Genomic DNA, 57,470 nt, shown 5'->3' with positions numbered 1-57,470 from the left:
CGACATCGAGATATGGAATTTGTCGATAGCTTTACCTCTAAAGATGATATAGTTGAATATTGGAATAAAGGATGGAAATGCCTCTTCGAAGCGATTACATCTTTGGAGGAAAAAGATTTGGAATATATTGTTTATATAAGAAATCAAGGTCATACAGTTACGGAAGCCATTAATAGGCAACTAGCGCATTACTCTTACCATGTGGGACAAATTGTATTTTTAGGTAAGTTGATCAAAGGAGAACAGTGGACGTCCTTGTCTATTCCAAAAGGGAATTCTTCCAGTTATAATAAAGACAAGTTTGGCAATAAAAAAGAAAGAAAACATTTCACCGATGATTTATAAAAAAACCCTCAACTTTAAATTGAGGGTTTTAAATTATAAGGATTTATAAACTATTTTTCCATCATCGCAGCTACTGTGTAATAACCGGCTTCTCTTGTAATTTCACCGTCATCATTAAAATCATGAATCAATAATACAGGAATAGTAACTCTCTTATTATCTGATTTTCTTTTCACTCTAAAGTCCCACCAAGATTGCACAACTTTTCCGTTACCTATTTCATATTCTAAATAATCTGGGTAACCTACGACATCAATACGTTCAATATCCCAAGACTCTAGCATTTTTAAAAAAGCTTCTTTTTCTTCTTCTAAAGAATTTGTTTCACCACGTGGCATATCGAGATTAGAAAATCTTGCGTTTTCAGTAAAATAACCAAAGGCTTTATCAGCATCCCCATGTTCTAAGGCGGCTACCATATTTCTAACGGTATTAATATTGTCATGATGATTATATATTGTACCATTAGTTCTTGGCGTAAAGCTAGATCTTAAAGTTTGAAAAACCCTACCGTCATCATAGGTTATCATCGTTTTAATTTTATTGTCTTTATTTACCACAAAAAGTCTATGTAGTGGCATATTTAGCTTCACTCCTGTTTCATTATGAACGCCTTTCAGCATATCCCAGGTTTGCACCCAAACATCTTTTTCTTTGTTATCCTTTTTATATTCTAGAGCATCTGGATATGCTCCCGGCCATCTTTCAATACTCAAATAAGATGCATTGTTTTTCCAAAAAATAGATTGTCTTAGCAGCGTTGACTTGTCAGTACCTTTATTATCAGGATTTGTATTCATACCATTATATGATTTAAAATCATCTGCTAAAAGACTTTTAAGCTTAGTGGTGTCCCCTTTTATAAAAGCCTGTTGTGCTTGTTCAGCAATTTCAATAGCTGGATGCTCTTCATAGATTGTACCATTTTTTTTGGTTTGAGAGTAGATGATACCTGACAACAGTATCATGGTGATGATAGTTAATTTTTTCATTTTTAATAAAAATTTGATTGTTAATAGTTCTTCAATGTAATTAAAAAACTGACATCGTATCTTATACTATGTTAAGAGAGTGAAAAAAGAATACTAATTTCTTTTAAAAGGACGAATAATCAAACGTGCTTCCCTATCAAAGCGCACATAATTATAAACCCAATTTACGAAAACCACCATGCGATTTCTAAAACCAATAAGAAAGAAGAGGTGAACAAACATCCAAATATACCAAGCAAAAACACCTTGAAACTTCCATTTTTTTAAGTCTACAACAGCTTTATTCCTACCAATTGTAGCCATAGCACCTTTATCAGTGTATTTAAACGATTGCATTGGTTTTTCTTCAATAATCCTTATTAAATTACTACCGAGTTGACTCCCTTGTTGTATTGCAGGTTGCGCCATCATAGGGAAACCATAGGGGTGTTCTTCCGAAACCATACAGGCAATATCGCCAATAGCAAAAATGTGTTCGAAGCCTTTAACTTGATTGAATTCATTAACCAAAATTCTATTACCACGTGTAATAAAACCTTCAGAATCCAACCCTTTTATGGTTGCACCTTTAACGCCGGCTGCCCAAACTAGTGTAGCTGTTTCAAAAGTTAAATCCGTATCTGTCGTAACTGTCTTGCCATCATAATTTGTAACGCGTACATTTTTCCAAATATTAACTCCTAGTTTTTCTAAAAAATCCTCAGCTTTTCGTGATGCCTTTTCGCTCATTCCCTTTAATATACAATCTCCAGATTGCACAATGTGAATTTGCGCTAAACGGGTATCTAAATCCGGGTAATCTTTAGGTAAGATACCTTTTTTAATTTCTGCCAAAGCTCCTGCCAATTCCACACCGGTTGGTCCTCCTCCAACTATTACAAAGTTCATTAGAGCATTTCGCTCGTTTAAATCTGAAGTTAGCAACGCGTCCTCAAAATTCTCAAGAATTAGGCTACGCAGATTAAGAGATTGCGGTATGGTTTTCATGGCCATACTGTATTTCTCTATTTCAGAATTTCCAAAATAATTAGTTTTGGAACCAGAGGCTACCACCAAATAATCAAACTTTAAATCGCCTATATTGGTTTTTACTTTATTTTTTTTTGTGTCAATTTCTTGAACTGAAGCTAATCGAAAATAAAAATTAGGGAAATCCTTTAAAATTTTTCTTATCGGATAGGCGATCGAATCTGGCTCCAAGCCGCCTGTAGATACCTGATATAAAAGTGGTTGGAATGTATGATAGTTGTGCTTGTCTATTAATACTACCTGAACCTCTTGCTTTGATAGTTTTTTTGCTAATGCTACTCCTGCAAAACCACCGCCTATAATAACTACGCGAGGAAAACTAGTTCTAGGTATATTCATAATCTTCAAAAATTCAAACACAAAGGTAGCAAAAGATACAAATTAGTAGCGCCGTATATAACTTTTTAAAATCCGATTTTGTAAATTTGCATCTTAAAATTTAACACATGAGTAAATACGATATTATAGTTCTTGGAAGTGGTCCTGGTGGATATGTTACAGCAATTAGAGCATCGCAATTGGGTTTTAAAACCGCTATTATTGAAAAAGAAAACCTTGGTGGGGTTTGTTTAAATTGGGGTTGTATCCCAACAAAAGCCTTATTAAAATCTGCCCAAGTATTTGAATATCTTAAACATGCAGAAGATTACGGTTTAAAAGTTAAGGATGCGGAACATGATTTTGATGCTGTTGTAAAACGAAGCCGCGGTGTTGCTGATGGTATGAGTAAAGGTGTTCAATTTTTAATGAAGAAGAACAAGATAGATATTATTGAAGGTTATGGCAAACTAAAACCTGGTAAAAAAGTTGATGTTGATGGCACTGAATATAGTGCAGACCATATTATTATTGCTACTGGAGCAAGGTCTCGTGAGTTACCTAGCTTACCACAAGATGGCGAAAAGGTAATAGGATATAGACAAGCCATGACTTTAGAAAAACAACCAAAGAAAATGATTGTTGTTGGTTCTGGAGCTATTGGCGTTGAATTCGCATATTTCTATAACTCAATGGGTACGGAAGTCACCATTGTTGAATATTTACCAAATATAGTTCCTGTTGAAGACGAAGAGGTATCGAAACAGCTAGAACGTTCTTTCAAGAAAAACGGTATTTTAATTAAGACATCTGCCGAAGTAACATCTGTTGATACGTCAGGAAAAGGAGTTAAAGCTACAGTAAAGACTAGCAAAGGTGAAGAAGTTTTAGAAGCGGACATTATTTTATCTGCCGTTGGTATAAAAACTAACATTGAAAATATTGGATTAGAAGATGTTGGTATCGTTGTAGATAGGGATAAAATCTTGGTAAATGATTTTTATCAAACCAATATTCCAGGATACTATGCAATTGGTGATGTTACACCAGGACAAGCTTTAGCGCACGTGGCATCAGCAGAAGGTATTTTATGTGTTGAAAAACTTGCTGGTCATCATGTTGAACCAATTGATTACGGCAATATTCCAGGATGCACCTATTGTTCACCAGAAATTGCTAGTGTAGGTTTAACGGAAAAACAAGCCAAAGAAAAAGGCTTGGATATTAAGGTTGGGAAATTCCCCTTCTCTGCCTCTGGTAAAGCTAGTGCCGGCGGAAATAAAGAAGGATTCGTAAAGGTGATTTTTGATGCTAAATATGGGGAATGGTTAGGGTGCCACATGATTGGTGCCGGTGTTACAGATATGATAGCCGAAGCTGTTTTAGGTAGAAAATTGGAAACTACGGGGCATGAGGTTTTAAAGGCGATTCATCCTCATCCAACAATGAGTGAAGCTGTTATGGAAGCTGTAGCTGCAGCCTATGATGAGGTGATTCATATATAGATAATTAGAATATATATATTAAAAAAGTTCCAGTCAAAACTGGAACTTTTTTTGTTTTATGGATAATTTGACTAAAGGTTAGAGTTTCAACCCTACACCTACAAATAAACCATTTGGCGTAATTTCTTGAAATCTCAAAGTATATTTCACATGCAAATCTATTTTAGAAGTGATATTATATGATGTAGCAATATCTCCTCGTATTTTAAATTTGTTTGTAAAAAAATCAAAGAAGTAATTTAAACTAGGGCCAACCGATAAGTAAAGGTTATCCCCCACTTGATATTTTGCATAAATTGGCGCATTCATAAAATTGAAATCGTTTAGAACGATATATAAAATTTCTGGTTGTATTGAAAAATTGTTATCAATATTAAAATCCGTAAAGAGTCCGCCATAAAAGCCAGTAGCAGTTTCGGGATTATCACCAAAATTACCTTCAGCTACTTTGAAAAAGGTTAAATTAAGTCCGCCTTTTACTCCAAAATCAACTTGAGATTGTGCTTTTAGTTGATGAGCTCCAATTCCAATAACAAATAGAATGATTAAAAATGAAACTCTCTCTTTCATAAATTAATATTAACTATAAAAAACTCTGTATGGCTAGCTCATAGCTTTGTAAACCAAAACCGAGAATAACACCTTTGGCATTTGGTGAAATAAAAGATTGATGCCTGAACTCTTCTCTTGCGAAAGTATTTGATATATGAACCTCTACAACGGGTGTTTCGATACCTTTAATGGCATCGCCAATACCAACCGAAGTATGTGTGTATGCAGCAGCGTTTAAAATAATACCATCATAACTAAATCCAACGTCGTGCAGTTTATTTATGAGTTCACCTTCTATATTTGATTGGTAGTATTCTAAATGAACTTCCGGATATTTTTCTTTAACTTCATCTAAAAATTCTGTAAAACTTAGGCTTCCATATATATTTGGTTCTCGCTTTCCTAATAGGTTGAGATTTGGACCGTTAATAATCATTAGTTTTTTCATAACAGTAAAAATAAATAAAACAAAAAAAAGGAAACCATTAGCTTCCTTTTTTTTGTTTATCGTTATTAAGATTTAAAACTCAAATAGAAGACCGAGGCAAAAATTGCCCCAAGTAGCACCATCTGCAAATATAAATTCATGTCCTAGATTAAGCTCAATAGTATCTGCAATATCCAAACCTGCAACAGGTTTAAAATAAAGGCCTCCATCAAGACCATCCTCTAAGGCTACAGCATATCCAGCATCGGCACCTCCAGAGATAAGTCCGAATAATTTTAGTCTAGCAGCCAGTGCCAACGGTAAAAACCCAACATCTTCGGCTTCAACAGTAACGTTGCCAAATTCGTATTCCTTTCCAAAATAGTTTCTATATCCAGCATTTAGTCCAATTTCTATCAATGCATCTACATCGGTAAAAAAGTAATAAGCGTCAACGCCAAGAACGAAAGATGAAATATCTGAAGCATCTGCAGTTGGAAGACCGGCAGAAGCACCAATCTTAAACGTTTGTGCATTTAAGCACAGGGATCCTGAAAAAAGTAATACAGCAATAAAAAGTTTAATTCTCATGGTTAAAATTTTAAATTAATTAATATTTAAATTTACGAATTTTTTTACAGTCATTTTATAACCCCTCTGTGTTTATTAACAATGTAATTAACAATAAAGTAATTTTAATACTTCATTGACAAGTAAATTAGTAATAAACATTAGAGGTTCAAGTATCATATTAGTTTCTTAAAATATCTATTTGCGTAGTTTCCCCGGTTTGTAAATTAGACAGAGCCTTTATTTCATTAGTGCCATCATCAAGCTTAACAACAACAGTATTAGGTGCTATTTCCCCTTCATTATTTGCCTTAATAACTATAGATGTTTTTTTATTTTTTAATTCTAATACTATTATTTTTTCTGATTTATTTGCTCTGTAATTATTCAAGATAGTTTCACCATTAATCATAATATTTATTTCATCCCCATCTAATTTGCCGCCATCAAATACTATAAGTTTTATTGAGCTAGATTTAGAAAAAATGCTTAGAGTCTGGTCCTTCTTCAAAATATTCATTTTTAAAACATTCATTAAATTAAATTCATTTAATTTTTGTTTTACACTATCAGTAATTTTTTTAGAATTATTAATTTTATTCACCACTTTTTGCACTCTTTGTTCTGCTTTTTCCTGTGTGCTTAGAATAAGTTCACCATTTATACATTCAGTATTATCTGAAAATAGGCCAATAAAATTAGCTCTAACTTTTTTGGTCTTACCAAATACAAAATTCTTTAGAGTTGTGTTCAAAAAACAAAAATCATTTTGAGAAATTGGAGATTTAGTGTAAACAATACCAATTTCTCTAAAACTCAAAGTCTTTTCATCCTTGTTGTATTCTCCAAATATATTAGATCTAGTTTCATGTTCACCGCCAATGTCAGTTATTGAATACCCTTTAACCTGACCTTTATTCTCCTCAAAATTAACTTTGTAAGTTATGATTAATGAATCATTTAATTTTACTCCACCTACATAGTCAAATTTGTTTTGAGTATTCACAACTGAGGAAACAAAAAAAGTCATAAAAAAAAGTAGTCTTATTCTCAACATGAAATTGTTTTTTGTTTAAATTAGCAGAACAAACATAAACCAATTAATTATGAAAATTAAATTATTATTATCTTTCTTAGTTCTAATGCTAAGCTACTCTACTTGTTATGCCTCTTTTCCTGTAAAAAGAGTTAAAACTACACCGGCAAATACTGAAATCTCAACTAATATTGAACCAGAAGAGATTTATGCTCCTGCGGTAGCTGTTAAAGCTAAAGATAAATGGGTAGCTGCTGCATTATGGCTTGTTTTAGGTGGATTTGCTGCTCACAGATGGTACATTGGTAGCCCTTGGTATTGGAATGTATTGTATATTATTACATTTGGATATTTCATAGTGGGTCACATAATTGATATTGTACAAATTCTTACCGATTCTTACCCAGGGTTGTAAGAGTAAAATTTATAATAAAAAAAACTACCAATTGGTAGTTTTTTTTATGCTTAAATTTAAGGCATGAAATGGCACAACGCACTAAAAGATTATCAGCTGTATTTAAGAATTGAACGTGGCTTGTCCCAAAATTCGATTGATAGTTATTGCCTCGATATTAATAGATTGATACTTTTTTTAGAAGAAAATGAAATGTCTGTTTCTCCTATTGCTATTTCATCGCAAACTATTCAACAGTTTATATATAATTCTGCCAAACAATTAAACGCAAGATCTCAATCTAGGTTAATTTCAGGATTGCGAAGTTTTTTCAGTTATTTAATCTTTGAAGATTATAGAAAAGATAATCCTCTAGAGTTAATTGAATCGCCTAAAATAGGAAGGAAACTTCCAGATACGCTTTCTGAAGATGAAATTGACCAAATTATACAGGCTATAGATTTAAGCAAGCCCGAAGGTGAGCGCAATAGAGCAATGTTGGAAACTTTATATGGTTGTGGTTTACGTGTAAGCGAATTGATAAATTTAAAACTATCGGATTTATTTTTTGAGGAAGGTTTTATCAAGATAACAGGTAAAGGAGACAAAGAACGTTTTGTGCCTATAGTTGATACAACGATAAAGTATATTAATATTTATAGGAACGAGGTGAGAAATCATATGAATATTCAAGCAGGCTTTGAGGATACCTTGTTTTTAAATCGAAGAGGTAAGCAGTTAACGCGTGCTATGATATTTACAATTATTAAACAATTGGTTGAAAAAATAGGACTAAAAAAAAATGTATCCCCACATACTTTTCGTCATTCTTTTGCAACACACCTACTGCAGAATAATGCAGATTTGAGGGCTATTCAGCTCATGCTTGGGCATGAAAGCATTACAACAACCGAAATATATGTACATATAGACAAAAGCCATCTAGCCCAAGTTGTTGAGAAATATCATCCTAGAAGATAGATTTAAAGTTTAGTATAACAACAAAAAAACCGGCAGATGCCGGTTTTTTTAACTTGTTGAACTTCCGTATTTAAAGTAAATGTATTACTTCGCAATATTTACAGCTCTTGTTTCTCTAATTACGGTTACTTTTACCTGACCAGGATACGTCATGTCCGTTTGAATTTTTTGTGATATATTAAATGATAATTCAGATGCTCTTTCATCATTAACTTTTTCACTTTCAACAATAACGCGTAGTTCCCTACCCGCCTGAATAGCATAAGCCTTTTTAACACCGTTAAAACCAAAAGCAATATCCTCTAAATCCTTCAATCGTTGAATATAGCTATCCAGTACCTGGCGGCGTGCTCCTGGACGTGCACCAGAAATAGCATCACATACTTGAATAATTGGCGCTAATAACGATTTCATTTCAATTTCATCATGGTGAGCGCCTATGGCATTACATACATCATCTTTTTCGCCATATTTTTCTGCCCATTGCATTCCTAAGATGGCATGTGGTGTTTCCATATCGGTTTCAGCATCTGGCACTTTTCCAATATCATGAAGTAACCCTGCGCGTTTAGCTAACTTTGGATTTAATCCTAACTCAGCAGCCATAACACCACAAAGTTTAGCTACTTCTCTAGAGTGCTGCAATAGGTTTTGTCCGTAAGACGAACGGTATTTCATTCTACCAACGGTCTTAATTAATTCTGGATGCAGGTTATGAATCCCTAAATCGATTACAGTACGTTTTCCAACTTCTATAATCTCTTGCTCTATTTGCTTCTTAGTTTTCTTTACAATTTCTTCAATTCTAGCTGGGTGAATTCTACCATCGGTCACTAATTTATGGAGTGATAGTCTTGCAATCTCACGACGTACCGAATCAAAACAAGATAAAATAATAGCTTCAGGCGTATCATCTACGATTATTTCAACGCCAGTGGCTGCTTCTATCGCTCTAATGTTTCTACCCTCTCGCCCAATGATGCGCCCTTTAACATCATCAGATTCAATATTGAAAACTGAGACACAATTATCAACCGCTTCTTCCGTTCCTATACGTTGAATAGTATTAATAATTAATTTTTTAGCCTCCTGTTCAGCCGTTAATTTTGCTTCTTCTAACGCGCCTTGTATATAGGCCATGGCATCATTCTTAGCTTCACCCTTTAAGGATTCTACCAATTGCTCTTTAGCTTCTTCGGCAGACAAACTGGAGATAACCTCTAATTGTTGCACTTGGCTTTTATGCAGCTTATCCAACTCCGATTGTTTCTTTTCTAAAACGTCCAATCGGTGGTTGTAATCTTTTATTTTGTTTTCAATATCGGCGTTAAGTTTTTTGTTTCTTGAAAGTTCGTTAGAAACCTGAGACTCTTTATCGCGTGTGCGCTTTTCAGCTTCAGCCATTTTTTTGTCACGCGATAAAATTACTTTTTCATGCTCCGCTTTTAGCTCGATAAATTTTTCCTTAGCCTGCAGAATTTTGTCCTTTTTTATAGACTCACCTTCACTATTGGCTTCCTTTAATATTGCTGCCGCATTCTTTTTAGCATTTTTAATAAGTTTTGATGCGTTATTTTTTTCTATTGCCTTGGCTATAATAAATCCTATTACAAGCCCAACAATTACACCTCCTATAATTAATATAATTGGATTATCCATTTTTATTTAGTTGATTTATATATATAAAAAAACCTACATCAGTATAGTGTTTTGTATAAACTCCTTAAAAACAAGTTTAGGGCTAACAAGCTGATCAAGGGTCTGCCCAAGCACCTAAGTACTAGCAGCATGCTTTTACAACTTCAACTCACCCTTTTTAAAGAATTAACGTTGAGTTTATCAAAAAAAATAACCGATGTAGGTAGTAACTTCTACTTTTTATTTTAAAGAACGTTAAGCACTTAAATGAGCTTCTAACATTTTGTTGATAGCATCAAGCTTTTCCTCAACAACCTCATTTCGCACTTCTTTATCTATAGTTTTTTGTTCCACTTGAGATGCAAATTGTAAAGCGCACATGGCGAGCACATCTTGTTTATCTCTAACGGAATAACTTTGCTCAAACTGTTTAATCATTGTCTCAATATTCTTCGCTGCCTTTCGCAACCCTTCTTCCTGCTTTGCATCAATAGTTAATGGATATACTCTATTTGCTATTGATAGCTTTATTTTAAGCTTTTCTGACATTGATTCTACATTACATTAATCTGATAATTGCGCTATACAATGGTCAATATCTCTAATTAATGCATTTATTTTAAGCTTAGTTTCTCTTTTATTATCGTCACTACCAAGCATTGAATTCGCAATTTTTAGAGCTTCATATTTCTCCTCCCAATCCTTATTTAAACGTTCTTGGGATTGAATTTGTTGTCTTGCCTTGGCTAAATCTTCAGTTAATTTCAAATTAGCTTGTTTTAGATGATCTACCCTAAGCAGCACCTTACTAATTTTATATTCTAAAGAATCGACAATTCCTTCAATATTACTCATTTACAAAAATCAATACTTCGTAAACAAAGTTAACATACCTAAGGCTAAATAGCAATTGTTTTTTCATAATTTTTTTTAACACGCTTGTGGCCTTTATTTATGGGGCTCCCTACAACACTTCGACAGGCTCAGTGCAGATGAGGCGACCTTTACTCATTGATTTCTACTTTATACCGGTGAATTCATGAATATAAATATTTCACTGCAGAATTCCACCCGAGTCGGGGATTTCAAACGGTCATTCAATTGCTAACGCTTGTGTGCCGGCCAAAGCAGTTTCTTATTCCTTTAACGTTTTTTGCATTATTATCCATTAAAACCTATATGTTACATGCCCATGGCGTGATTTTTGTTTCGTTCTTTGCCGATTGATGACAAATTAATATTTTAGCCCAATACATCACTATGAGAATACTTCTTGCCCTTTTACTATTTTTCTCAGTTTCGTTAAACGCTCAAAACATATATCCGCAGGATTATTTTTCCAGTCCGCTCGATATTCCTCTTGTGCTTTCGGGTACTTTTGCCGAATTACGTTCTAATCATTTTCATTCAGGAATGGACATAAAAACCCAACAGCGTATTGGACTAAAAGTAAAAGCAGCAGCTGATGGTTATGTAAGCAGAATAAAAATTTCGCATTATGGCTACGGAAAAGCGCTATATATAACGCATCCAAATGGTTACACGACCGTTTATGCGCATTTAAATAGGTTCGCCCCAGAAATTGAAAGTTACATTAAAACATTGCAGTACAAAAAAGAATCTTATGAGGTGGAAACTTTTCCAAATCCCGAGGAGTTATTAATTAAAAAGGGAGATTTAGTGGCCTACAGTGGTAACTCCGGGGGGTCAGGTGGCCCACATTTACATTTTGAAATTCGTGATAATGCAGAACGCCCCATAAACCCTATGCTTTTTGGTATAGATATTAAGGATTCTAAATTACCTACCATAACATCCATTTACGTGTATCCACTAGATGAAAACTCATACGTTAATAATTCTAACAAAAAACAAGACTTAAGATTGATTCCTCTAAAAAACGGCGATTATACCGTTGAAAATATTAAAGCATTTGGAAATATAGGTTTCGGAATTACCACTTGGGACAGACAAGATTTAGCGGCAAATAAAAATGGCGTTTATAACATCCAAACTTTTGTAAATGGTAGTAAGAATTTCGAATTAGACTTTAAAAGGTTTTCATTTGATGAGACTAAACATATTAATCAATTAATAGATTATAACCACTTTAAAACCAGTAAACAACGTATTCAAAAATTATTTAGGATTAACAACCCTTTGAGTATTTATAAAGACGTTTATAAAGAAGGTGCTCTAACTATAGAAGATAGCACTTATTCAGTATATAAAATAAAAGTTAGCGATTTTGAAAACAATACAACATGGGTGACACTATCTATTAAAGGTGAAATAAGTAAGAGCTTTAAAGCGCAATCAAAAACCGAAACACCATATTATATTTATGCCGACAAAAGCACAACTTTAAAAGAAAAAGGTATAAACGTGGATATTTTTTCGGATACATTCTATGAAGACTTTTATATGGATTTTAATGTAAAGGCAGATACCTTAACACTTCATAAAGATGTTATACCGCTAAAGAAGAGCGTTAAAATTGCATACGACATCAGTAAATACAAACCTGAAGATAAAAGCAAATTGTTTATCGCAAGGTTATCCGGGTACAAGAAAACACCGTATTATTCGTTTACAAAGCGCGAAGGAGACACATTAACAACCTTAACTAAAACTTTGGGAACATTCACTTTGGCCTCTGATGATGAAAAACCTACCATCACTCCTATCAATTTTAAAAGAGGGCAATGGTTAAGTAAATACCGCTACTTAAAAATTAAAATAGACGATAAAATCTCTGGTATTTCAAATTATAGGGCTATGGTAAATGGAAAATGGATTTTAATGGCTTATGATTATAAAACCAAAACTCTTACTCATGATTTTAATGATGGTGTTATCACTGATACTAAAAATAATTTGAAGCTGATTGTTACGGATAATGTTGGAAATAGTTCTACTTTTGAAACTACATTTTATAGAAAATAAACTAAAACACCTTTGAAAACGCATTATAAACTAGCCACATTACTTTTGTTTTTTTCATTCCTAATTGGTTTTGCTCAAGAAGCTACCATAAAAGGGGTTATTCTTGATGAGAACAATTTACCGCTTCAAAATGTGTCAGTTAAGGCCGATACTATAGGCACTACAACTAACGAAAACGGATTTTACTCCTTAAATATTCCTGCCAATCAAGATGTAACCATTGAATTTACTCATATTTCACATAAAAAAGTAGTGGTTACTTTTAATTTGAAAAATGGAGTAATTAAAGAGTTTAATCCAGTTTTAAGTGAGACAATACAACAAATTGCGGCAGTTGTAATTTCTGGAGACCGACGAAAAGAAGTTGAAGGCATTATAACGTTACAACCAGAAACCATAAGAAAAATACCTGGCGCAAACGCTGGTGTGGAGAATTTACTACTTACATTGCCTGGTGTTAGTAATAATAATGAACTAAGCACACAGTATTCGGTAAGGGGCGGGAATTACGATGAAAACTTGGTTTACATTAACGGTATTGAAGTGTATCGTCCTTTTTTGGTGCGTTCTGGCCAGCAAGAAGGGTTGAGTTTTGTAAATAGTGATTTGGTACAGAATGTAGATTTTTCGGCCGGTGGTTTTCAGGCTAAGTATGGGGATAAGTTGTCTTCAGTACTGGATATAACATACAAAACGCCTTATCAGTTTGAGGTAAATGCCGATTTAAGTCTTTTGGGGGCAGCTGTCTCTGTTGAAAATATTAATAAAGACTCTAAATTCACCAGTATTGTTGGTGCGAGATACAGAAATAATAATTTATTTGTTGATGCCAAACAAACACAAACTAACTTCCGTCCTGTTTTTGCTGACTTACAAGGGTATTTTACCTATAAATTAACAAATAAATTTCATTTAAGCTTTTTAGGAAATGCTTCACTAAATAAATATGATTACGAGCCTCTTACAAGGCAAACGAACTTTGGAACACTTGCTGATCCTGTGGCGCTTATTGTATTTTACGAAGGACAGGAAAAAACAGAATACCAAACGTATTTTGGTGCATTTCAGGGCACGTATTTCGCTAATGAAGATTTAACGTTAAATCTTACGGCATCAACCTACCATACCACAGAAGAAGAGTACTTTGATATTTTGGCACAGTATAATTTAGGCGAAGTAAATGGGAATATTGGTGATGAAAATTTAGGTGAAGTAGAATTTAGTGAAGGGATAGGCAGTCAACTAAATCATGGTAGGAACGATTTGGACGCCTTGATTTCTACTATTCAAACCAAAGGTGATTTAAAGATTAATGATAATAGATTTGAGTGGTCTGTTAAATATACACACGAAGACATACGCGATCGCCTTGTAGAATGGGAGGTTATTGACTCTGCAGGGTTTTCCATAAGACCGCCAAGAACCATTCCCAGAAACGAGCAACCCTATATTGCTTATGAAGGCCCCATAACGCTCTTTACCAATGTTAGAGCAAGAAATAATACGCAGATTAACCGCTTACAAGCTTACGTACAATGGAGCAAACGCTCTACTCTAGGCGAAAGTGATGTTTGGTATAATGCAGGAATACGAGCCCATAACTGGGGGGTTAAAGGTGAAGGTGTCACTTCATCAAACCAAACCGTGTTTAGCCCAAGAGGACAATTTGCGATAAAACCCAACTGGAAGAAAGATATGTTGTTTAGAGCAGCAGCGGGTTTGTATTATCAACCACCTTTCTATCGCGAGTTAAGAGATTCTACAGGCACAGTAAGACCAAATGTGAAAGCCCAAAAATCGGTTCATTTGGTTTTAGGAAATGATTATAGTTTTAAAATGTGGGACAGACCTTTTAAATTGACTTCAGAAGTATATTATAAAAATCTTACAAATGTAAATCCTTATACTTTAGAGAATGTGCGCATTAGGTATCGCGCTAGAAACAATGCCAAAGCTTACGCCTATGGCTTAGATATGCGGTTAAATGGTGAGTTTGTTCCTGGAACAGAATCATGGTTTAGTTTTGGGTATTTAAAGACCGAAGAAAATATTGATAATCAGGGTTATATTTCAAGACCAACCGATCAGCGTTTAAAATTTGCAGCATTATTTCAAGATTATGTGCCAAATATTCCAAACATGCGGGTATATTTAAATTTGGTTTATAACACTGGATTGCCTGGGGGCTCACCTAGTTATGCCAACCCTTATGATTTTCAATTAAGATTGCCTGATTATAAACGTGCCGATGTTGGGTTTCAATTTGTTCTAGTAGATCAAGACAAGCAATTCAAAAGCGGTTGGAAAAAGCCTTTTAAAGAATTGGCTTTCGGTTTTGAGATTTTCAATATTTTTGATGTTCAAAACTCTATTACTAATACTTGGGTGCGCGATGTGTACAGTAAGCGTCAATATTCCATTCCCAACTTTTTAACACCGCGAGTTTTTAATGTTAGAACCACAATGAAGTTTTAGATATGAACAAAAGCCTATTTAAATTCTGTCTGTTTTTTCTGTGCATATCAGCAGGGTTTGCGCAAAAAACAAAGTTTAAAACCGGCGATACTAATACCAAAAAATACTTCACAAGCATAACGTATAAAAATGTAAATGATAAAATCATCATACCTGTAACAATTAAAGACAGTACCTATCAATTTTTGTTTGATACAGGTGCACCAAATGTAATATCAACAAGCTTGTTGAGTGTTGTGAAATATTCTTCTGGAAGAGCTTTGACAATATCAGATTCTAATGATAGAAAGCAAAAAATGAATTTAATTACGCTTAAAGAAATTACAGTTGGAGATATAACATTTAGTAATACAAGTGCTTTGGTGTTTGACAAATCTGAAAATATACTATTTGATTGTTTTGAAATAGATGGCATCATAGGAAGCAATTTACTTCAAAAATCAATTGTTCAAATAAATCCCGAAACAAAGGAATTAGTACTTACAAATTCACTTAAAAACTTAAGATTAGGAGATGAAGCACCTACGAAGTTGTTTATTGTAAACGCTCAAGGTAGCCCATATATTGAAATTAAGCTTAAGGGAGACGTTACAGTTACTGAAAAACTATTATTTGATACTGGAGCCAGCGGGTTTTACGATATGAGTAAACGAAGGTTAGATTTATTTAATAAACACAAAGTGGCAGCATCAGTGTTAAGTAACGAAGGTGTTTCGGGCATGGGGCTTTTCGGAGCGTCTGAAACTAATACGAAATATAGATTAAAAATTCCTGAGATTTTAATTAACAGTAGTCTTTTTAAGAATGTTTCGACGTTCACCACAGACGATGACCATTCAAGAATCGGTTCCGACATCTTAAAATACGGCGTAGTAACCCTAGATTTTAAAAAGAAAAGATTTTATTTTAATGGTTTTAATGAAACCAATGATTTAAAGGAAAAATTATTAGGCTTTACCCCTGTTCTAGAAAACAATAAACTAATTGTAGGTGTAGTTTGGGATGAAGAACTAAAGGATAAAATAAGCTACGGCGACGAAATTCTAGGCATAAACGATATTGATTTAACAACTACTAATATATGTGACATGATTTCTAAGAAATCACCTTTTAAGTCTTCAGACGTATTAGAAATTACGTTTAAGAATAAGGATAACCAGACCAATACCTATACCATAAAACGAGAATTTCAGGATTAAACATATATGGCAGCCAAAATAGAAATTATACAACAAGCAACATTTAATAGAAACATCAAAACCTATGTCGTCTTGGTGGTTTCTTTCTTCCTGTTAATTTCTTTTATTGGTATACCTATATTAATCATTTGGTTATTAGGGTTAGGTCGGTATGTTGGAAAAAGATATTATGAGAGTTTGGAGTGCCAACTTACCACAAAACACCTAGAGTTTAAGAAAGGTGTGTTTTTTAGAGTTGAAAAAACGATTCCGTTAGAGAATATTCAGGATTTAACTTTTATTGAGAACCCTATTTTGAAATATTTAGATTTAAGGATTCTAAAAATTGAAACTGCCGGAAATAGTAATCCTAAAGGAAGTGACATGAAGCTTATTGGCATTGTCGATTCCCATAATTTCAAATCTAAAGTATTGGAACAAAGAGAATTATTGCAATCTAAACCTGAGACTTCAGAAACAAGCACTATCAATAAAACAGAACTACTTTTAGAGGAGATTAAGCTAATTCTACTTGATATAAAAAAAGGACAGAACCTTTAAATCAGGCTTTTCAAAACCTCAATAACATAATCGATTTCTGCTTTGGTGTTAAATGCACTAAACGAAAACCTCACCGAAGGTTTCTCTAAATCGTCATCATTTAAAATTTCACTTAATACATGAGACTTTTGGTTGCTTCCGCTTTGACAAGCGCTACCCTTAGAACAGGCTATACCTTTTAAATCTAGTTGAAATAAAAACATTGCTGATTTATTTGCAGGAATGGGTAAACGCACATTAACCAGCGTATAGGTGCTTTGTTCCATATCTTCTGAAAGCCCATTGAAACCCACGTTCGGTATCTCTTTTCTAAGTTTAGAAATAAAATACGACTTCAAGGACTTAATATACACTGTCTCTTTTTCTAAATTCTCATAAGCCAACAGCATCGCTTTTTCTAAACCTACAATATTATGCACGCTTTCCGTTCCTGCGCGTAAGCCTCTCTCCTGCTCTCCACCGAGAATTAAAGGTTTTATTCCTGTATTTTTTCTAATGAATGCAAAACCTACACCTTTAGGTCCATGGAATTTATGGGCGCTTGCAGCTAAAAAGTCAATGTTTATATCCTGCAGGTCTAACGTGTAATGGCCGACTGCCTGAACTGCATCAGAATGAAATAGCGCATTATATTTTTTACACATTTCTCCAATAGCCTTAATATCTAAAATATTACCTATTTCATTATTTACCAGCATTAAGCTCACAAGAGCTTTTGGGCTATCAATTAGCAACTGTTCTAATTCTTCCAAATTAATCCTGCCAAACTTGTCCAAATTTAAAAAACTAACGCGTATTTTATGGGTAAGCTTCAAATCGTTTATGGTATGTAAGACAGCATGGTGTTCTATTTTAGTTGAGATAATATGTTTTACGCCAAGGTCCTTTACCGTGCTATACAGCACCAAATTATCGGCCTCTGTGCCTCCAGAAGTAAAAATTATTTCGCTTGCTGAGGTATTTAAAATTTTTGCAATAGTTTTTCTAGAATTCTCAATTAAAGATTTAGACAATCTACCTAAACTATATGAAGATGAGGCATTTCCATAGTTATTTTTTAAAGTTTCAGTAATCGCTGTAACAACATCTTCTCGCAGTTGTGTGGTAGCTGCATTATCAAAATACACCTGTTGCATTTTTGTTAAATTTCCAACAAAAATACTCTAAATAAAATTATTACTAAATCGCCGCGTTATAAAGTCAATTCTTTTATTTTTGCTTAAAATAAAATTCTATGAGGAATCGCTTTCTTTTGTTTTTGTCATGTGGCCTTCTTGTTGTTTTTGCATGTAGTGATGGAGATGTAATCGATTTTGAGTTCGATTTTGATGATGAATTTGAAGCTTGTGGATCAGAAAACTTGCTTTTTTATAAAACAAAGGAAGACCCTTCTGAAACGGTTTCTGTTTTAATTGAAAATTTTACCCTAAAAGATATTTTTGAGGATGAACCAGAAAATGACTCTTTAGTTATCCCAAAGGCTAACGCCACCTTTACCTATAGGACTTATAATAGAGCAGACTTTCCAACAGAAGGTATATTTTGTAAAGATATCCCACCTGCTGATTTAAACATTGATAAAGATGAAAGTGATGATTCTACTACTGCTACTATTATCAGGGTTTTTACTGAGGATGATAATGACGGGATTCCTGCCGAATTAGAAAGTACCAACGGTATTAACCCAATTGCGGATGATGACAATGACGGTGTGTTAAATTATTTAGACGATGCCCCTAACGATGCTAATATTGGTGATAGCAATGGCATGATTGAAGATGGGTTTGATACTGACAATGATGGATTGCCAAATTTTATTGATCAGGATGATGATGGTGACAACGTATTAACTACAACTGAAAAACCAGATCCTGATGGCAATGGCGACCTATCGGATGCCCAAGATACAGATGGAGATGGTACACCTGATTATTTAGACGATGATGATGACGGCGATGATGTTTTAACAAGAGATGAGGAAAATGATACCCAAGACCAAAGACCGGTAAACGATATAACCAATAGTGATGTTGGTGCAGATTATCTTAATCCTAATGTAGCAATAACTACACCTGCTACTAAATATAGAGAACATACTATTTCTAAATCCTTAAGAGTAAGGTTAATAGTTTCAGAAATAAGTATAAGTTTTGTTTCACAGCAAGAGTTTAATTTTGGGACATTAACTGGAGTTTCAGGTTTAAGTGACGACAGAAAAATAACACCCGACTTCCCTTAATTAGCTATTCTGAAAAATATAGACTTCAGTAGCACCTAAACCATATTTTTGATAATTTGCATCGTAGAATTTTAGGTTATCATAACGCCTAAAAAGTGTTTTTAATTCTTCCTTTAGTACCCCTTCGCCTACGCCATGAATAAAAACTACGCGCTGTATGCGTTTTTTCATTGCAAATTCCAATTGGCGTTTTGCAGTTTGCATTTGTAAATTCAGTATCTCAAAATTAGTCATACCTCGAGAAGATGTCACCAAATGGTGAATATGTAAATCTACCTCCATAGCGGCTTGAGCACGCTCTTTAGGTTTCACTTTTACAGACGGCTTTCGCTTTCTGGTTTCTTTCTCAGCAATTACCTCATGAATTTGAGAACGTTCAACAGCATGGTCTATTATAGAATTTTGATTTAAAATCAATTCGCTTTTATCAAAATTCAATAAAAATCCATCTTTAGTTTCTATGGTTACCGCATGATCATCAAGCGTTTTGATAACACCGGATAAATCCTCATCTAAAACAGAAACGCTATCACCAATCTTAAGTGTCATATTATCTTATCTGTTTTCTTCATCCTGATTATTATCTCTTTTACTCGGAATTGTTCTTGATATCCTGTAAACCCCAACCATTAATATTATAATACCGGAAATTAAGAGTAACTGGTTTTGTTGCTCACCCGCTTTAGCATACATGGCTACTATAGCCCCTAGAAGAATAAGCGAATAATTGAAGTATTTCATAACGTATCTGATAAGTCACAAATTTATATGAAAATATTCAGACCTCTAAAAAAACCTAATCTTATTATATTATATAAAAAATCGACGAAATGCTCAAAAAACCAGTTATAAAGATATTTTTTTATATATTAGCGCTGTAAATTGCTATAATTAAATGATTTTTCTCACGTTAAAACCACTTGGTTTTTCAAAAAACATTAGAAGATATCTTCTTTTTGTTATTTCTGTATTTATTTTAAGTTTTGGTTTTGCCCAAGATTTATATGTAGATAACGATGCTTATCTTTATGCAAGAGACGTAGTGCTTTTTGTAAATGATGATATTAGGTTAGAGACGCCAACATCAACTATATACATGAGAGGCGATGCGCAACTCATTCAAAATACTGATATTAAAAATTCTGATGCAGGTGAACTTTCAATATATCAAAATCAAACCACAGGAATTTATGAGTATAATTTCTGGTGTTCCCCTGTTGGCGTAAGTATAGATGGCACTACCAATGCTAATGTGGATTTTGATGGAACAACTATTCACGACCCGTTGGATCATACCGATTTAACCAATATAAACTCTACAAACTATGCATATACGGGATCTTATAATGGTACTGCAACTCGATTGTCTAGACAATGGATTTACACCTTAATATCTGCAGGCGGTTATAATGGTTGGAGTTTTCAAGGTAATACAGGAAACATTCCTTCAGGATACGGTTTTACTTTAAAAGGTAGCCCAAATGCTAATAATGTTTTAGACCTAAGAGGGCGACCTAATACTGGAGATATTTCAATAGATTGCACATTTACGGGGGTTGATGCAGATCCAAGTTCTGGACCCACAACCCAAGTAGAAACGCTTACCGGTAACCCTTATCCTTCCGCTTTAGATTTAAAATTATTTTTAACCGACGGTTTTGGTTCTACTTCGTTTACGGGTACAAATAATAGAAATATTCTTAATGGTGAAGCATTCTTCTGGGAGCAAAAAAACATTAATTCCCACAACTTGGCAGACTATGAAGGTGGCTATAGCGTTTATGTTCCTGGGGATCCTACAAATCTAGCTGATAATGGGTCTTACGTTACAGCGCCTTTTGAAAACTACAATTTAGATGGTAGTGTAAATGGCACTACAACAGGTAATACCCAAGATTTTACAACAAACAATGCGAGACGATATGCTGCAATAGGCCAAGGCTTTATAGTAAGTAGCATAGATAATGGCGGCGCACCCGGAGGTGGTACTGCGGTGTTTACTAATGCCATGCGATTATATTTTGCCGAAGATTCTACAACTGGCGGTAATGGTTCTGTTTTTGCAAAAAACCAAACGAAAGGTAAAAGTGAAGAAAATGAAAAGCAGGAAGTCATAGCCATGTCCCACAACGGCATTGATTATCTAAATATAATTAACAATCCAATAGTTATTCCCGAGATAAGAATTCATACTAAAATTGATAATACCTTTTATAGAGAAAGTGTTATAGCTTTTAGAAATGGCACGCCCAATAATAACACCTACAATAGGTTTTTTGATGGTAGAAATTATGAAGGTGGTTTAACTAGGGATGCATATTTGCTTTCAGAAGACAAAGAATTAGTATTAAAATCTATAAAATACAATGAAGATGTAAAAATAGCTTTAGGCTTAAAAGCAAACAAAGACAATACGCCTTTTGATATTTCGGTATATAATTTGACAGCAATACCAGAAAATATACCTATTTATCTTCATGATAAACTTAGCGGTAGCTACACGAACATAAAAAACAATACATTTAGCATCGTTTTAGGAGAAGGTATACATAATGAAAGATTTGAAATTTCTTTTAGTAAACAAAGTACTTTAAGCAAAGACATCATAAGTATTTCTGATTTTAAATTTTTTGAAAACACGACAACTTCGGAAATAGAAATTATTAATCCGCAGCGTTTCCAAATTCAACAAGTAATAGTTTATGATATCACTGGAAAGCGAGTTTTAACAAATAGTTTATTTTCTAACAAAAGAAAGAATATTATTAGTTCCAAGCTATTAAATTCAGGGGTTTACATTCTATCATTAAAATTACAAAATAACCAAGTAGTTCATAAAAAGATGATAATATCTGGTAATTAATTTGTAATTTCTTAACTGGCTGCACCTTCTATTTTTATTCATTTTCATTATATTTAGCACAAAATAATATTAAAGTGCTATTAATAAACGATCTTGAAAAATTCATGCTACCCTGTTTAAACAAAAAGTTATTAGGTGTGGAGTGCATGGGTTGTGGTTTACAGCGCAGTTTTTCTTTATTGCTGCATGGCGAGTTTATTGCGGCTTTAAAAATGTATCCTGCAATTTACACGCTTATACTTCTTTTTCTAATTGTTGGTATTAATGCTTTCAAGCCGTTTAAATTTTCAAATAAAATCATTATAACATTGGCAATTCTTAACGTTGCCCTTATCATAGGAAGCTTTGCTTTTAAAAATTTAACTTAATACACACACATTATGGAACAACAAAAATTACCTAATGCAACTATTGCCTTAATTCTTGGAATTATTTCTTACATAGCATGTTGCTGCAGCATGGGTATTGGAGGATTACTCTTTTCTGGCATTGCTTTATATTTAGTAAACAAGGACACCAATTTATATAAAGAGAACCCTGAATTATATAGTAATTTTGGGCAGGTAAAAACAGCTAAAATCATAGCAATTATTGGATTGGTTTTAGGAGTTATTGCTTTAGGCGCATCTATTTTCCAAATAATTTCTGCTGGTGGTTGGGAAGCTTATCAAGAACAACAACAAGAAGCATTTAGACAGCTTGGAATTGGCGAATAGTAACCTGTTTTTCTGATAAAAATCAAAAAAGCCTTAAAATTTTTGTTTTAAGGCTTTTTTTAATCTGCTAAATTTGTTTTAGTTGACAATTTCTTCCTTAGATTTTTTTTCTACAATTTTCTCAATCATGTCAGGTACTTTTTCGAAAGCTGCAGCAAGTCCATGCGCTTTTCCTGCTTCAATAAATGAGATTTCATCATTTTTCGTTACTAAGAACCCTATTGGTTCAATACCTATACCCGCTCCTGCTCCAGCACCTTGACCTTTTCTAGCTTTAGACTTAGTTTCAACACCTTCTCCTCCACCAGATCCAAATCCCATACCTACTTTAATTACGGGTACGCATTTAAATTGTCCTAGTTCAAATTGTTCTCCAACAACAGTTTCTGTTTTGGCTTCTGTTTTAATGAAGTCAGTAATCTGACCTATTAATTCTTCAAAATGTAAGTCCATAATATTATTTTTAAAAGTTAATAATTGATTTTATAATATGAATTGGCCTATTTCTAACGTATAGAACCAATTGGTTTCGTCCTTGAAAATTAATATTACAATTAGCACCGTTATACTTCAATAAACTGAATAATGGATATAATTTGGCGTTTAAAATGGTATCATCAGTATCTATATCTAACAAAAAACGTGTTATTTTGAATGTTCTAATTATTCTGAACATTTTTTTAAAAGACATCCGCTTTTTCAACTTCAATTTACCCTTGCTTTTTTTAGCTTCTTCTTGTTTTACTCTCCTTTTTCTTAAAGGATATAGATAAAACTGAAAAAATAAAACTACCAACCGTATTCTAACTATTTCGGTCTTATGTCCTTCTAAATTCGCTTTTGCCAATCCATGAATTCTTATGTAATATTGGTTTGAAATTGTATCGATACAGCCTGTAACTGGTACGAATAACACACCAAAAATTAGGAGTGAAACTAAAGCGATACTTATAAAAAATATCATATCCTTAATTTTCCATGAATGTATTTAACCGTAGTTATTCATACAATGATATTGCTCAACTTTAATGATAAAAATTAATCATTGAGAGTCTTTGTTGAAAGTTTGTTATTTACTGCCAAAGCTTTGGTAGTAGCTGCGTAGCCAATATTAAAAATAGCATTAAGATGCTTTTTATCAAAGGTGCCGTATTTGCTTAGTTCCTTTGGAGATATAATCAAATCGCAATCTTTGAATTTTACTCGATCTTCGTGAACCGATTTCAACCTAAATGCTCGTTCAATAACGTTATAAGAATGTTTTAAATCATCAATCTCTATAACATCAAAACTATTTACATAAACACCAATAATCTTATCGCATGTTGTTTGTAATAATTCAACAGGAAAATTGTTAAGAGAGCCGCCATCAACATAGTATGAATCTCCAATTTTTATGGGAGCAAATATTCCTGGAATTGCGGCTGAAGCCAAAATAGGTTTAATTAATTCTCCTTTATTAAAAACAACCAAATTTCCATCTAAAATATTAGTTGCTGTAAAACTCAATTGTTTTTTAAGAAATGAAAAATCATCATTCTTAATGTAGCTTTTAAAATTGGGGTAAAACTTATCGGTATCTATAAATCCAGGTTTATTAAGGGCATAATTTTTAATATTTAGTATCTGAATGTTTTTAAAAAAATTTAAAATATGCTCCCAACTGTAGCCATATGCATATAGGGCACCAACTATTGCTCCTGCACTTGTTCCAGCTATATGTGTTGGTTGCAAATTGTGCTCTTCTAAAGCCTTTATAGCTCCAATATGTGCAGCACCTCGCATGCCGCCTCCAGACAATACTAAACCTAATTTCATCTTTAAATTAAATAAAATAAAATAAACTTAGAAAAAACCAATTGCTAATACAATGATATACATCAGCGTCCACATGATTTTAATCATTTTATATATATGATGAATGCAATAACTTTAAAGATGCATCAATGCTTATGGTAAGGACAAATAAAATAAAGTCATTCTTTATAGAAATTGGCGAACTTACTTTTTTTGCACGTCGGTTTTTTAAAGAGCTTTTTTCAAAACCTTTCGAGTTTAAAGAACTTTTAAGGCAATGCTACTATATAGGTAATAAATCGGTTTTATTAGTTGGGGTTACGGGATTTATTATTGGTTTGGTCATAACTTTACAGACCAGACCAACATTAGAGGAATTTGGTGCAGAATCGTGGATGCCCTCTATGGTTAGTATTTCCATAATACGAGAAATTGGCCCCGTAATTATTGCTCTTACTTTTGCAGGACGCATTGCTTCTGGTATTGGTGCAGAACTAGGTTCTATGAGGGTTACAGAGCAAATTGATGCCATGGAAGTTTCAGGTACAAACCCCTTTAAATATTTGGTGGTTACCCGAATATTGGCGGCAACACTTATGCTTCCTATTTTGGTTATTTTGGGAGATACCATTGCACTTTACGGTTCTTATTTAGTTGAAAATGCCAAAGGCGATGTGTCGTTTTTACTTTATTTCAACAAGGTATTTAATTCACTTGAATTTGGAGATATTATTCCAGCAACTATTAAAACGTATTTCTTTGGATTTGCTATTGGATTAGTGGGCTGTTTTAAAGGTTATTATTGCAAAAAAGGAACTGTTGGCGTGGGTTTAGCTGCAAATTCGGCAGTTGTTTTTTCTTCAATGCTACTTTTTGTAATCGACTTTATAGCTGTTTTTGTAACCGATATATTTTTTGAAATTTAAAAGATGAATAGTACAAAACACATACAAACAAAAACGGAAACTTTAATTTCAAAAAAGCGCATGTTGGAAATTAAAGATTTAAAAAAAGCTTTTGGTGATAATCATGTATTAAACGGATTTCATTTAACACTATACGAGGGTGAAAACCTTGTTATTATGGGGAAATCTGGTTCAGGAAAGTCGGTAATGATAAAATGCTTGGTAGGCCTGATGGAACCAGATTCTGGAAGCATAAAGATTATGGATAAAAATCTATTAGAACTCAACCGAACTGAACTGGATGAATTGCGTACAGAAATTGGCTTTTTGTTTCAAGGAAGTGCTTTATACGATTCTATGACGGTGAGAGAGAATTTAGAGTTTCCGTTACGAAGACACGAGCACAAATTTGGCAATATAACTGATACAACCCAACTTGTAAAAGAAGCACTAGAAAGTGTTGGATTAGTTCATGCTATAGATTTAATGCCATCTGAACTTTCTGGAGGTATGAAACGGCGTGTGGCTTTAGCCAGAACCCTCATTTTAAAGCCAAAAATTATATTATATGATGAACCCACAAGTGGTTTAGACCCTATAACCGCAAAAGAAATTATAGAACTTATGCGCAATATACAAAAGCAATACAAAACATCATCTTTGATTATTACTCATGATGTAGATTGTGCACGCGTTGTATCTGAGCGGATGATTTTATTAGTTGATGGTGTTAATTACGCAGAAGGAACTTTTGAAGAATTAAAGGCATCAAGTGATGAAAAGGTAAGAGCGTTTTTTAAATAATTTAAAATTTAGCAATGATGCAAAAAACAACTAACGAAAAACTAAAACTAGGCATTTTTGTGATCACAGGATTGCTACTATTTGTAGTTGCTATTTATTTAATAGGTAATCGCCAAAACATGTTTGCTAAAACATTTACAATTAGTACAAACTTTAATAATGTTAATGGCCTATTAAAAGGTAATAATGTTAGATATTCTGGTATAAATGTCGGTACTGTAAAAGCAATTACAATGCTTAACGATTCTACCATTAACGTGAAAATGGTCATTGAAGAGAAAATGGTGAAACATATTAAAAAGGATGCAATTGCCACAATTGGAACCGATGGTTTAGTAGGAAATATGATTGTAAATATTATTCCAGGAAATGGAAATACACCGGTTGTTTCCCAGGGTGATATAATAAAGTCCTACACTAAAATAGGAACGGATGATATGCTTAATACCTTAAACGTTACCAATGAAAATGCAGCATTACTAACAGCAAAACTATTAGATATTACTAATACAATTACCAACGGGGAGGGCACTATAGGGATGTTGATAAATGATTCGGTTACTGCAAAAAATGTAAAGCAAACTATTTTTAATTTAAAAACAGCTAGTATTGAAACCAAAAAAACTATTGAAGATATTCATACACTTATTAATTCTTTTGATTTAAATGAGAGTGTCGCAAGTGTTTTATTTAATGATTCTATTGAGGCTCAAAAAGTAAAAAATATTATTGCAAACTTGGACGAAAGTAGTCAAGACATAAAAAAGGTTATCAAAAATTTAGATGAAGCACTGTTGAATTTAAAGGATGGTAACGGCACTTTCAATTATTTGTCTAATGATAAAGAGTTCGTAAAAAACCTTGAGCAATCTATTAAAAACATAAATGAGGGAACTGAAAAATTTAACCAAAACATGGAAGCTCTAAAACACAATTTTTTAACCCGAAGCTATTTTAGAAAATTAGAACGACAAGAAAGAAATCAAAAATCTGATTCAAAAAATAAATAAATTAAGGCCATTTAAAAAAATGATTTACAATTTAAATAGCCTTGATTTTGATGCTTATTTAACCAAAGCTTAATATGCCATTTTCGTTCTTACACTTGGCATTGGCATTTTGTAGTTTCTTACGCTGCTTACTAAATGCCAGCAATGGAATTTTTAACGAGATTTCTATATCCTTTACTAAATCCTTCTGAAATATGTTAGAAAAACTCCACTCGTGTTTACGCTCTAGCATAACCAACATATCGGCATCCTCATTATTTAAAACACTTAATATTCCAGATTTTACACTGGTTGAAGCTATAGTTTTAAAAACAATTTCTGGATAAGATACTTCTTGCTGCAGTGCATGCTTAAACTGTTGCATATATTTTTTGGCAGGATATTCATCAGATTCGTAGACATGAATAACTTCTACTAGGGCAGAAAAAGGTTTGGCAATTTCAATGATTTTTTTTAAATATAAAATGTCATCCTCTTCAAAATCTGTAGCATATATAATCGTAGATATGGTATCATAAACTAAACTATTTGGTACTATTAACAGAGGCAACTCTATTACATCTAGAAGTGTATTTGCAATATTACCAGAAAAATAACCTCTCATACTATGCCTATCTTTCATTCCTATAATAACCAAATCTGGCGCAATGTGTTTTGAAAGGCGCAAAATAGTTTCAGAGACAGAGTCATTCTCAACAGCATGAGTAGTAATTGGTTCTTTATGAAACTCATTTTTAAGGTGTTTTTTGCAATATTTTTCTAAAAGCTCTACACGTTCTTCGCGCATTCTTCGTTTTAATAATTCTGAAGGTTTTATTGTTGAAAATAAAATTGGAGGAAGATTATATACATGCAGAACGTGTAAATTGGCATTCATTATACAACTGAATCTATAAGCATATTTTAATGATGAGGCATCGTTATTAGTACAGTCTGTAGCGTAGAGAATTGTTTTCATAATGGAGCGTTGTTACCTAACAAATGTAATACGACACTTTTTTTTTTTAAATGATATTTATCAGGAAACAAAAAATTACTATAATACACTCTTTTGTTATCTATAAATGCTTTTTGTATTACATGTTATGTCTGTTACCTCAAGCTGTAACCAATTAAAATCGGCTTCCTGTAGCTGCCAATTTACTTTGAATTTATTGGGAATTCTGTAGTTGTCAAACGTTTTGTAGACAACAACATCAACAATCCATTTTGCTTCCTTAGCATCTGGACTACCTCCAAAGAAACGGATAGGTGTCAAAACTTATAAGGTCGCCCTCTGTATTAAATTTAAAAACTCTAGAAACTGATGTCCTATTAAGTGAATTGCACCATGAAGTGACAACAAGATTCCAAAGGCTAACCTCATAGGATAAAAAAAATTAATACTTTCTGCTTTTTCCTGTAATATCAGATATTCTTATGCGATAAACAATGGGCTTTCCAAAGTTTATTTTACTTGAAAATTCACTAATCAAATCTGGATATTTATCATCTCTTATAAACATTGTTTTTTTTACGCCGTTAACAAACTCATGCAATTCTTGTTTCGCATAGGCGCCACTTAGCTCTTCAAACGTGCCATGTACTAATATGGATTGCCATTTATTCACAGATTCTATTTGGGCGACGCCCATAGACACGTATTTATTTATGCGCATAGCCTTTATTTTATGCCCCTCACCTGCATAACTTAAAATGCTGTGTTCCTCTTCATCATAATAAAACGTAATTGGTACCACATAAGGTTTGTTTTGCCAGACATATGACAGATTACCTATGTAATTGTTTTTTAGAATATAAATTGCCTCAAATTTTTTCAAATCTTTCATTACTATATGCCTTAATATTTATTAATAAGAAAGGTACATTCAAAATTATTTGAAGTACTTTCTCTTGTGATACTTCTTAAATAGTTGCTCGTTTAATACAGGTTTAAAAACTAGTGTTATTGAAAAATTCCAAATTCATTAACTTTCACATTAATATGTTTATCGTTATTCTCAAGCCTGAGTTTGTAAAGTTTTTTTAGATTACCCGTGTTATGGTAACTCACTAAATAAATAGTATTTGAAATAGTCCAATTTGGGAATCTTTTGGCCACCGATTCCATAACCGATAGTGGTAAATCAACATTTTTATATCTTTCTATAGTTCTTACTAAATTACTATCCTTATCATAGGATGCCAATATTTTTCCTTCGGGAATTATAAAATGGACATTGTAATATTCGTACTCGTCTGTATAAATATCTAATTTTTTTACATCAAAATCACTTACTTTTAGGTGAAGTTCCTCAACAGGTATTGCTGTTTCGGCTGCGTTTACCTCACTTAAATATTTGTAATTATGAACAATATGAACTGCTGGAAACATCTCAGTTTTTTGAGCATAAACTTGGGTGGTTAATCCCAATATCAATAAACCAATAATTAGTGTTCTCATGATTGAAGTCTTTACGGTAGGATGTAATAAAGCTAAGTCTTTTACATAAGTTTAAAAATGACGCTCATCAGTTGTATTATTTTTTAAATTGTTTTAAAACCTACGCAGTCTTAAGTTGAAGCTTTTCCTTTTTTTTTGGATTTATTGTGGTGGGTTATTAGGTACCCAATGGATATTATAGTGTACTCAGCAAGAGTTTCATCAATGCGGTTTGTCATAACATTAAAGTTTTTTCAACCTGCGTTTATCTCGTAAAGCCCAATAAATGCCTTTAACATCTGAAGCCCAATTATCATACATAAAAATTAGTATAATCTCTTCAAAAGTCTCTAATAAGCCTATTATAATCATTGCATAAAACAAGACATATTGCGGTGAAAAGAAAAGCGACCATAGGATAAAAACACTCTGTAATATTGCAGAAAATTTCGCCAAATAGGTATGAAATGCTGTGGCTTTGCCATATTTAAAATAAGCGATAAGCATTTGGACGATGTAAGGTATAAATGCAACAAGTATTAAAACAAGATTTGTTTTAATAAATTCAGTTTCAAAATAAAACAATCCAATTAACCCAATAATAAGTGTGATTTGGTCTCCAAAAGAATCGAGTTGTGAGCCTCTGGGGCTTGCTATATTTAATCTTCTTGCTAAAAAACCATCAATAGCATCTGTAGCATAACTTATTAATAAAAGCCATGTAAAAAGACAACGTAAATCAAACCATATTAAAACTAGTAAAAATGGTGCGATAAATATTCTATAAAATGAAAACCAATCGGCAATATTGAAGTTTTTAAATGTAAGCATGCCTGTTTTCTGATTTTTATAAAAATATGAGTTGTATTTAAATTTATAAATGACAAAAATCAGTTTTAAATCATGGCAGATATGATTTCCGAATATTTAAATTATTCTTTTCTAAAACGAAGTAATCTCAAGGCATTGAGAACGACAACTAATGTTGAGCCCTCATGAAATATAACTGCTAAGCCTATGTTAGTGAGATCTAGAATTGTTGCGGGTACCAGTATGCACACAACGCCCATACTAATAAAGATATTTTGTTTTATAATTCGTTTTGATGCCCTACTTAAACCAATAACAAATGGTAAGTTTTCAATTTTATCAGACATTAATGCTACATCGGCAGTTTCTAACGCAACATCACTACCTGCTGCACCCATTGCAATACTTACAGTACTTATTGCCATTGCAGGAGCATCATTAACACCATCCCCAACCATTGCAATTTTATTATTTAATTTGATTAATTTTTTTATTTCTGATACTTTATCTTCAGGAAGTAAATTTCCTTTAACACCAGTTAGACCGATTTGTTTCGCTATTGCATTACCAACATTTTGATGATCACCGGTAAGCATAATCATTTGTTTAATTCCAATAGCTTTCAATCTTTTCAAGGTAGAAGCAGACGTTTTTCTGGGTAAATCCATAACACTAATTAGGCCAATAATTTCTTTCTTAAAGGCAACAATCATAACTGTATGTCCCTCTTTTGACAGAGATTCCAATTTTGACGTGATTAAGTTGTCTATAGATATTCCAGCTTCCTTTATCATTTCTAAATTTCCAATAAAAACTGTTTCGTTATTAAAACTAGCTGATATGCCTTTTCCATGAATGGCATTAATATTAGAAGCTCTGTTTTTATTTTCTATTTTATAATCTGTCTTTATATCATTTGCAATTGCCTTTGCTAACGGGTGGCTACTCAAACTTTCAACTTCTAGGACTATTTCTAAGAATGCTTTTTTATCAAAGCTATTTAACGGTATTACATTGGTGAGTTTGGGTTTACCCTCGGTTAAGGTTCCGGTTTTATCAAACGCTATAGTGGTGATTTCACCCAAATCCTCTAGTGCCTTCCCTCCTTTTATAAGTACTCCTTTTTGAGCAGCTCTTGCAATGCCGCTTAATACCGCGCTAGGTGTTGAAATTGCCAATGCACATGGGCTTGCAGCTACCAATACGGTAATAGCACGATATAAGCTTTGGCTAAAATCTTCATCAATTAGTAAATGCGCAAAGCATAATAGCACAACAACCAATATTACTATCGGGACATACCATTTTTCAAACTTTTTGGTAAGCCGCTGTGTTGGCGATTTTTGGGTTTCTATTTCACTTACCATTTTTATCAATCTTGAAACTGTAGAATCTTTACTTAGTTTAAGAACTAAAACTTCAAGGCTGCTATCCCCATTAATTGTTCCTGTGTAAACCACATGCTTTTTATCGATATCCTTAAAATTGGGCAAATCATTACTATTTTCTAGAGCTATCTTATCTACTGGAATACTCTCTCCAGTTATTGGAGCTTCATTAATACTGCCACTGCCCCTAATTACTACCCCATCTGCAGAAATTTTAGTATTAGGTTTTACTACAATGATATCTTTGATGCGTAAGTTTGCAATTGGTATTTCTTCAATCTTATTACCGGTTTTTAAAAGTGCTGTTTTTGGAGAAAGCTTATGTAAAGCTTCAATGGACTTTTTAGCTTTGTTCATGGCATAATGTTCCAAAGCATGCCCAAGGCTAAACAAGAATAAAAGTAGTGCCCCTTCTGCCCATCTATTTATATAGATTGCCCCTATTGCAGCAGCAATCATCAAAAAGTCAATATCAAATATGCCTTTCAGCGCTTTTTTGAAGGCTTCAATAATTATAAAATAGCTTCCAAAAACGCATGATGCTATGTAGATTGTTAAATAAATCCAGTTTGGGAACTGCGCTAATTTTTGGACTAGAAAACCTGTTAGTAGAAATATACCACACAATATTGCAAAAATTAGTTCGGTTTTATTACTTGAGTGATCTTGAGACCTAAGCGATTTATTTTTCATTTAATAATGTAAATATTCAATGAGCATCATTCATTTTAATTTTTACTTCTGGTATTTTAATTACTTCTATAGTAGTTGATGCCAAAATAATCTTGCCTTCAGTATTTCCAATTTCTTCCCTAATTTTATCATTTAATAAATGCTTTGTATATCTCCGTTTTTTGTAGTCAACAATATATCTTACGTTAAATTGAATCCAATTATCGGTTAGGCTTATTGCTAGAGATGGCTCTACCATAGCATCTTCAATGTAATATTTATTAACCACGTCATGCCATTGCGACTTTGAATTCTTTGTGTAGTCAGAAAGGGTTTCAGAAGCAATTTTAATAATAATTGTTTTTGCTAATTCAATATCTGAACCATATCTAATAGGCAAGTTAAATTCATCCCATATAAAAGGAAAATCTTGTGAATAATTATAAATAGGGCCTTTAAATACAAAGGCGTTGCTTAGTTTTACAATGCGTCCACTATAATTGTCACTGCTTACCCATTGCCCTATTTCCATCATGGTAGTGTAAATACTATCCACATCAATTACATCTCCTTTTATGCCATTAATTTCTATGCGATCACCAGGTTTATACACCTTAACCAAAAATATATAGAGTGAACCCGCGATACTTAAAATTAGCTCTTGAAGCGTAAAAGCAATACCTGCGGTAAATAAGCCAATAACTAGTGTAAAGTCTTTAATATTGCCCGTGAAATATGAAAATGATAGGATAATTAAAATAACATACCCCACAATTTCGATACCTTTTTGAGATTTGTAACGTGCTGAACTATCTGGGATTTGCTTTCTTAAAAAACGTCGAACAAGCTGAATTAAAACAAGAACAAATGCAACCAGTAAAATATATTTTAATATACTATACGCGGTTGGGTTATCAACAATCCAACGTTTTATTTGTTCCATTTTATAGTTTTAAAAATCTTCATACAATCGCAACCTGTTATTTAATTCGGTTATCTCCCTTTTTAAAGTATGTACCTGTTTTAGTAGGTTATAAATCACATCTACGCCTTCCAAGTTTATATCTAAATCATAGTGCAAACGCATTATTTTTTCAACGTCCTTAATGTGCGAGGTTTTTAAAAAACGATTGTTATTTTCAACAATAAGTTCAATAAACTCAAATTCTTGCAATGTATTTATAAACGATACAGGAACATTGTAACGTTTGCAAAGGGTTTGTATGGATATTACATCTCTTGTCTCCATTAGTCTCGCAGTTTTTGTAATTCTTTAATAAGCGCTTTTTCCTTTGTTGAAAGTTTGGTAGGGAGTTTTATTTCATACGTAATATACAAATCTCCAAACTGTCCATCTTTTTTGTATCTAGGGAATCCTTTGCCCTTAAGTTTTACTCTAGTACCATTTTGGGTTTCTGGCTTTACATTAAGCTTCACCTTACCATCAAAAGTGTTTATTGTTAGCTCCCCGCCAAGTAAAGCTTTGTACAAATCTAAATCTACAGTAAGGTGTAAGTTATCTTTATCTCTTTTAAATTTTGAATGGTTTACTATTGAAAACTGGATATATAAATCACCATTTGGCCCACCATTAACACCTTTACCTCCATGACCCTTAATTTTAATAACTTGTCCGTTCTCTACCCCTGCTGGAATGGTAATTCTTATATTTTTATTGTTTACCGTTAGGGTACGTTTATGTGTAGTGTAAACGTCTAATAAATCTAGTTGTAATTCTGCATTATAATCCTCACCCCTAAATTTTACTTGTCTTCCTCTTGATCCTGAGTAGGCACTACTGCCAAACATGTTCTCGAAAAAATCTGAAAAATCCTGTTCTGAATATCCTCCAGAAGCGTCATTATAACTTGTTTGATAGTGTTGCTGTTGTTTTTTTGCTTTTTCATATTCCTCTGCATGTTGCCAGTGCTCTCCATATTGGTCATATTTTTTACGGTTTTCAGCGTTGCTTAGTACTTCATTGGCCTCATTTATTTCTTTGAATTTTTTTTCGGCTACTTTATCATTAGGATTTAAATCAGGATGGTATTTACGAGCCAATTTCCTGTAGGCCTTTTTAATATCTGCCTCAGATGCAGTTTTTGGAATGCCTAATATTTTATAGTAATCTATAAATGACATCTAATAAGGTTTTAGAGAAATTCAGGTTTATCCATTAAAATTAATTTATATCACATGAATTAAAAATGATAAATGTCAGCTGTTTATCATAAGAAAAAATACTAAAAATTAACGAAATTTAAAGCCACTAAGAGACGATTCTGCCATCTGCCATTTGAATAATCCGGTCGGTTTTTTTAGCAAAATCCTCATCATGGGTTACAATTAGAAGTGATAGCCCCTGTTCATGACTTAATTGTTTAAAAATATTAAACACGTTTGTGGCGTTATAACTATCTAAATTCCCTGTAGGCTCATCGCCCATTATTATAGAAGGATTGTTTATTAAGGCCCTTGCAATAGCGATGCGCTGTTTTTCGCCTCCAGAAACTCTCGATGCCCGTTTATTTGCCAAATGTTCAATATTCAACATTTTTAATTTTTCAATGGCATCGTGTTCAATTTCCTGATGCGATTTTTCGGCTAGTTTTTTTGCCGGCAGCATAACGTTTTCAATCACCGAAAATTCAGATAATAAATAATGAAACTGAAACACAAAACCAATGTGCTTGTTTCTTATGTATGAAAGATGGTCTCTATTTTGATTTGTTATAAGCTTATTATTTAAAAAAAGTTCGCCTTCGTAATCGGTATCCATAGTAGATAAAATATAAAGTAAGGTGGATTTTCCGCAACCTGATTTTCCCATTATCGAAGTAAACTCGCCTTTTTTTATTTTGAAATTGATATCCTTTAAAACATGAAATAATACAGGTTTCTTAAAATACTTATTGATGTGTTTTGCTTCTAGTACGATACTCATGTTACTGGCCTCTTATAATTGTTACGGGATCAATCTTTTTTGCTTTTTTTGACGGTAAATAGCCTGCCAAAAATGTGGAAACCATTGCAAACGAAAAGCCGATTACAAAAAACATGGGATTAAAATTTATGGGGTAAGTGTCTACTGTAGGTAAAGCATCCGTTTTAAAGGGGGTAATATCAATTAAACTTGTTAACCCCAAACCAATTAATAAACCTAATATGCCACCTACAAACCCAATTATCATGGCTTGACTCATAAAAATAAGCTGCACATCCTTACCAGAGAATCCTGTAGCTTTTAATATGGCTATATCATTCATTTTTTCATAAATAAGCATGTTTAAAATATTATAAATGCCAAACCCCGCTACAATAAGCAATGTTATAGAAACGGCATATGTAATGAGGTTTCGTATGGTTGTTCCTGTTTCAAACTGGGCATTCGCTGTTTTAATATCTACAGCAGTAAGTTTAAATTGTTGTTCTATTTTTTGTGATAATGGTACTGCTTTTTCTATGTCGTACAACTTTACATTAATGTCGGTAATGTAATTATTGGCCTTACTTAAAATGCGCTGTACGGTTTTTACATTGGTAAAACTTTGAATAGCATCAATATCGGCCACACCACTTTGATAAAAACCTACTATTTTTAATGGAAAAACCCCGCCATTAATTGGGCTTACCTGTACCCTATCTCCAATTTTTAAGGACATTTTTTTGGCAATACCTATTCCTAATAAAATACCATTATTAGTGTTTTGCAAGGCTTCTGCAGATCCTTCAACGATATAATCATCAATATTAAATAATCGTGCTTCGGCCATAGGGTTGATGCCTGTTAGGTTACCTGTAAGCTCAATAGAACCAGCAATGTAGAATATTTGTGCTTTTACCTGCGGAAGGGCCCCTTGAACATCTTCGTTTTCTTCTAAATATTTAATAATTGGTAATGCATTGTGTATTTTCTTTTGGGTGAGTTTGGGCTTAACGGAATGTATAATATTAAAACTTCCCTTTACATTGTCGTACAAAGAAATAGGTTGCTCTTTAGAGGGTTGAATTTCATTATAAATATGAATATGGGGTGTTTGGTTTAGAATTAAATCGTCCAGCATTGCGTTTAATCCTGTCATAAAACAAACTAATGTAATGTAAGACCCTATACCAAAAGTTACACCCAGGGCGGCCGTTGCTGTTTGCTTAATTTTAGTAAGCAAATGTGTTTTGGCAATGTTTAGTATTACCTTCCAGTTTGTCATTATTTTGGTTTATAAATGTAGGTGTCTTTATTTATACCAGATACCACTTCGATATATTCTAAATTTTGTGCTCCAGTTTGTATAGTTACCAGTCCGTCATCAGTTTTTACTTTATCAGCATCTATCAAGTAGGCTTTTGGTATGGTTAACACACTATCTCTTTTGGCTATTACAATATTGGCCTCTCCAGAAAGCCCAGGATATAAAACATTTGGTGGGTTTACAAAAACAGCTTCTACTTTAAAAGTTTGGTTGCGTTCATCTTTTTGTGGAAAAATCTTTGATACTTTTCCTTTAAAAACCTTTCCGCTATATGCATCTAGATGAATAAGTACTTCTTGGTTTTTGGATATACGAACAATATCAACCTCGTCAATCAACATTTCAACAACAAAACGTTTAGCACTTCCAATAGAAGCTAAGGGTTCCATGGTTGTGACTATTTCACCAGGCTCCTTGTAAAGCGCATATACTTTGCCGTTAATTTTACTTTTTATTGCAAAATCCTTAGTGGCTATTAATGATGTTTGGTAGTTGTTTTGTGCTTGCCTAACTTGGGTTATAAGCTCATTTTTTGTTCTATGGTACTTATTTTGTAATAATCTTAAATTATTTGATGCCAGTTCGTAATTAAGCTTTTTTGTATCATAATCAACTTTAGAACCAATACCTTGTTTCCATAGATTTTTTTGCCTGAAATAGTTAATAGAATCGTGTTTGTATTTCAGTTTTGCAGCACTAATTTCATTTTCTATTCCATGTAATACTGTAGTACTTCCATTATAATTTCCCTGTGCTAAGTTCAAAGCCAATTTAGCATTTTGAGCGTTTAGCTCCGGTGTTTTATTTATAATTTGCAGTAAAATATCATCTTTTAAAACATGGTCGCCCTCTTCTACCAAGGTTTTGTCTAAGATACCCGCTACGATAGCAAAAGCTTGGTACAAACTATCAGGTTGAATAGTAACTGATGAATACACAGACTCTGTTAAATGTCGTTCCGAAGGAAATATTTTGTCTTTATTTTCAGAACAAGAAATTAAGATTATTGCAACACAAAAAAAATTAAATAGCCTCATATTAATATGCCAGTTTTATGTGAAAAAGTACTTCAAACTAAATACATAAATTTTATATATATCCCAGAATTATATGGTTTTAAAAGTATTGTATTTATAACCTAAAAGAAATGATATTGCTCAGTGATCAAACATCCTATACATTAATTTACAAGGTACTTAAAGCTATTTTAATCATGGGGTTAAAACTACTTTCCCGGTCTTTTGCAGTCATACTTTTTTTAGATACCAAAGAATCTGAAATCGTTAAAATTGACAAGGCGTTTACATTAAATTTTGCGGCAATGGTATATAAGCCTGCAGTTTCCATTTCAACGCATAGAACCCCAAATTTCGCCCACTTTTTATACGACTCGAAATCATCTTCATAAAATTCATCAGCAGATAAAACGTTTCCAGCTTTAATAGGGATATTGTTTTTTTTAGCATAAAGTGCAGCTTTCATGAATAACTCAAAATTTGCAGTTGGAGAATAATCGGCATTAATAAAACGAGAGTTATTAATGCCAGAAGTTGATGATGCCGCCATTGCAATGATTATATCGCGTATTTTAATTTGTTTTTGATATGAGCCCGCAGAACCTACTCTAATAAGATTTTTTACGCCATACTCGTTTATAAGCTCATGACAATATATTAGTGTAGAAGGAATGCCCATTCCGGTACCTTGAACAGATACTTGCTTGCCATTGTAAAGTCCCGTATAACCGAGCATTCCACGTATTTCATTATAACATACGTAATCTTTTAAAAATGTTTCAGCAATCCATTTTGCACGCATAGGATCTCCTGGAAGCAAAACAGTTTCTGCAATATCTCCCTTTTTTGCTTCTAGGTGGATGCTCATAAATTAGATTTTATAATATTGATAATTTCATGCTTTTGAAGCACACCAGATTGTCGCCATACTTGCTTTCCGTTTTTAAAGAGTAACATCGTGGGTACACCACGTACCTGATAAACAGCCGCCAGAGGTTGGTTCTTGTCTACATCAATTTTAATTATTTTTATGTTATCTCCAAGTTCTTTCTTAACGTCCTTTAAAATTGGAGCTAACATTTTACACGGCCCACACCAATCTGCATAAAAATCTATCAACACAGGTGTGGTAGAATTTATAATTGCGTTAAAATTATCTTTCATTTCTTGTTATTTTTTTAATTCCATATCTAATTTCGCTAGCATAATGAGCTCTGACTTATTCACTCTAGAGAATGCATAGGCTATTTTGTGCGCAGTTTGCATAATAAGCTTTTTTATGTCGTTGGTAAATAAGTGTTTATGGTCATTTTTATACTTTACAAAATCATCAAAATACATCTCAGCATTCAGTCGTTCATTCTTATATAACCATTCAAAAACATTTAGAATTTGATATACAGCATCGGTATGTGTACTTTCTGTAACCAGATTGGTATTCAGCCACTGCTGCCTTACCAGGTCTTTTAGCGTATTGAATTCGGTAACCTCTACGGTTTTATCAGTTGCAGCAACGGCATAAAACAGCTTACCCAAATTTTGATAGAATTTTGCCATTTCATCTGCTACAGTTTTCATTTTCACAAATTTACCTTTAAATATAACGGCTTATAGTTTAAAAATATATGATAAAAATCAGTAAACTATAACCCCATTTTTTTGTATTTTTAAGATACTACCAAAAGCTTATTGCTTTATGTTTCCGCAAGACCAAGAAATATTTAATATTCTATTAGAAACCGTTTCGGAGGGCGTGATTATATTGGATTGTCAGCAAATAATCATGGAGGTGAATAAATCGGCTGAAACTATTTTTGCGTATCCGAAAGATGAGTTAGTCAATAAGAATTTAAATGTATTAATGCCTTCTAGTTATCACGAAAACCTATCGGTATATTTCAAAAAATTTATAAAAAAAGGAAAGCGACGAAAATTAGGAGTAGCAAATGATATTTACGGCCTAAAAAAAGATGGTAGTATTTTTCTCGTTGAAGTTGAACTGAACCCATTTACCATTTATAACAAAATTTATGTATTGGTATTGGTTAGGGATGTTTCAGAAAAGAAAACCATTGAGAAAAAATTAATGCTTAGAACCCAGGCATTACAATCGGCTAAAAACGGTGTTATTATTACAGATGCCTTAAAAAGGGATAATCCCATTATTTATTTCAATTCAGCATTTCAAAAACTTACTGGATATTCTGATACTGAAATTTTAAACCATAACTGTAGGTTTTTACAGGGTAAGGATAGAAACCAAGCAGATTTAAAAAGATTAAGGGAAGCTATAAAAAATGGGGAGAGTTGTCAAGCTACCCTACGAAATTACAAAAAGGATGGTACCATGTTTTGGAACGATTTGTATGTGTTTCCTATAATGGATACAAATGGAATTGTTACAAATTTTATTGGCATTCAAAATGATGTGACATTACGAAAAAACTCAGAGGAAGAACGCCACCATCTTGCCACTATTTTTAATGAATCGTTAAACGAAATATATGTTTATGATGTAGCAACATTAAAATTTATTAACGTAAACCATGGCGCACAAAAAAACCTTGGTTACAGTTTCGAAGAGCTAAGGAAAATGACACCATTGGATATTGTGCCTAATGATAATAAAGCTGAATTTAAAAAAACCATTGGTGTTCTATTAAGCAAGGTAGATGAAAAATTAGAGTTTGAAACCGTACACCAGCGTAAGGATGGCACAACATATCCGGTGGAAGTACATTTGCAGCTTTCAAATTTAGGTGAAAAAGAGGTGTTTGTTGCTATAATACTAGATATTACCGAACGAAAAAACTATACCACCAAACTCGAAAATAAAGTTGAAGAAAGAACCCAACAGCTTAAAATAGCACTGAGCAAAGAAAAAGAGCTCAGCGATTTAAAGACAAATTTTTTATCCTTAGTATCGCACGAGTTTAAAACGCCTTTAAGCGGTATCTTAACGTCTACGCAATTATTAGGTAAATACCAATTAACCGAACACCAAGAAAAACGAGACAAACACTTAAAAACCATATCCGAAAAGGTTCATTTTTTAAATAATATATTAAACGATTTCCTTTCGGTTGAAAAAATAGAAACTGGAAAAGTAACCTACAAATTCACTCATTTTAAACTAAGTAAAGTAATTAATGAGGTAGTTTACAACGCCAATATGCTTTTAAAAGAAGGCCAACAGATAAAATACCCTGAAAATATTGATGACATATCACTTTATCAAGATGAAAAAATCCTTCAATTAATTTTATCAAATTTATTACATAACGCCATTAAATATTCACCCGAAAACACCGCTATTTATTTAAAAATAGATCAAGATACTAGCTTTACAACAATAAAAGTTAAGGATGAAGGTATAGGCATACCCCAAAAAGACCAAAACAGTATTTTTGAACGGTATTTTAGAGCAAAAAATGTTATCAATACGCAAGGCACAGGTATTGGCTTGAATATTGCCAAAAATCATTTAGAGAATTTGGGTGGAACTATTTGCTTTGAAAGTGAAGAACATAAGGGAACTACCTTTAGTATTAAATTTCCAAACACGATAGAAAAATGACAACTGTTTTACTTATAGAAGATGATACTGTTTTAAGAGAAAATACTGCAGAACTTTTAGAACTATCTGGCTATAAAGTTTTAACAGCTTCTAACGGAAAAATAGGTGTATCACTTGCTAAAAAGCAATATCCGGATATTATAATATGCGATATTATGATGCCAGAACTTGATGGTTATGCTGCGCTTAAAATCCTTTCTAAAAACAAATTAACAAAGCACATACCTTTTATATTTTTATCTGCTAAAACAGAACGTAGTGATGTTAGAAAAGGGATGAATTTAGGTGCAGACGATTATATAACTAAACCCTTTACCGAAGAAGACTTGGTAACAGCCATAGAAAGTCGTTTAGCCAAAGTATCTATACTTAAAGATATAAAACAAAATGATAATATTGAAACTCCCAAACCAGATGATGAGCTAAAAACACTAAACGATTTAAAGATTTTTTTTGATGATTATGGTGAAGCATCTGTATTTAAAAATGAAGCGGTTATTTATAATGAAGGCGACCATTCGAACTATATTTACCTAATTAGCAAAGGCGCTGTAAAATGTTTTAGAAGAGATGAAAAAGGTAAAGAATTGGTTACGGCACTTTACAAAGAAGATGATTTATTTGGTTATACATCGTTTACCCAAAACACCACTTACAAGGAAACTGCCGCAGCTATTGCAGATACTAAACTAATAGGGTTATCAATTATAGACTTTAAAAGTATTCTAAATAAAAACCACAAATTGGTTATAGAACTTATAGAACTGCTAACCGACGATATATCGAATGTTAAGACACAGCTTTTACAAATGGCTTATGGCACTGTATCTCAAAAAACCGCTGCCACCATTTTAAAGTTTGCTGAAAAGATGAACCGTAAACCAGATGATCCCATAAAAATTTCTAGGAACGATTTGGCCAGCGTAGCGGGTATTGCAACAGAAACCCTAATTAGGGCACTAACCGAATTTAAAAAACAGGGAATTATAAAAGCAGACGGTAGAAACATTAAGGTAATTGATATTGAAAAACTAAAACAGGTAACTTAGTTAGGAATACTGGTGGTTGTAAATTGACCAATATCATTTTACCAGCGGTAACAACACTGTAAATTAGTGGGTGTAAATATGCTAACAAATGAAAAATATATTACTACCCACCGACTTTTCAGAAAATTCCTGGAATGCCATTACGTATGCTATTGACTTTTTCGCAAACGAAAACTGCAATTTTTACCTAATGCATGTAAATAGATTTGATGACGTAATGATTAACGAATCTCCATACATTGCACCAGAGGAAACCATAGAAGTTGTTTATACAAAACCTGCAAAATTACAGCTGCGTAAATTGTTGAAACGCATCGCTCAACGGTTTTCACAGAACAAACAACATAAGTTCTACACCATTTCTGCCTTTGGGTTTTTTATAGAATCTATTAGAAAACATGTAGAAGATAAAAATATAGATTGTGTTGTTATGGGCACAAAAGGCGCCTCTGGTTTAAAAAAAATAATGGGGAGCAATACGGGAGACGTTATTACCAAAGTTAAGTGCACTACTTTAGCAGTACCCGAAAGTGCTAAGTTTACAAAACTTAAGGAAATTGCATTTCCAACCGATTTTTTATTAGCTTATGAAACACAAATATTAAGGCCTCTTTCTGAAATTATAGAAACCAATAATTCTGCTTTAAGAATTCTTCATATTAAAAAAAAGAATGCACAGCTAAACTACGATCAAACTAAAAACAGGGAACTTTTAGATAATTATTTTGATCATTTAACACATAGCTTTCATTATTTAACAAATAAAAAAGTAGAAGATGCTATACAATGTTTTGTAGAAAGTAGAAACATTAATATGATATGTATGGTTGCTAAAAACCTAAATTATTTTCAACAAATTTTATTTCATTCAAAAGTTGAAGAAATAAGTTATCATATCGAAATTCCTTTTTTAGTATTACACGAAAAAAATTAATGCATTATGGATAGTTCAATATTTCTAGCAAAATTTTGGGGTTGGTATCTTATTATATTCTTTGTTATACTAAGTTTCAATCCAAAACGCATTAAACAAATTTTTAACGACTTACATGATGAGAAATTTTTAATATTAGCTTCGTTTTTAGCAATAATTGTTGGTTTGCTAAATATTTTATTTCATAATATATGGGAATCTAATTGGAGAATTTTTATCACATTTATTGGATGGATATCTTTATTCATTGGCCTTTCACTTTTCATTTTTCCAAAGCGTACGGTTGCTTTACTAAAATTTGTTAATGTAAAATTGGTACAACTTATATATACCTTACTTTTTCTTACTGGTTTGTTTTTGCTTAATATAGTTTATGGCATTGTACCAATTTAACATCAAAACTGATGAATATCATTTACCCATTCGTTTTGGTGATATAAATTAGCATCATATTACTACGTTCTTTGCATATTAGCAGTTTAAAATCTTTGAGTTTAGTACATCACCTGTTTAATCAGTTTTATTAATCTTTTGGCAACTGGTTAGCTTTGGTTTTTAATTGTTTTGACAATAGCTTAATAATTATACTGATGATCAGGTAATAAAATTAAACTCCTAAATGAAACAGGAAGTGTAAACTTCCTGTTTCTAAAAACACAGTGTTTTACATTACAAATGTATGGTGCTGTACTGCAAGTATTTGAAGCTATTAGTTAACTGAAAATTTAATATGGCTTTCATAAGGGATATTAATGATTAGAGAAGGTTAATTAATAAAATCAAGTATTTCCATGAAGGGAAACAGGAAGTGTAAACTTCCTGTTTCTCTATTTAATTTTGGCTATTAATCAATTTACATAATTAAGTAATGAGAGAAAAAAGGAATGCTAAACAAGGCATTCCTTTTTTTTTTAAACATACCATATAATTCAGCACTAGTAAATTCCTATTCTTAATCCCTAATTCTGATATATATCATTGTATCGGTCTGCTCAGATGTTTAAATTTAGAGATAATACCTATGGCCATGAGAAAAATATTGATTCCTACCGATTTCTCTAAAAATGCTATGAACGCTATACAATACGCTACTGAGTTATTTAAATACGAGGTAAGCGAATTTTACATCATGCATGCTTTCCAAAATGAGATTTATTCTGATGAGGTTATACTAAATAGGGAAACATTAGATGAAGTTACTAATGCAGTTCACAAAACATCACTTAGTGAACTTAAAAAGATTAAATCGTCCATTGAGAGCGACAAATCCAACCCCAAACACACATTTAATATTATTTCTGCCAATAATTTGCTTTTAGATGAAGCAGATAAAATTGTGGATAAACATAATATCGACGTCATAGTTATGGGCACCAGAGGAAAAACCAACGACAAAAACATCACCTTTGGCAGTAACACATTACAGGTTTTAAAATATGTGCAATGTCCTGTATTGTCTATACCCCAAAATTATAAATATACACAACCCAAGCATATTCTTTTTCCAACCAACTACATGATACCTTATAAAAGACGAGAACTAAAGCTACTTTGCGAAATGGCCTCTTCTTACAGATCTACGATAGACATGCTTTATATTTCAAAAAGTAGCACACTGTCTCGTAGACAGCAAGAAAATATGGATTTTATTAAGGCAGAGCTCTATAAAACCAATGTGAATTTTAAAATAGAAAGCAGTAATCACATTATTAATTCAATATATAAGTACATCAAGGAAAAAGATATAGATATGCTTGTAATGGTAAACACAACACATTCTTTTTTAGAAAATATCCTTTTTCAATCTCCTCTGGATGAGTTGAGTTTAAACCTGGATATTCCATTTTTATCCTTACAGAATTTGAAACGCAAATAGATAAAATTTAACACCATGAAAAAAATACTTCTTCCTACCGATTTTTCCGATAATTCTTGGTGTGCCATAACGTATGCGCTACAACTTTTTAAGAATGAAACATGTACGTTTTACCTTTTAAACACATACACGCCAGCAATTTATCATGTAGAATATGTGTTGGTAGAGCCGGCACAATTCGGAATATATGATGCCGTTAAAGAGAATTCTCTTAAACAACTTGACGATTTTAAAACTAACATCCAAAAAGAATTTAATAACCCAAAACACACTATAGAAACCATTGCAGCTTTTAATACTCTTGTTTCTGAAATAAAGGATATTGTTCAAGAGAAAGTTATTGATTTTATAATAATGGGAACAAAAGGCGCTACTGGCGCGAAAGAGATTTTATTCGGGTCAAACACTGTACATATTTTTAAAAATGTAAAGTGCCCCATAATAGCAATTCCAGATGGTTTTAGTTTTGAAAAACCACATGAGGTTTTGTTTCCTACAGACTATGAGATCCATTACCAAGAGCATCACTTAAAACCTATTTTTGATGTGATTTCTCTTTACAATACCAGAATAAATATATTGAATGTTTCGTATGGTTATGATTTGTCTGAAGCTCAAAAAGCCCACAAACAAATTTTGGAAAAAAGCTTTGAGAAAACGGCACATATATTTCATAGCGTGCGTAATCAGAATGTCTCAACAGCCATCACAAATTTTCAGCTTAAAGCTAAAATTAACTTGTTGATTATGATAAATAATAAACATTCATTTTTTGAAAATCTGTTTTTTAAATCAAGAATCAATCAAATAGGATTTCATTTAGATATCCCATTCTTAGTTATTCCATCTATAACGGCTAAAACTTAAATAATGAAACGTCATATTTTAATTCCTACCGATTTTTCAGCTAACTCATGGGGTTCCATAGGTTACGGATTGAAACTTTTTAAAGATGAGGAGTGTTCATTTTATCTTTTAAATGCTACAACATTAAAGGCATCTGCAATGTCTAATCTTTCAAATAAATTGTTAAAAACAATGAAAGCCAATGCTCTAAAGGAGTTAGAGGAAATGAAAGATATTGTAGAAAACAATAATGCCAATGCAAATCATGATTTTGAAATAATACTAAGTGGCGAAGAGTTAAACAAGGCTATAAAAACTGCTATTAAAAAATGCAATATTGATTTGATTATTATGGGTACAAAAGGCGCTACCGGTGCTAAAGAGATTTTCTTTGGCAGCAATACGGTGCGTATTGTAAACGACATAAAAGATTGCCCGATATTAATAGTTCCTGAAGATTACAATTTTGTAGTGCCGAAGCAAATAGCGTTTCCCACAGATTTTAATAGATTTTATAACGATAACGACATACAGCCCTTGAAAGAATTTGCAGATTTATACAACTCTAAAATAAGAATTGTACACATCAATGAAGAGGAAGAGCTTAACGATGTACAAGAGTATAATTTAGAAGTATTACAAGAGCATTTAATAGATTATGAGCACAGTTTGCATTGGATGCCAAAGTATGCTAAAAAATCTAAAGAGATAAATGATTTTATTGAAGAATTAGAAATAGACATGCTCGCTATGGTAAATTATGAGCGTAGTTTTATTGAAAAAATAATACGCGAACCCATTATTAAAAAAATAGGTTTTAGGCCTATTGTGCCTTTTGTGGTAATACCAGAATAGGTTTAAGGGAAATTATTACGCTATTAGTTGTAAGTTAAATTAGAGAATTAGCAAAATATCATGAAACGTAAAATACTATTCCCGACAGATTTTTCCAAGAACGCGTGGCATGCCATTACCTATGCCTTAGAATTATATAAAAAAGAACAGTGCGAATTTTATATCCTTAATGTCTTTAGCGCTACATCTAATATTATGGAATCGTTAATGAACATGCAACCTGGTAGCGAAATGTATGAAACCGTAAAATTAGATTCTGAAAATGGGTTGGCTAAAGTTTTAGATATGATTGCTTTAAGAGATTATAAAAACCCAAAACACCATTTCACAACGATTTCTACGTTTAACAGTATTGTTGAGGGTATAAAAACCATAGTTGAAGCAAAAGACATAGAAATGGTGGTTATGGGTACAAAAGGCAAAACAGCCTCCAGAAATAAAATATTTGGTACAGTAGCAATAGAGGTTATGGAAAAAATAAGGCATTGCCCCGTAATTGTAGTACCAGAAACAGCTAAACTTGAACTACCAAAGGAAATTGTTTTCCCCACCGGCTATAAAACGCCATTTAAAAGAAGAGAATTAAATCATCTAATCGATTTAGCAAAAAAGTGTGATGCGTCAATTAAAGTATTGCATGTTTCAAAAACTACAGCACTTAGTCAAAAACAACAAAACCACAAAAAACTGCTTGAAGAGTATTTAAAAAATACAAACCATACCTTCCATACCCTAAGTCAAATGGATATACCTACTGCGATTAATTGTTTTGTAGAAAGTAGAGAAAGCGATATGGTGGCTTTTATCAATAAAAAGCATCTGTTTTTTGGTAGCATATTATCGCATCCATTAGTAAAAGTAATTGGCTATAATACTAAAATACCACTATTGGTAATGCACGATTTAAAAAATTAAACAACTCATTAAAATGAAAACAGGTGTATGGCTGGATAAAAAAAAGGCTATTATAGTTACAATCCATAACGGAAAAACAAGTGTAAGTACCCTATTGTCTAACATAGAAGATTTTCGAATTCATGGCGGCTCAGGCACACGATTAAAAGGAGGGCCTCAAGATGTGGTTCAAGACAGCAAATATTTAGAACGCGAAAAACATCAGCTTAAAAGATATTTCGAGGCAATAATCCTAGAAATTCAAAAAGCAAATGCCATAGTATTGTTTGGCCCTGCGGAAGCCTGTTCCAAATTATATAAGTATATGGGAAAGCGCTATAAAGATTTAAGTGAAAACGTAAAAGATGTCGTAAAATCGGATAGTATGACCAAACCCCAGATTAAATCTTGGGTTGAAACCTTTTTTAAAGTCAATAGTATATATAGTTCTTAAATGACATTTGAAAGCATCAAAAGATGGAAACGAATTCTATAGAAATCATTAAAACATCCGGGAAAAAAGTAAAATTTTCTTTGGATAAATTAAAGTCATCTTTAAAACGCACGGGTGCAGATAGCAAAACCATAAATAGCATTATAAATAAAGTTAGGGACGAATTATATCATGGTATTTCAACAAAAGAAATCTATAACAGGGCATTTGCCCTTCTTAAGAAGCAAAAAAGTTATTTAGCTTCAAAATACAAACTTAAGAAAGCCATTTATGAGTTGGGACCCACAGGATTTCCGTTTGAACGTTTCATTAGTGCTATTTTACATTATTCTGGTTATAAAACCGAAGTGGGTAAGTTTTTACAAGGCCATTGTGTAGAACACGAAATAGATATTCTAGCACAAAAAGACAACGAAGCTATTGTTGTTGAGTGTAAATTTCATAATGAAGAAGGACTTAATTGCAACGTTAAAATCCCACTATACATACACTCGCGCTACAATGATGTAAAATCTCAATGGAACGGAAGCGCAAAAAACAAACCAATGCTTACAAAAGGGTGGGTTGTAACAAATACACGGTTCACCAAAGATGCGCTTCAATACGGCACATGTGTAGACCTGTATTTACTAAGTTGGGACCATCCTAAAAATAATGGGTTAAAAGACAGGATAGATCGCCTAGGGTTATATCCAATTACAGTGTCAACATTGCTAACCAATAGAGAAAAACAATTTTTGTTAAGTAGAGATGTGGTTTTATGCAGAGAATTAATAGGCGATGCTTTTTATCTAGACCATTTAGGAGTTTCTGAAACGAGAAAGGAAAGAATTTTGAACGAGATAAAAATGTTATGTAACACTTAAAAAAGCACTTATGGAAAACTTTGCCAGAATTAATTTTTTGGGAGCTGCTGGTGTTGTTACAGGCTCTAAATTTCTGATAGAAACTTCAGAAAAAAATATATTGGTAGACTGTGGCATGTTTCAAGGTCTAAAAGAGTTACGCGAACTTAATTGGAGCAATCTACCTATTGATGTAAAGCGTGTTGATGTGGTGTTGCTAACGCATGGGCATTTAGATCATGTTGGTTATTTACCCAGGCTTCTAAAGCAAGGCTTCGCTGGTAAAATTATAGGTACTGCTCCTACTCTAGCCATTGCCGAAATTATTTTAAAAGACAGTGCCAAAATCCATGAAGAAGAAGCTAAAAAGGCGAATAAGGAAAAATACACTAAACATAATCCTGCGTTGCCATTTTACACCAAGTACGAAGCAGAAAAAACGGTAAATAGATTTCAAGTAGAAATGCCTAATAAATGGATTTTACTTTCAGAAAACATCTCGTATCGTTTTCAGTATAATGGGCATATTATAGGTGCTACGTTTATTGAATTGGATATAAACGGAAAACGGTTTGTCTTTTCAGGAGACGTTGGCAGGCCAAACGATTATTTATTAGAAGATCCTAAAAAACCTGAATGGGCCGATATTTTATGTATTGAAAGCACTTACGGCAATAAATTGCACCCAAAACAAGATATTGAAGCTGTTCTAACAGAACTAATTAAGGAAACCATACATAAAAAAGGAAACTTAATCATCCCGAGTTTTGCCGTAGAACGTTTACAAACACTCATGTATTTACTCTGGAAACTCTATAAAAAGAATAAAATACCAAACATCCCTATTTTTATAGATAGCCCTATGGGCAATAATGTTTTAGAAGTGTTTCAGCGTTTCCCCAAGTGGCACAAATTATCTATGGCAGATTATAATGCCATGTGCAACCATATAAATATTATAGAATCTTATAGAGAAACTTGGGAAACTATTGATGATAAAAGAAGTAAAATAATTATTGCGGGAAGTGGCATGGTAACTGGCGGTCGTGTATTAACCTATTTGCAGCAACTTATAGACGAACCTTCAACAACAGTGTTACTGGTAGGGTATCAAGCCGAGGGTACAAGAGGAAGGCAGTTACAGGAAGGCGCTCATGAAGTACGCTTTTTTGGTAAATATTATCCCGTAAAAGCAACCATTAAGCATATAGAAAGTTTATCGGCGCATGCCGACCAAAACGAGCTACTAAACTGGATGAGCAACATTAAGAATATTCCAGAACAGGTGTTTTTAGTTCATGGTGAGCCAATGGCTTTAGATGCTTTTCGTTCTAAAATAAAAAACCTTTTTGGTTGGAATGTAACCATACCAAAACTCACCGATATTGAAAAAGTAATGCTTTAATAAAAAGACTATGGAAACACTAGAAACGTATAAAAGCTTCAATCGCGATAAATCGTTTGAAGAATTACAGTATAATACAGCAAGCGCTATTGCTAAGCTTGAAAATTTAAAATTCGAACTAGATTTTTTAAATATTTTACTGGATAGGGCCATTTTTAAGCCCAATATAATGAACCTGTATGAAAGACTTACTGCGTTTAAACATGAGATAAATACAGCGAATAAAAACACCGATACCCTACTTACCGCATTGAAATCACATGCGCATCATATTCAAAATAAAATGGAATGTGATGACTTGGCCTGCGACACTTTTTTTACAAGAAAACATGATGAGATGGAACACCAACAGTTTAAGCATCACAGCGAAATTAACAATCTAAAATTTAGGTTGTTTCAGTATCTAGAAAGTGTGATAACAGACTAAATAATTTTAAAAAAATACTTTACATCGAAGCTAACAGACTGATATATATCATTGTAGAAACTTATATAAGTAAATATATTTAGTAATAAAAAATAAGTTTAACCTAAAAATATGTATCATGGCTACATTAACAAAACGCAGAAGAAAAAGAAATGGTTTGTTGCCATTTGAGAACCAATTATTAACTCCATGGAGCAACAATTTGTTGAGACCTTGGGGTGGTAGATTATTCCCTTCTAACTTAAATGATATCGTAAGGTTTGATGATATTTTTAAGGATGATTTCTTTGAGGACGATAGTTTGATGCCTGCTGTAAATGTAAAAGAACACAAAGATGATTTTGAAATAGAATTAGCAGCTCCAGGATTTAATAAAAAAGATTTTGAAGTAACTATTGAAGATGATGTTTTACATGTTAGCGGACAAAAAGAACTAGAAAAAGAAGAAAGTGAAGATGAGTATTCTAGACAGGAATTTAGTTATAAATCTTTTAAAAGATCAATGATGCTTCCACCTTCAGTGGATTTAAATCAAGACGTAAAAGCAACTTACAAAAACGGTATTTTAAAAGTGAAATTACTTAAAAGAGAAGAAGCAAATCTAGAAGAGCCTGCTAAAAAAGTCATTAAAATTGATTAATTAATCTCCCTCGGGCAGAAAGCGTTATGCTTATAATGTAACGCTTTCTGCTCTTCAAATTTTAAATCATGGAAGCAAAAAAAATAAATAAAAAATACGTGGCGTGGTTAAGTACTGAGACCATGCATAACGCCTCAAAAAAATGGTTGTCTGAACTAGAATTCGCAAAGGACGAACAACTGTTTTTTAACGATTTAATAAAATCATACACACTTCAGCTTATCGATTCTAAACATTTTAATAAGAGTAAAGATTTAGTAACCCAATTGAGTAAGGTTGAAAAACAGACTAATGAATTAATAGAAACTGTTAAGGAACATGAAAGAGAACTTACCATAATGGTAGATGGCATTAACCAAATAGAATTAGAAAAGGCATACAAAGAAAAACATAGTAAGCTCATTATTTCTATTGGTGAGTTTCTAAACAATTACAGAACCTTAAAACGAGAATTATTTACCATGGTTAAAGGTGTTATTAAAGACAAAAAACAAAAAAAACTACTCCAATAATCAGGCTAGTAAAATGAAAGTAATATCTATAACATTAGTATGTTTACTGTTATTTAGTTGTTCTTCGGCTGAATTGGTTGACTATTGGAAAAACCCAGATATACTATCCTATAGTCCGAACAAAGTTTTGTTGGTTGGTATGACTTCGAACCTTGAAGCTAGACAAAAATTCGAAAAACAATTACAGGATGAACTTGCGTTAAGGGGTATCACATCTGTGATGAGTTTAAACTTTTTTGAACCGACATTTGTAGTTGAAAAAAAGACTGAAGAAGAATTGAAAAGCCTTGAAGCAAAACTTATTAATGATGGCTTTGATACTATTTTGTTTACCAAAGTTATTGGTGTTGAAGATAAAATTCAATACAAAAAAGATTTTGATGATTTTGATGCAACATACAAGAAGTTTAATGAAGATTACTTGAAACATCAAGACGCTTATTATAATCCAGATTATTACGAAGAATATACTGTTTACCATACCGAAACATCCATGTACTGTATTTGCCCTACCAAAGACAAAGAACTTATCTGGAAGGGTTATATAGATATTATGGATCCACAAAATGTTGTTGAAAGCGTAAACGATTATGTAAGGCTTGTTATAGTAGTTTTAGAAGAACAGCAACTTATAAGTCCAATGTTTTTAGAGCATAATCTAAATGAAAACGCTATTTAATTATTTACTAATAATAACCAATAATGTATTTATCTTTATTTTAATGGTAATAGCACTAAGCTGTTCTTCAACAAAATTAAATACAACTTGGAAAAATCCTGATTTCCAAACATTTATTCCTGAAAAAATATTGGTTGTTGGTGTGACACAAAATTATGACGCCCGTAAAACTTATGAATTTCAGTTGGTCAAAGCCTTGAATTCCAGAAACATAAAAGCTTTACAAAGTTCTGTAGTTTTTGAAAAATCATTTGTTGATTCTAAGCAAACGGAGAAAGATATCAAAAATCAAGTAGATAAACTGCTGTCTAATGGTTATGATACCGTACTGGTATCCTTAGTTAAAGGTATTGACAAAAATGAATCGTATGCAACCGATTCTCCAAAAACTGATTATCATCTAAGAAAATTTATCGGATACTATTTGGCATATCAAGATGCCTATTTTAAACAGGATTATTATAACAAGTATAAGGTTTACAATATTGAAACCTCTATTTACAATTTAAAAAAAGATACTAACGAATCCTTGATATGGAGAGCCACTTTCGATTTAATTGATCCTGAAAATAATGCTGATGTGATTGATTCGCACGTAAAAAAATTGGTTAAGGCCTTGGAAAAGGACAATATTATCTCAAGACGCTAATTTTCCAAGCTTTGTAATACTCATTAATTAAAATTAAGTTGCAATACTTCTATGTATTCCCTATGGATCTGGCGCCCTTTCTAACAATTTTTCTACTTTCTTTTCCTTTAATTACTACTCCGCTATCCTCTAACCATACAATAGCTCCTGTAGGGCATCGTTGAATAGGTTTTTTAGTTTTATGATTATCAGCATAATTAATTACAGGTAAATTATTTTCCATAGTAATCAATTCTCCAGCATCCATGGCGCATTTACCACATGCGGTGCACCCTACTTGGCAATCTTCAAGTACAGCCTCGCCGTGTTCAAGGTTTTTGCAAGCCACCCAAAGTTTGTGGCTTATGGGTTGAATAGAAAATAAATCTTTGGGACAAGCTTCCACACAATCACCGCATGCTGTACATTTCTCTATATCTACTATTGGTAAACCATGTTCGTTCATTGTAATGGCATCAAAATCGCAAACAACTTCACAGTCACCATGCCCTAAACACCCCCAAAAACAGCCTTTACCGCCACCCGAGACCAGAGTTGCTGCCTGACAGCTTTCAATTCCAACATATTGGGCACGATTGATAGCAACGTTGGTTCCACCGGCACAAGCGAGACGCGCCACTTGCTTTTCTTCTGCACCCAAAGCAACACCTAGAAATTCTGCTATTGATTGCCTACCTTCATCTGTACTAACCGTACATTTACCAGGTAATGTATTTTCATGAACCAATGCTTCAGCAAACGGTCGGCAACCTGGATACCCGCATGCCCCACAATTTGCATGGGGCAACATGTCTTCAACCTGCTCAATACGAGGATCTTCATAGACATAGAGCTTTTTGTTCGCAACAATAAGCATTATGGCTAGAAGCAAGGTTAATCCTCCAAGTGCGGCAATCGCAGTAATGATAGACATATTAATTCATAAATTAATTAAACAAAATGATTCTAAACCTTAAAAAATAATTTCAGCCCATTTTCTACCCGCAATAAGTTCGGCTTTACGCAGTTTCCATTTTTCTTCTGATCCCAAAATTTTAGAAAATGATGTATTGAGTTTGCTAAGTATGTTTGCATATCCTGCTACATACACATAGGTATTAGATTTTGAAAGCAACTCCTTTAATTCGGTAGCTTGTTCCTCAAGTGCCTTTTCTATCTCAATAGAATCCGCCCAATGTGGCCTGTCGCTCAATGCGTGAAATGCTTCAAATGTATCTTTATCATAATAGTTGGTAAGATCACCGTCTTTATCATTTAAATACAGCAGTTCTAAACCACTACGAGCACCATAAAATAACCGGATTTTACCTTCCCAATTATTCACGTTTTTATAAATATGTTTAATAAAGGCACGGAAAGGCGCAATACCTGTACCCATGCCAATAAGTATCATATTAGCGGTAGTATCTTCCGGAACTCTAAAAGGTAGCTGAAAAGGACCGGTTACAGTGATTTCATCACCTTTTTTCCGATCACATAAATAATTTGAAGCAATACCTTTATATTCTTCACCATTGAAATCATCAATATACGAGCAGCGCTTTACTAACATGGTAATTTTTGGATTACCGTTAATTCGAGATGGCAAGTCAGCAACACTATAAAGCCTATGATGATGTGTGTTGCCAAAATCGCCTGTAGCTTTCACTAATACTCCAAAGCTTTGATCTACTTCGCATTCAAACTCTGAATCTTTTACTTCTAGTATAATTTCACGCACTTCTTCGCTGTCTTGCGGAGTTAACCGTGATGTATCTTTTACGACCGCCTTATAGCGTTTTTCGGTATCGAAATCTGATAAATGTGCCATGTGTTTTTATTTTTTTGTTATTTTTTATTCAATACATTTTAGGATTTATTTTCCCTTCCTCTTTTCGCTTACAAACTGTGGTACAGCCGCAATTGGAGCAGTTTCTTCTACCTGCCAAAACATCATCATGGGTATATTCCTCTCTAAAAACCTTTTTCCAAAGCGTTTGTATAAGTACCCAAGCCACTGCTATACTTACTATAAAACCAATTCCTATGATAAGCGATTTAACCATTTGTTATTTTTTTATGCACCCAAACCTGCAAAGCCCATAAAGCATAATGACAAAATACCTGCTATAAACAGTGTTAGTGCAGTTCCTTTTGAAATTTTTGGGACTTCAGCGAAATCTAATTGTTCTCTTAATCCAGCTATTAATACCAGTGCTAATGTAAATCCCGCACCAGCACCAAGCGCATATATTATACTTTCTAAAAAACCGTAATCTTTATTTGTTTGAAATAATGCCACACCTAAAATGGCACAATTCGTTGTAATTAGTGGCAGAAATATCCCAAGAGACCTAAATAATGCGGGACTTATCTTCTTGATGAACATTTCAACTAACTGCACAGTTGAAGCAATAACAACAATATAGCTAATTAGTTGTAGAAAGGGCGCGCCAATGCTTATTAAAAAAGCGTGAATTCCATAAGCACACATAGAACTGATAAGCATTACAAACATTACAGCTCCACCCATTTTCGTGGCAGTTTCCATTTTTCCAGATACACCTAAAAACGGACAAATCCCTAAGAAATACGCCAAAACAAAATTGTTGACCAAACATGCATTTAGAAAAATAGTGCCTAAAGATTCTGTATTCATGATTTTTCTTTTTTTGTTTGTATCCCATTAATTATAAGTAGCCAGATTGCCAGTGTAAAAAATCCACCAGCAGGTAAAATCATTACTATCCAACTTTGAAAGCCATCAGGAAAAAGGGCTATATTAAATATTGAGCCATTACCAAGTATTTCTCTTACGGCCCCTAGGCAAAACAGTGCAAACGTAAACCCTAAGCCCATTCCCAAAGCGTCAAAAATAGATTTCCAAACAGTGTTTTTTGAGGCAAATGCCTCTGCTCTACTCAAAATCAAACAGTTTACCACGATTAGGGATATGAATGCACCTAAGCTTTTGTGCAACTCAACACTAATGGCTTGAATGGCGTAATCAGTTACCGTAACAAAAGTGGCGATGATAAGAATATACGATGCAATACGCACTTGTTTAGGAACAAAATTTCTTAGCAAGGAGACTAAAATATTCGACATCAATAAAACAAAAGCGGTAGCTAACCCCATGGCTAGTGCGTTTTCTGCCGTATTAGAAACAGCTAATACCGGACACATTCCCAATACTTGTACAAATACAGGATTGTCTCGCCACAAACCCTTAATAAACTCATCAGTAGTGGTTACCTTTTGTTTTGATGAAGCATTATCATTGCTCATTGCTTTCCTTTGGTTTTTGATTATTCTTATTATAATGATTGTATAAAATTGGAACTAATTCTGATGTACTTGTTCCTATAATAGTTCCTATAGCTCTTGAAGAAATTGTGGCTCCGGTAATACCATCAATTTCCCATGGGTTTTGTTTCTCGCCTTGTTTTACGGTAATTACCTTGTTCTTTAGTTTTCCATTTTTGGATAAACTCACGTCAAGTGCTTTAAAATTGTTGAGGAAATGTGCCTCTTTTTCAATTTTATCACCAAGCCCAGGAGTTTCCTTACTTTCTAAAACTTGAAATCCAATAAGTATTTCCTTATCTGGCTTGTATCCGTAAAGTATTCTTATAATATCTGCGTAACCTTGGCCTGACGCTTCAATGGCATATCCAATAATATTACTATTTTTATCATATCCGGCATATATAGCTGTTTCAGTATTATCCCCTTCTTTCATTTTAAATAATTCCCCATTTGCATCTATTCCAAATGCTTGGGTAGTAACAGTTCCTGGTAGCACTTCAAAAATCGCCTTTTCTAAAGCTTCTGCCTTTAATCGCTGTACACGAGGTAATGTTAATTCAAAAGTTGTTACTATAAGCAAGGCGCTTATGATACCAATACCCACCATTGCCAACAACATTTTTTTACTACTGGCAAGGTTTTGTGTTTTCATGTTAGCAACTTCACTCATATGGCTTTTATTTTTCGTTTGGTTCCATACA

The 57,470-nt window shown here is 33.0% G+C and carries 67 protein-coding genes and 1 other RNA gene (2 of these 68 cut by a window edge); 30 read left to right on the top strand and 38 right to left on the bottom strand.

What is annotated here, in order from left to right:
- Positions 1–345: the 3' portion of a DUF1572 family protein gene (locus tag BMY39_RS07220; protein ID WP_092578080.1), read on the top strand. It extends 207 nt beyond the left edge of the window; only the last 345 of its 552 coding nucleotides appear in the window; the start codon falls outside the window, past its left edge; its stop codon occupies positions 343–345.
- A 50-nt stretch (positions 346–395) separates the two neighbouring features.
- Here BMY39_RS07220 and BMY39_RS07215 read toward each other — a convergent pair whose 3' ends face one another.
- Positions 396–1,337 carry a nuclear transport factor 2 family protein gene (locus BMY39_RS07215; RefSeq protein WP_092578077.1) on the bottom strand — a complete coding sequence of 314 codons (942 nt, stop codon included), beginning with the start codon at positions 1,335–1,337 and terminating at the stop codon, positions 396–398.
- Positions 1,338–1,430: 93 nt separating this feature from the next.
- Positions 1,431–2,705 (bottom strand): NAD(P)/FAD-dependent oxidoreductase, encoded by a 1,275-nt coding sequence (locus BMY39_RS07210; protein WP_092578075.1) that lies wholly within the window; start codon positions 2,703–2,705, stop codon positions 1,431–1,433.
- Positions 2,706–2,812: 107 nt separating this feature from the next.
- Here BMY39_RS07210 and lpdA point away from each other — a divergent pair, with 107 nt between their 5' ends.
- Positions 2,813–4,189, top strand: coding sequence for a dihydrolipoyl dehydrogenase (gene lpdA, locus BMY39_RS07205; protein WP_092578074.1), 1,377 nt, complete (start codon positions 2,813–2,815; stop codon positions 4,187–4,189).
- Positions 4,190–4,267: 78 nt separating this feature from the next.
- Here lpdA and BMY39_RS07200 read toward each other — a convergent pair whose 3' ends face one another.
- The 4 genes from BMY39_RS07200 to BMY39_RS07185 form a co-directional block, all read right to left on the bottom strand.
- Entirely contained in the window at positions 4,268–4,759 is a 492-nt protein-coding gene (locus tag BMY39_RS07200; protein ID WP_092578071.1) for an outer membrane beta-barrel protein, read from the bottom strand.
- Positions 4,760–4,772: 13 nt separating this feature from the next.
- Positions 4,773–5,189 carry a type II 3-dehydroquinate dehydratase gene (aroQ, locus tag BMY39_RS07195; protein ID WP_092578066.1) on the bottom strand — a complete coding sequence of 139 codons (417 nt, stop codon included), beginning with the start codon at positions 5,187–5,189 and terminating at the stop codon, positions 4,773–4,775.
- 72 nt (positions 5,190–5,261) lie between these two features.
- A complete protein-coding gene (locus BMY39_RS07190) occupies positions 5,262–5,759 on the bottom strand; it encodes a hypothetical protein (protein WP_092578063.1) in 498 nt (165 codons plus the stop codon).
- 160 nt (positions 5,760–5,919) lie between these two features.
- Entirely contained in the window at positions 5,920–6,795 is an 876-nt protein-coding gene (locus BMY39_RS07185) for a hypothetical protein (protein WP_143064750.1), read from the bottom strand.
- 49 nt (positions 6,796–6,844) lie between these two features.
- Between BMY39_RS07185 and BMY39_RS07180 the strand changes: the two genes are divergently transcribed.
- A complete protein-coding gene (locus BMY39_RS07180; RefSeq protein WP_092578056.1) occupies positions 6,845–7,189 on the top strand; it encodes a TM2 domain-containing protein in 345 nt (114 codons plus the stop codon).
- A 63-nt stretch (positions 7,190–7,252) separates the two neighbouring features.
- Positions 7,253–8,149 (top strand): site-specific tyrosine recombinase XerD, encoded by an 897-nt coding sequence (gene xerD, locus BMY39_RS07175; protein ID WP_092578053.1) that lies wholly within the window; start codon positions 7,253–7,255, stop codon positions 8,147–8,149.
- An 84-nt stretch (positions 8,150–8,233) separates the two neighbouring features.
- On the opposite strand, the gene rny is transcribed toward xerD, so the two are convergent.
- From rny to BMY39_RS07155, 4 genes are all read right to left on the bottom strand, one after another.
- Positions 8,234–9,808, bottom strand: a complete 1,575-nt coding sequence (rny, locus tag BMY39_RS07170; RefSeq protein ID WP_092578050.1) for a ribonuclease Y — start codon at positions 9,806–9,808, stop codon at positions 8,234–8,236.
- 57 nt (positions 9,809–9,865) lie between these two features.
- Positions 9,866–9,985: non-coding RNA, 6S RNA (gene ssrS, locus BMY39_RS07165), on the bottom strand.
- Positions 9,986–10,042: 57 nt separating this feature from the next.
- The gene (locus tag BMY39_RS07160) at positions 10,043–10,336 is read right to left on the bottom strand and encodes a cell division protein ZapA (RefSeq protein WP_092578046.1); all 294 of its coding nucleotides are present in this window, start codon (positions 10,334–10,336) and stop codon (positions 10,043–10,045) included.
- Between the two features lie 15 nt (positions 10,337–10,351).
- Positions 10,352–10,642 (bottom strand): hypothetical protein, encoded by a 291-nt coding sequence (locus BMY39_RS07155; RefSeq protein WP_092578036.1) that lies wholly within the window; start codon positions 10,640–10,642, stop codon positions 10,352–10,354.
- A 405-nt stretch (positions 10,643–11,047) separates the two neighbouring features.
- Between BMY39_RS07155 and BMY39_RS07150 the strand changes: the two genes are divergently transcribed.
- Genes BMY39_RS07150 through BMY39_RS07135 form a run of 4 tightly spaced genes read left to right on the top strand, consistent with a single transcriptional unit; the run spans position 11,048 to position 16,947 of the window.
- Positions 11,048–12,733 (top strand): M23 family metallopeptidase, encoded by a 1,686-nt coding sequence (locus tag BMY39_RS07150; RefSeq protein WP_092578034.1) that lies wholly within the window; start codon positions 11,048–11,050, stop codon positions 12,731–12,733.
- 12 nt (positions 12,734–12,745) lie between these two features.
- Positions 12,746–15,208: a TonB-dependent receptor gene (locus BMY39_RS07145; RefSeq protein ID WP_092578032.1), complete on the top strand. Its 2,463-nt coding sequence runs from the start codon at positions 12,746–12,748 to the stop codon at positions 15,206–15,208.
- A gap of 2 nt (positions 15,209–15,210) precedes the next feature.
- Positions 15,211–16,407: a retropepsin-like aspartic protease gene (locus BMY39_RS07140; RefSeq protein ID WP_092578029.1), complete on the top strand. Its 1,197-nt coding sequence runs from the start codon at positions 15,211–15,213 to the stop codon at positions 16,405–16,407.
- A 6-nt stretch (positions 16,408–16,413) separates the two neighbouring features.
- The gene (locus BMY39_RS07135) at positions 16,414–16,947 is read left to right on the top strand and encodes a PH domain-containing protein (RefSeq protein ID WP_092578027.1); all 534 of its coding nucleotides are present in this window, start codon (positions 16,414–16,416) and stop codon (positions 16,945–16,947) included.
- On the opposite strand, the gene BMY39_RS07130 is transcribed toward BMY39_RS07135, so the two are convergent.
- A complete protein-coding gene (locus BMY39_RS07130) occupies positions 16,944–18,083 on the bottom strand; it encodes a cysteine desulfurase family protein (protein WP_092578023.1) in 1,140 nt (379 codons plus the stop codon). The two genes, BMY39_RS07135 and BMY39_RS07130, sit on opposite strands and share 4 nt — an antisense overlap.
- Before the next feature lie 98 nt (positions 18,084–18,181).
- Here BMY39_RS07130 and BMY39_RS07125 point away from each other — a divergent pair, with 98 nt between their 5' ends.
- Positions 18,182–19,186, top strand: coding sequence for a hypothetical protein (locus tag BMY39_RS07125; protein WP_092578018.1), 1,005 nt, complete (start codon positions 18,182–18,184; stop codon positions 19,184–19,186).
- Here BMY39_RS07125 and BMY39_RS07120 read toward each other — a convergent pair whose 3' ends face one another.
- Positions 19,187–19,735: a Smr/MutS family protein gene (locus tag BMY39_RS07120; RefSeq protein WP_092578015.1), complete on the bottom strand. Its 549-nt coding sequence runs from the start codon at positions 19,733–19,735 to the stop codon at positions 19,187–19,189. It abuts the gene before it with no gap.
- A gap of 6 nt (positions 19,736–19,741) precedes the next feature.
- Positions 19,742–19,927: a hypothetical protein gene (locus tag BMY39_RS07115; protein ID WP_092578013.1), complete on the bottom strand. Its 186-nt coding sequence runs from the start codon at positions 19,925–19,927 to the stop codon at positions 19,742–19,744.
- Positions 19,928–20,081: 154 nt separating this feature from the next.
- On the opposite strand from BMY39_RS07115, the gene BMY39_RS07110 reads away from it, so the two are divergent.
- From BMY39_RS07110 to BMY39_RS07100, 3 genes are all read left to right on the top strand, one after another.
- A complete protein-coding gene (locus BMY39_RS07110) occupies positions 20,082–22,049 on the top strand; it encodes a T9SS type A sorting domain-containing protein (RefSeq protein ID WP_092578011.1) in 1,968 nt (655 codons plus the stop codon).
- Between the two features lie 104 nt (positions 22,050–22,153).
- Positions 22,154–22,417: a DUF2752 domain-containing protein gene (locus BMY39_RS07105; RefSeq protein WP_092579142.1), complete on the top strand. Its 264-nt coding sequence runs from the start codon at positions 22,154–22,156 to the stop codon at positions 22,415–22,417.
- A 12-nt stretch (positions 22,418–22,429) separates the two neighbouring features.
- On the top strand, positions 22,430–22,765 hold the full coding sequence (locus tag BMY39_RS07100) for a CCC motif membrane protein (RefSeq protein ID WP_092578009.1): 336 nt from the start codon (positions 22,430–22,432) through the stop codon (positions 22,763–22,765).
- Between the two features lie 78 nt (positions 22,766–22,843).
- On the opposite strand, the gene BMY39_RS07095 is transcribed toward BMY39_RS07100, so the two are convergent.
- The 3 genes from BMY39_RS07095 to BMY39_RS07085 all read right to left on the bottom strand — a co-directional run bounded on the left by BMY39_RS07095 (position 22,844) and on the right by BMY39_RS07085 (position 24,583).
- Positions 22,844–23,218: a GerW family sporulation protein gene (locus tag BMY39_RS07095; protein WP_092578007.1), complete on the bottom strand. Its 375-nt coding sequence runs from the start codon at positions 23,216–23,218 to the stop codon at positions 22,844–22,846.
- Between the two features lie 10 nt (positions 23,219–23,228).
- Positions 23,229–23,729 (bottom strand): hypothetical protein, encoded by a 501-nt coding sequence (locus BMY39_RS07090; protein WP_092578005.1) that lies wholly within the window; start codon positions 23,727–23,729, stop codon positions 23,229–23,231.
- 74 nt (positions 23,730–23,803) lie between these two features.
- Complete coding sequence (locus BMY39_RS07085; protein ID WP_092578003.1) at positions 23,804–24,583, bottom strand: patatin-like phospholipase family protein; 780 nt, start codon at positions 24,581–24,583, stop codon at positions 23,804–23,806.
- Between the two features lie 134 nt (positions 24,584–24,717).
- Here BMY39_RS07085 and BMY39_RS07080 point away from each other — a divergent pair, with 134 nt between their 5' ends.
- From BMY39_RS07080 to BMY39_RS07070, 3 genes are read left to right on the top strand one after another with little or no spacing between them, the layout of a single operon-like run.
- Complete coding sequence (locus BMY39_RS07080) at positions 24,718–25,488, top strand: MlaE family ABC transporter permease (RefSeq protein WP_092578001.1); 771 nt, start codon at positions 24,718–24,720, stop codon at positions 25,486–25,488.
- Between the two features lie 60 nt (positions 25,489–25,548).
- Positions 25,549–26,271 carry an ABC transporter ATP-binding protein gene (locus BMY39_RS07075; protein WP_177176583.1) on the top strand — a complete coding sequence of 241 codons (723 nt, stop codon included), beginning with the start codon at positions 25,549–25,551 and terminating at the stop codon, positions 26,269–26,271.
- A 14-nt stretch (positions 26,272–26,285) separates the two neighbouring features.
- Complete coding sequence (locus BMY39_RS07070; RefSeq protein WP_317039330.1) at positions 26,286–27,281, top strand: MlaD family protein; 996 nt, start codon at positions 26,286–26,288, stop codon at positions 27,279–27,281.
- 58 nt (positions 27,282–27,339) lie between these two features.
- Here BMY39_RS07070 and BMY39_RS07065 read toward each other — a convergent pair whose 3' ends face one another.
- From BMY39_RS07065 to BMY39_RS06995, 15 genes are all read right to left on the bottom strand, one after another.
- A complete protein-coding gene (locus BMY39_RS07065; RefSeq protein WP_092577997.1) occupies positions 27,340–28,239 on the bottom strand; it encodes a universal stress protein in 900 nt (299 codons plus the stop codon).
- Positions 28,240–28,335: 96 nt separating this feature from the next.
- Entirely contained in the window at positions 28,336–28,539 is a 204-nt protein-coding gene (locus tag BMY39_RS07060) for a DUF6920 family protein (RefSeq protein WP_092577992.1), read from the bottom strand.
- Positions 28,540–28,660: 121 nt separating this feature from the next.
- Complete coding sequence (locus BMY39_RS07055) at positions 28,661–29,110, bottom strand: pyridoxamine 5'-phosphate oxidase family protein (RefSeq protein ID WP_092577990.1); 450 nt, start codon at positions 29,108–29,110, stop codon at positions 28,661–28,663.
- 116 nt (positions 29,111–29,226) lie between these two features.
- The gene (locus tag BMY39_RS07050) at positions 29,227–29,724 is read right to left on the bottom strand and encodes a hypothetical protein (protein ID WP_092577988.1); all 498 of its coding nucleotides are present in this window, start codon (positions 29,722–29,724) and stop codon (positions 29,227–29,229) included.
- 222 nt (positions 29,725–29,946) lie between these two features.
- Positions 29,947–30,534 (bottom strand): CDP-alcohol phosphatidyltransferase family protein, encoded by a 588-nt coding sequence (locus tag BMY39_RS07045; RefSeq protein ID WP_092577986.1) that lies wholly within the window; start codon positions 30,532–30,534, stop codon positions 29,947–29,949.
- 101 nt (positions 30,535–30,635) lie between these two features.
- The gene (locus BMY39_RS07040; RefSeq protein WP_092577983.1) at positions 30,636–32,594 is read right to left on the bottom strand and encodes a heavy metal translocating P-type ATPase; all 1,959 of its coding nucleotides are present in this window, start codon (positions 32,592–32,594) and stop codon (positions 30,636–30,638) included.
- Between the two features lie 16 nt (positions 32,595–32,610).
- The gene (locus BMY39_RS07035; RefSeq protein WP_092577981.1) at positions 32,611–33,516 is read right to left on the bottom strand and encodes a mechanosensitive ion channel family protein; all 906 of its coding nucleotides are present in this window, start codon (positions 33,514–33,516) and stop codon (positions 32,611–32,613) included.
- Positions 33,517–33,525: 9 nt separating this feature from the next.
- Entirely contained in the window at positions 33,526–33,822 is a 297-nt protein-coding gene (locus BMY39_RS07030) for a chaperone modulator CbpM (protein WP_092577978.1), read from the bottom strand.
- Positions 33,822–34,715: a DnaJ C-terminal domain-containing protein gene (locus BMY39_RS07025; RefSeq protein WP_092577975.1), complete on the bottom strand. Its 894-nt coding sequence runs from the start codon at positions 34,713–34,715 to the stop codon at positions 33,822–33,824. The genes BMY39_RS07030 and BMY39_RS07025 overlap by 1 nt, the downstream gene beginning before the upstream one ends.
- Positions 34,716–34,842: 127 nt before the next feature.
- A complete protein-coding gene (locus tag BMY39_RS07020; RefSeq protein ID WP_092577972.1) occupies positions 34,843–35,517 on the bottom strand; it encodes an ABC transporter ATP-binding protein in 675 nt (224 codons plus the stop codon).
- Position 35,518: 1 nt separating this feature from the next.
- Positions 35,519–36,781 (bottom strand): ABC transporter permease, encoded by a 1,263-nt coding sequence (locus BMY39_RS07015; protein ID WP_092577970.1) that lies wholly within the window; start codon positions 36,779–36,781, stop codon positions 35,519–35,521.
- Positions 36,781–37,860, bottom strand: a complete 1,080-nt coding sequence (locus BMY39_RS07010) for an efflux RND transporter periplasmic adaptor subunit (RefSeq protein ID WP_092577968.1) — start codon at positions 37,858–37,860, stop codon at positions 36,781–36,783. The genes BMY39_RS07015 and BMY39_RS07010 overlap by 1 nt, the downstream gene beginning before the upstream one ends.
- Before the next feature lie 148 nt (positions 37,861–38,008).
- Positions 38,009–38,707 (bottom strand): purine-nucleoside phosphorylase, encoded by a 699-nt coding sequence (gene deoD, locus BMY39_RS07005; RefSeq protein WP_092577965.1) that lies wholly within the window; start codon positions 38,705–38,707, stop codon positions 38,009–38,011.
- The gene (gene trxA, locus BMY39_RS07000) at positions 38,704–39,003 is read right to left on the bottom strand and encodes a thioredoxin (RefSeq protein ID WP_092577964.1); all 300 of its coding nucleotides are present in this window, start codon (positions 39,001–39,003) and stop codon (positions 38,704–38,706) included. Before trxA ends, deoD begins: the two co-directional genes overlap by 4 nt.
- Before the next feature lie 6 nt (positions 39,004–39,009).
- Positions 39,010–39,417 carry a hypothetical protein gene (locus BMY39_RS06995; RefSeq protein WP_092577962.1) on the bottom strand — a complete coding sequence of 136 codons (408 nt, stop codon included), beginning with the start codon at positions 39,415–39,417 and terminating at the stop codon, positions 39,010–39,012.
- A gap of 118 nt (positions 39,418–39,535) precedes the next feature.
- Between BMY39_RS06995 and BMY39_RS06990 the strand changes: the two genes are divergently transcribed.
- The 15 genes from BMY39_RS06990 to BMY39_RS06915 all read left to right on the top strand — a co-directional run bounded on the left by BMY39_RS06990 (position 39,536) and on the right by BMY39_RS06915 (position 53,481).
- A complete protein-coding gene (locus BMY39_RS06990) occupies positions 39,536–41,416 on the top strand; it encodes a sensor histidine kinase (protein WP_092577960.1) in 1,881 nt (626 codons plus the stop codon).
- A complete protein-coding gene (locus BMY39_RS06985) occupies positions 41,413–42,465 on the top strand; it encodes a response regulator (protein WP_092577958.1) in 1,053 nt (350 codons plus the stop codon). Before BMY39_RS06990 ends, BMY39_RS06985 begins: the two co-directional genes overlap by 4 nt.
- Positions 42,466–42,553: 88 nt before the next feature.
- On the top strand, positions 42,554–43,399 hold the full coding sequence (locus BMY39_RS06980) for a universal stress protein (RefSeq protein WP_092577956.1): 846 nt from the start codon (positions 42,554–42,556) through the stop codon (positions 43,397–43,399).
- Between the two features lie 1,027 nt (positions 43,400–44,426).
- Complete coding sequence (locus BMY39_RS06970; protein WP_092579139.1) at positions 44,427–45,275, top strand: universal stress protein; 849 nt, start codon at positions 44,427–44,429, stop codon at positions 45,273–45,275.
- A 15-nt stretch (positions 45,276–45,290) separates the two neighbouring features.
- Positions 45,291–46,142: a universal stress protein gene (locus tag BMY39_RS06965; protein ID WP_092577952.1), complete on the top strand. Its 852-nt coding sequence runs from the start codon at positions 45,291–45,293 to the stop codon at positions 46,140–46,142.
- A gap of 3 nt (positions 46,143–46,145) precedes the next feature.
- Positions 46,146–46,976 (top strand): universal stress protein, encoded by an 831-nt coding sequence (locus BMY39_RS06960; protein ID WP_092577950.1) that lies wholly within the window; start codon positions 46,146–46,148, stop codon positions 46,974–46,976.
- A gap of 60 nt (positions 46,977–47,036) precedes the next feature.
- Positions 47,037–47,891, top strand: coding sequence for a universal stress protein (locus BMY39_RS06955; protein ID WP_092577948.1), 855 nt, complete (start codon positions 47,037–47,039; stop codon positions 47,889–47,891).
- 13 nt (positions 47,892–47,904) lie between these two features.
- Positions 47,905–48,324, top strand: coding sequence for an uL23 family ribosomal protein (locus BMY39_RS06950; RefSeq protein ID WP_092577945.1), 420 nt, complete (start codon positions 47,905–47,907; stop codon positions 48,322–48,324).
- Between the two features lie 23 nt (positions 48,325–48,347).
- Entirely contained in the window at positions 48,348–49,190 is an 843-nt protein-coding gene (locus BMY39_RS06945; protein ID WP_092577940.1) for an ATP cone domain-containing protein, read from the top strand.
- A gap of 10 nt (positions 49,191–49,200) precedes the next feature.
- Complete coding sequence (locus tag BMY39_RS06940; protein WP_092577939.1) at positions 49,201–50,574, top strand: MBL fold metallo-hydrolase RNA specificity domain-containing protein; 1,374 nt, start codon at positions 49,201–49,203, stop codon at positions 50,572–50,574.
- Between the two features lie 10 nt (positions 50,575–50,584).
- Complete coding sequence (locus BMY39_RS06935) at positions 50,585–51,001, top strand: hypothetical protein (protein WP_092577937.1); 417 nt, start codon at positions 50,585–50,587, stop codon at positions 50,999–51,001.
- 118 nt (positions 51,002–51,119) lie between these two features.
- Positions 51,120–51,641, top strand: coding sequence for an Hsp20/alpha crystallin family protein (locus BMY39_RS06930; RefSeq protein ID WP_092577935.1), 522 nt, complete (start codon positions 51,120–51,122; stop codon positions 51,639–51,641).
- Positions 51,642–51,709: 68 nt separating this feature from the next.
- On the top strand, positions 51,710–52,153 hold the full coding sequence (locus BMY39_RS06925; protein WP_092577933.1) for a hypothetical protein: 444 nt from the start codon (positions 51,710–51,712) through the stop codon (positions 52,151–52,153).
- A 13-nt stretch (positions 52,154–52,166) separates the two neighbouring features.
- Positions 52,167–52,832, top strand: a complete 666-nt coding sequence (locus tag BMY39_RS06920) for a hypothetical protein (protein WP_092579137.1) — start codon at positions 52,167–52,169, stop codon at positions 52,830–52,832.
- Positions 52,816–53,481, top strand: a complete 666-nt coding sequence (locus BMY39_RS06915) for a hypothetical protein (protein ID WP_092577931.1) — start codon at positions 52,816–52,818, stop codon at positions 53,479–53,481. Before BMY39_RS06920 ends, BMY39_RS06915 begins: the two co-directional genes overlap by 17 nt.
- Positions 53,482–53,530: 49 nt before the next feature.
- On the opposite strand, the gene BMY39_RS06910 is transcribed toward BMY39_RS06915, so the two are convergent.
- The 7 genes in view from BMY39_RS06910 to BMY39_RS06880 are tightly spaced (at most 39 nt apart) and all read right to left on the bottom strand, a layout consistent with a single transcriptional unit that may run on beyond the window.
- Positions 53,531–54,394 (bottom strand): RnfABCDGE type electron transport complex subunit B, encoded by an 864-nt coding sequence (locus BMY39_RS06910; RefSeq protein ID WP_092577928.1) that lies wholly within the window; start codon positions 54,392–54,394, stop codon positions 53,531–53,533.
- 39 nt (positions 54,395–54,433) lie between these two features.
- Complete coding sequence (locus BMY39_RS06905; protein WP_092577926.1) at positions 54,434–55,291, bottom strand: ferredoxin reductase domain-containing protein; 858 nt, start codon at positions 55,289–55,291, stop codon at positions 54,434–54,436.
- Between the two features lie 28 nt (positions 55,292–55,319).
- Entirely contained in the window at positions 55,320–55,526 is a 207-nt protein-coding gene (locus tag BMY39_RS06900; RefSeq protein ID WP_092577923.1) for a hypothetical protein, read from the bottom strand.
- Between the two features lie 11 nt (positions 55,527–55,537).
- Positions 55,538–56,119, bottom strand: a complete 582-nt coding sequence (locus BMY39_RS06895; RefSeq protein ID WP_092577920.1) for an electron transport complex protein RnfA — start codon at positions 56,117–56,119, stop codon at positions 55,538–55,540.
- Positions 56,116–56,748 (bottom strand): electron transport complex subunit RsxE, encoded by a 633-nt coding sequence (gene rsxE / locus BMY39_RS06890; protein ID WP_092577918.1) that lies wholly within the window; start codon positions 56,746–56,748, stop codon positions 56,116–56,118. The genes BMY39_RS06895 and rsxE overlap by 4 nt, the downstream gene beginning before the upstream one ends.
- Positions 56,738–57,439: an RnfABCDGE type electron transport complex subunit G gene (locus tag BMY39_RS06885; protein ID WP_092577916.1), complete on the bottom strand. Its 702-nt coding sequence runs from the start codon at positions 57,437–57,439 to the stop codon at positions 56,738–56,740. Before BMY39_RS06885 ends, rsxE begins: the two co-directional genes overlap by 11 nt.
- Positions 57,436–57,470, bottom strand: partial view of an RnfABCDGE type electron transport complex subunit D gene (locus tag BMY39_RS06880; protein ID WP_092577914.1) — the final stretch only. The gene runs 985 nt beyond the window's last position; the window shows 35 of its 1,020 coding nt (coding positions 986–1,020); its start codon lies beyond the right edge, outside the window — the gene reads right to left on this strand; it ends in the stop codon at positions 57,436–57,438. The genes BMY39_RS06885 and BMY39_RS06880 overlap by 4 nt, the downstream gene beginning before the upstream one ends.

It is taken from the genome of Hyunsoonleella jejuensis, assembly GCF_900111025.1.
Classification (GTDB): domain Bacteria; phylum Bacteroidota; class Bacteroidia; order Flavobacteriales; family Flavobacteriaceae; genus Jejuia; species Jejuia jejuensis.
The sequence above is the reverse complement of the archived record's forward strand: the minus strand, read 5'-3'. Positions and strand labels throughout refer to the sequence as shown.

Coding starts and splice junctions, on each gene's coding strand:
- BMY39_RS07210 (WP_092578075.1), bottom strand. CDS start 2,705: ATGAATATACCTAGAACTAGTTTTCCTCGCGTAGTTATTATAGGCGGT.
- BMY39_RS07065 (WP_092577997.1), bottom strand. CDS start 28,239: ATGAAAACAATTCTCTACGCTACAGACTGTACTAATAACGATGCCTCA.
- BMY39_RS07135 (WP_092578027.1), top strand. CDS start 16,414: ATGGCAGCCAAAATAGAAATTATACAACAAGCAACATTTAATAGAAAC.
- BMY39_RS07180 (WP_092578056.1), top strand. CDS start 6,845: ATGAAAATTAAATTATTATTATCTTTCTTAGTTCTAATGCTAAGCTAC.
- BMY39_RS06995 (WP_092577962.1), bottom strand. CDS start 39,417: ATGAAAACTGTAGCAGATGAAATGGCAAAATTCTATCAAAATTTGGGT.
- lpdA (WP_092578074.1), top strand. CDS start 2,813: ATGAGTAAATACGATATTATAGTTCTTGGAAGTGGTCCTGGTGGATAT.
- BMY39_RS07100 (WP_092578009.1), top strand. CDS start 22,430: ATGGAACAACAAAAATTACCTAATGCAACTATTGCCTTAATTCTTGGA.
- deoD (WP_092577965.1), bottom strand. CDS start 38,707: ATGAGCATCCACCTAGAAGCAAAAAAGGGAGATATTGCAGAAACTGTT.
- BMY39_RS07125 (WP_092578018.1), top strand. CDS start 18,182: ATGAGGAATCGCTTTCTTTTGTTTTTGTCATGTGGCCTTCTTGTTGTT.
- BMY39_RS07030 (WP_092577978.1), bottom strand. CDS start 33,822: ATGGAGACAAGAGATGTAATATCCATACAAACCCTTTGCAAACGTTAC.
- trxA (WP_092577964.1), bottom strand. CDS start 39,003: ATGAAAGATAATTTTAACGCAATTATAAATTCTACCACACCTGTGTTG.
- BMY39_RS07020 (WP_092577972.1), bottom strand. CDS start 35,517: ATGAGTATCGTACTAGAAGCAAAACACATCAATAAGTATTTTAAGAAA.
- BMY39_RS07150 (WP_092578034.1), top strand. CDS start 11,048: ATGAGAATACTTCTTGCCCTTTTACTATTTTTCTCAGTTTCGTTAAAC.
- BMY39_RS07185 (WP_143064750.1), bottom strand. CDS start 6,795: ATGTTGAGAATAAGACTACTTTTTTTTATGACTTTTTTTGTTTCCTCA.
- BMY39_RS06950 (WP_092577945.1), top strand. CDS start 47,905: ATGAAAACAGGTGTATGGCTGGATAAAAAAAAGGCTATTATAGTTACA.
- BMY39_RS06905 (WP_092577926.1), bottom strand. CDS start 55,291: ATGGCACATTTATCAGATTTCGATACCGAAAAACGCTATAAGGCGGTC.
- BMY39_RS06965 (WP_092577952.1), top strand. CDS start 45,291: ATGAAAAAAATACTTCTTCCTACCGATTTTTCCGATAATTCTTGGTGT.
- BMY39_RS06935 (WP_092577937.1), top strand. CDS start 50,585: ATGGAAACACTAGAAACGTATAAAAGCTTCAATCGCGATAAATCGTTT.
- BMY39_RS06970 (WP_092579139.1), top strand. CDS start 44,427: ATGAGAAAAATATTGATTCCTACCGATTTCTCTAAAAATGCTATGAAC.
- BMY39_RS07160 (WP_092578046.1), bottom strand. CDS start 10,336: ATGTCAGAAAAGCTTAAAATAAAGCTATCAATAGCAAATAGAGTATAT.
- BMY39_RS06955 (WP_092577948.1), top strand. CDS start 47,037: ATGAAACGTAAAATACTATTCCCGACAGATTTTTCCAAGAACGCGTGG.
- BMY39_RS07035 (WP_092577981.1), bottom strand. CDS start 33,516: ATGGAACAAATAAAACGTTGGATTGTTGATAACCCAACCGCGTATAGT.
- BMY39_RS06940 (WP_092577939.1), top strand. CDS start 49,201: ATGGAAAACTTTGCCAGAATTAATTTTTTGGGAGCTGCTGGTGTTGTT.
- rny (WP_092578050.1), bottom strand. CDS start 9,808: ATGGATAATCCAATTATATTAATTATAGGAGGTGTAATTGTTGGGCTT.
- BMY39_RS07120 (WP_092578015.1), bottom strand. CDS start 19,735: ATGACACTTAAGATTGGTGATAGCGTTTCTGTTTTAGATGAGGATTTA.
- BMY39_RS07110 (WP_092578011.1), top strand. CDS start 20,082: ATGATTTTTCTCACGTTAAAACCACTTGGTTTTTCAAAAAACATTAGA.
- BMY39_RS06895 (WP_092577920.1), bottom strand. CDS start 56,119: ATGAATACAGAATCTTTAGGCACTATTTTTCTAAATGCATGTTTGGTC.
- BMY39_RS06910 (WP_092577928.1), bottom strand. CDS start 54,394: ATGTCTATCATTACTGCGATTGCCGCACTTGGAGGATTAACCTTGCTT.
- aroQ (WP_092578066.1), bottom strand. CDS start 5,189: ATGAAAAAACTAATGATTATTAACGGTCCAAATCTCAACCTATTAGGA.
- BMY39_RS07155 (WP_092578036.1), bottom strand. CDS start 10,642: ATGAGTAATATTGAAGGAATTGTCGATTCTTTAGAATATAAAATTAGT.
- BMY39_RS07190 (WP_092578063.1), bottom strand. CDS start 5,759: ATGAGAATTAAACTTTTTATTGCTGTATTACTTTTTTCAGGATCCCTG.
- BMY39_RS07010 (WP_092577968.1), bottom strand. CDS start 37,860: ATGAGGCTATTTAATTTTTTTTGTGTTGCAATAATCTTAATTTCTTGT.
- BMY39_RS06925 (WP_092577933.1), top strand. CDS start 51,710: ATGGAAGCAAAAAAAATAAATAAAAAATACGTGGCGTGGTTAAGTACT.
- BMY39_RS07130 (WP_092578023.1), bottom strand. CDS start 18,083: ATGCAACAGGTGTATTTTGATAATGCAGCTACCACACAACTGCGAGAA.
- BMY39_RS07075 (WP_177176583.1), top strand. CDS start 25,549: ATGTTGGAAATTAAAGATTTAAAAAAAGCTTTTGGTGATAATCATGTA.
- rsxE (WP_092577918.1), bottom strand. CDS start 56,748: ATGAGCAATGATAATGCTTCATCAAAACAAAAGGTAACCACTACTGAT.
- BMY39_RS07200 (WP_092578071.1), bottom strand. CDS start 4,759: ATGAAAGAGAGAGTTTCATTTTTAATCATTCTATTTGTTATTGGAATT.
- BMY39_RS07085 (WP_092578003.1), bottom strand. CDS start 24,583: ATGAAATTAGGTTTAGTATTGTCTGGAGGCGGCATGCGAGGTGCTGCA.
- BMY39_RS07070 (WP_317039330.1), top strand. CDS start 26,286: ATGATGCAAAAAACAACTAACGAAAAACTAAAACTAGGCATTTTTGTG.
- BMY39_RS07040 (WP_092577983.1), bottom strand. CDS start 32,594: ATGAAAAATAAATCGCTTAGGTCTCAAGATCACTCAAGTAATAAAACC.
- BMY39_RS06930 (WP_092577935.1), top strand. CDS start 51,120: ATGGCTACATTAACAAAACGCAGAAGAAAAAGAAATGGTTTGTTGCCA.
- BMY39_RS07055 (WP_092577990.1), bottom strand. CDS start 29,110: ATGAAAGATTTGAAAAAATTTGAGGCAATTTATATTCTAAAAAACAAT.
- BMY39_RS07105 (WP_092579142.1), top strand. CDS start 22,154: ATGCTACCCTGTTTAAACAAAAAGTTATTAGGTGTGGAGTGCATGGGT.
- BMY39_RS06915 (WP_092577931.1), top strand. CDS start 52,816: ATGAAAACGCTATTTAATTATTTACTAATAATAACCAATAATGTATTT.
- BMY39_RS07025 (WP_092577975.1), bottom strand. CDS start 34,715: ATGTCATTTATAGATTACTATAAAATATTAGGCATTCCAAAAACTGCA.
- BMY39_RS06945 (WP_092577940.1), top strand. CDS start 48,348: ATGGAAACGAATTCTATAGAAATCATTAAAACATCCGGGAAAAAAGTA.
- BMY39_RS07045 (WP_092577986.1), bottom strand. CDS start 30,534: ATGCTTACATTTAAAAACTTCAATATTGCCGATTGGTTTTCATTTTAT.
- BMY39_RS07050 (WP_092577988.1), bottom strand. CDS start 29,724: ATGAGAACACTAATTATTGGTTTATTGATATTGGGATTAACCACCCAA.
- BMY39_RS07090 (WP_092578005.1), bottom strand. CDS start 23,729: ATGATATTTTTTATAAGTATCGCTTTAGTTTCACTCCTAATTTTTGGT.
- BMY39_RS06985 (WP_092577958.1), top strand. CDS start 41,413: ATGACAACTGTTTTACTTATAGAAGATGATACTGTTTTAAGAGAAAAT.
- BMY39_RS06920 (WP_092579137.1), top strand. CDS start 52,167: ATGAAAGTAATATCTATAACATTAGTATGTTTACTGTTATTTAGTTGT.
- BMY39_RS06885 (WP_092577916.1), bottom strand. CDS start 57,439: ATGAGTGAAGTTGCTAACATGAAAACACAAAACCTTGCCAGTAGTAAA.
- BMY39_RS06900 (WP_092577923.1), bottom strand. CDS start 55,526: ATGGTTAAATCGCTTATCATAGGAATTGGTTTTATAGTAAGTATAGCA.
- BMY39_RS07140 (WP_092578029.1), top strand. CDS start 15,211: ATGAACAAAAGCCTATTTAAATTCTGTCTGTTTTTTCTGTGCATATCA.
- BMY39_RS06980 (WP_092577956.1), top strand. CDS start 42,554: ATGAAAAATATATTACTACCCACCGACTTTTCAGAAAATTCCTGGAAT.
- BMY39_RS07115 (WP_092578013.1), bottom strand. CDS start 19,927: ATGAAATACTTCAATTATTCGCTTATTCTTCTAGGGGCTATAGTAGCC.
- BMY39_RS07095 (WP_092578007.1), bottom strand. CDS start 23,218: ATGGACTTACATTTTGAAGAATTAATAGGTCAGATTACTGACTTCATT.
- BMY39_RS07215 (WP_092578077.1), bottom strand. CDS start 1,337: ATGAAAAAATTAACTATCATCACCATGATACTGTTGTCAGGTATCATC.
- BMY39_RS07080 (WP_092578001.1), top strand. CDS start 24,718: ATGGTAAGGACAAATAAAATAAAGTCATTCTTTATAGAAATTGGCGAA.
- BMY39_RS07015 (WP_092577970.1), bottom strand. CDS start 36,781: ATGACAAACTGGAAGGTAATACTAAACATTGCCAAAACACATTTGCTT.
- BMY39_RS06990 (WP_092577960.1), top strand. CDS start 39,536: ATGTTTCCGCAAGACCAAGAAATATTTAATATTCTATTAGAAACCGTT.
- BMY39_RS06960 (WP_092577950.1), top strand. CDS start 46,146: ATGAAACGTCATATTTTAATTCCTACCGATTTTTCAGCTAACTCATGG.
- xerD (WP_092578053.1), top strand. CDS start 7,253: ATGAAATGGCACAACGCACTAAAAGATTATCAGCTGTATTTAAGAATT.